The 57,671-nt window shown below is 66.5% G+C and carries 39 protein-coding genes, 1 pseudogene and 1 riboswitch (2 of these 41 cut by a window edge); of the genes and pseudogenes, 22 read left to right on the top strand and 18 right to left on the bottom strand.

Features of this window, described 5'->3' with window-relative positions; all coding sequences use genetic code 11:
* The 6 genes from ACCQ10_RS15820 to ACCQ10_RS15795 form a co-directional block, all read right to left on the bottom strand.
* Positions 1-663, bottom strand: partial view of a methyl-accepting chemotaxis protein gene (locus tag ACCQ10_RS15820; RefSeq protein ID WP_372361229.1) — the beginning only. The gene continues 1,206 nt to the left of window position 1, outside the view; only the first 663 of its 1,869 coding nucleotides appear in the window; its start codon is at positions 661-663; its stop codon lies off the left edge, out of view.
* 841 nt (positions 664-1,504) lie between these two features.
* On the bottom strand, positions 1,505-3,940 hold the full coding sequence (locus ACCQ10_RS15815) for a membrane-bound PQQ-dependent dehydrogenase, glucose/quinate/shikimate family (protein WP_372363142.1): 2,436 nt from the start codon (positions 3,938-3,940) through the stop codon (positions 1,505-1,507).
* A gap of 669 nt (positions 3,941-4,609) precedes the next feature.
* Positions 4,610-5,977, bottom strand: a complete 1,368-nt coding sequence (gene otsA / locus ACCQ10_RS15810) for an alpha,alpha-trehalose-phosphate synthase (UDP-forming) (protein ID WP_039405569.1) — start codon at positions 5,975-5,977, stop codon at positions 4,610-4,612.
* Positions 5,974-7,752 carry a glycoside hydrolase family 15 protein gene (locus ACCQ10_RS15805; RefSeq protein WP_372361228.1) on the bottom strand — a complete coding sequence of 593 codons (1,779 nt, stop codon included), beginning with the start codon at positions 7,750-7,752 and terminating at the stop codon, positions 5,974-5,976. The genes otsA and ACCQ10_RS15805 overlap by 4 nt, the downstream gene beginning before the upstream one ends.
* Before the next feature lie 45 nt (positions 7,753-7,797).
* Positions 7,798-8,556 carry a trehalose-phosphatase gene (gene otsB / locus ACCQ10_RS15800; RefSeq protein ID WP_372361227.1) on the bottom strand — a complete coding sequence of 253 codons (759 nt, stop codon included), beginning with the start codon at positions 8,554-8,556 and terminating at the stop codon, positions 7,798-7,800.
* Between the two features lie 200 nt (positions 8,557-8,756).
* Positions 8,757-11,192 (bottom strand): TonB-dependent receptor plug domain-containing protein, encoded by a 2,436-nt coding sequence (locus ACCQ10_RS15795; RefSeq protein WP_372361226.1) that lies wholly within the window; start codon positions 11,190-11,192, stop codon positions 8,757-8,759.
* Between the two features lie 203 nt (positions 11,193-11,395).
* On the opposite strand from ACCQ10_RS15795, the gene ACCQ10_RS15790 reads away from it, so the two are divergent.
* The 5 genes from ACCQ10_RS15790 to ACCQ10_RS15770 all read left to right on the top strand — a co-directional run bounded on the left by ACCQ10_RS15790 (position 11,396) and on the right by ACCQ10_RS15770 (position 16,958).
* The gene (locus tag ACCQ10_RS15790; RefSeq protein WP_047695101.1) at positions 11,396-11,869 is read left to right on the top strand and encodes a DUF3574 domain-containing protein; all 474 of its coding nucleotides are present in this window, start codon (positions 11,396-11,398) and stop codon (positions 11,867-11,869) included.
* Positions 11,870-11,880: 11 nt separating this feature from the next.
* Positions 11,881-12,765: an XAC2610-related protein gene (locus tag ACCQ10_RS15785; protein WP_372361225.1), complete on the top strand. Its 885-nt coding sequence runs from the start codon at positions 11,881-11,883 to the stop codon at positions 12,763-12,765.
* Between the two features lie 348 nt (positions 12,766-13,113).
* Positions 13,114-14,715, top strand: a complete 1,602-nt coding sequence (locus tag ACCQ10_RS15780; RefSeq protein ID WP_372361224.1) for a hypothetical protein — start codon at positions 13,114-13,116, stop codon at positions 14,713-14,715.
* A complete protein-coding gene (locus ACCQ10_RS15775; protein ID WP_372361223.1) occupies positions 14,712-15,881 on the top strand; it encodes a lysozyme inhibitor LprI family protein in 1,170 nt (389 codons plus the stop codon). The genes ACCQ10_RS15780 and ACCQ10_RS15775 overlap by 4 nt, the downstream gene beginning before the upstream one ends.
* A 261-nt stretch (positions 15,882-16,142) precedes the next feature.
* Entirely contained in the window at positions 16,143-16,958 is an 816-nt protein-coding gene (locus ACCQ10_RS15770; RefSeq protein ID WP_372361222.1) for a DUF3014 domain-containing protein, read from the top strand.
* Between the two features lie 157 nt (positions 16,959-17,115).
* On the opposite strand, the gene ACCQ10_RS15765 is transcribed toward ACCQ10_RS15770, so the two are convergent.
* Together ACCQ10_RS15765 and ACCQ10_RS15760 are read right to left on the bottom strand one after the other, a co-directional pair.
* Complete coding sequence (locus ACCQ10_RS15765; RefSeq protein ID WP_372361221.1) at positions 17,116-17,823, bottom strand: glutathione S-transferase; 708 nt, start codon at positions 17,821-17,823, stop codon at positions 17,116-17,118.
* A 46-nt stretch (positions 17,824-17,869) separates the two neighbouring features.
* The gene (locus tag ACCQ10_RS15760; RefSeq protein WP_039405696.1) at positions 17,870-18,178 is read right to left on the bottom strand and encodes a GIY-YIG nuclease family protein; all 309 of its coding nucleotides are present in this window, start codon (positions 18,176-18,178) and stop codon (positions 17,870-17,872) included.
* 364 nt (positions 18,179-18,542) lie between these two features.
* Between ACCQ10_RS15760 and ACCQ10_RS15755 the strand changes: the two genes are divergently transcribed.
* The 11 genes from ACCQ10_RS15755 to cobT all read left to right on the top strand — a co-directional run bounded on the left by ACCQ10_RS15755 (position 18,543) and on the right by cobT (position 35,445).
* The gene (locus ACCQ10_RS15755; RefSeq protein ID WP_372363141.1) at positions 18,543-20,690 is read left to right on the top strand and encodes a TonB-dependent receptor; all 2,148 of its coding nucleotides are present in this window, start codon (positions 18,543-18,545) and stop codon (positions 20,688-20,690) included.
* Positions 20,691-20,739: 49 nt separating this feature from the next.
* Positions 20,740-22,068 carry an LLM class flavin-dependent oxidoreductase gene (locus tag ACCQ10_RS15750; protein WP_372361220.1) on the top strand — a complete coding sequence of 443 codons (1,329 nt, stop codon included), beginning with the start codon at positions 20,740-20,742 and terminating at the stop codon, positions 22,066-22,068.
* A 16-nt stretch (positions 22,069-22,084) separates the two neighbouring features.
* Positions 22,085-23,125 (top strand): L-glyceraldehyde 3-phosphate reductase, encoded by a 1,041-nt coding sequence (gene mgrA / locus ACCQ10_RS15745; protein WP_372361219.1) that lies wholly within the window; start codon positions 22,085-22,087, stop codon positions 23,123-23,125.
* A complete protein-coding gene (locus ACCQ10_RS15740; protein ID WP_372361218.1) occupies positions 23,122-24,249 on the top strand; it encodes an aliphatic sulfonate ABC transporter substrate-binding protein in 1,128 nt (375 codons plus the stop codon). The genes mgrA and ACCQ10_RS15740 overlap by 4 nt, the downstream gene beginning before the upstream one ends.
* 118 nt (positions 24,250-24,367) lie before the next feature.
* Positions 24,368-25,162 (top strand): aliphatic sulfonate ABC transporter permease SsuC, encoded by a 795-nt coding sequence (gene ssuC / locus ACCQ10_RS15735; RefSeq protein WP_104579908.1) that lies wholly within the window; start codon positions 24,368-24,370, stop codon positions 25,160-25,162.
* Positions 25,159-25,989: an ATP-binding cassette domain-containing protein gene (locus tag ACCQ10_RS15730; protein ID WP_372361217.1), complete on the top strand. Its 831-nt coding sequence runs from the start codon at positions 25,159-25,161 to the stop codon at positions 25,987-25,989. The genes ssuC and ACCQ10_RS15730 overlap by 4 nt, the downstream gene beginning before the upstream one ends.
* A 271-nt stretch (positions 25,990-26,260) precedes the next feature.
* Positions 26,261-28,846 (top strand): ATP-dependent chaperone ClpB, encoded by a 2,586-nt coding sequence (gene clpB / locus ACCQ10_RS15725; protein ID WP_372361216.1) that lies wholly within the window; start codon positions 26,261-26,263, stop codon positions 28,844-28,846.
* Positions 28,847-29,033: 187 nt separating this feature from the next.
* Positions 29,034-29,945 carry a DUF6624 domain-containing protein gene (locus tag ACCQ10_RS15720; RefSeq protein WP_372361215.1) on the top strand — a complete coding sequence of 304 codons (912 nt, stop codon included), beginning with the start codon at positions 29,034-29,036 and terminating at the stop codon, positions 29,943-29,945.
* 158 nt (positions 29,946-30,103) lie between these two features.
* Positions 30,104-31,390 carry an O-acetylhomoserine aminocarboxypropyltransferase/cysteine synthase family protein gene (locus ACCQ10_RS15715; RefSeq protein WP_372361214.1) on the top strand — a complete coding sequence of 429 codons (1,287 nt, stop codon included), beginning with the start codon at positions 30,104-30,106 and terminating at the stop codon, positions 31,388-31,390.
* Between the two features lie 381 nt (positions 31,391-31,771).
* A riboswitch (cobalamin riboswitch) is annotated at positions 31,772-31,996 on the top strand.
* A gap of 117 nt (positions 31,997-32,113) precedes the next feature.
* Positions 32,114-33,991: a TonB-dependent vitamin B12 receptor gene (btuB, locus tag ACCQ10_RS15710; RefSeq protein WP_372361213.1), complete on the top strand. Its 1,878-nt coding sequence runs from the start codon at positions 32,114-32,116 to the stop codon at positions 33,989-33,991.
* Positions 33,992-34,398: 407 nt separating this feature from the next.
* Positions 34,399-35,445 carry a nicotinate-nucleotide--dimethylbenzimidazole phosphoribosyltransferase gene (gene cobT, locus ACCQ10_RS15705; protein ID WP_372361212.1) on the top strand — a complete coding sequence of 349 codons (1,047 nt, stop codon included), beginning with the start codon at positions 34,399-34,401 and terminating at the stop codon, positions 35,443-35,445.
* 194 nt (positions 35,446-35,639) lie between these two features.
* Here the strand turns inward: cobT and ACCQ10_RS15700 are convergent, their stop codons facing one another.
* From ACCQ10_RS15700 to ACCQ10_RS15670, 7 genes are all read right to left on the bottom strand, one after another.
* On the bottom strand, positions 35,640-36,836 hold the full coding sequence (locus ACCQ10_RS15700) for a type III PLP-dependent enzyme (protein WP_372361211.1): 1,197 nt from the start codon (positions 36,834-36,836) through the stop codon (positions 35,640-35,642).
* Positions 36,833-38,602 carry an IucA/IucC family protein gene (locus tag ACCQ10_RS15695; RefSeq protein WP_372361210.1) on the bottom strand — a complete coding sequence of 590 codons (1,770 nt, stop codon included), beginning with the start codon at positions 38,600-38,602 and terminating at the stop codon, positions 36,833-36,835. Before ACCQ10_RS15695 ends, ACCQ10_RS15700 begins: the two co-directional genes overlap by 4 nt.
* Positions 38,580-39,752, bottom strand: a complete 1,173-nt coding sequence (locus tag ACCQ10_RS15690; protein WP_372361209.1) for an MFS transporter — start codon at positions 39,750-39,752, stop codon at positions 38,580-38,582. Before ACCQ10_RS15690 ends, ACCQ10_RS15695 begins: the two co-directional genes overlap by 23 nt.
* Positions 39,749-41,542, bottom strand: coding sequence for an IucA/IucC family protein (locus ACCQ10_RS15685; protein WP_372361208.1), 1,794 nt, complete (start codon positions 41,540-41,542; stop codon positions 39,749-39,751). The genes ACCQ10_RS15690 and ACCQ10_RS15685 overlap by 4 nt, the downstream gene beginning before the upstream one ends.
* Complete coding sequence (locus ACCQ10_RS15680) at positions 41,539-42,765, bottom strand: siderophore biosynthesis protein PvsA (RefSeq protein ID WP_372361207.1); 1,227 nt, start codon at positions 42,763-42,765, stop codon at positions 41,539-41,541. The genes ACCQ10_RS15685 and ACCQ10_RS15680 overlap by 4 nt, the downstream gene beginning before the upstream one ends.
* 354 nt (positions 42,766-43,119) lie before the next feature.
* Entirely contained in the window at positions 43,120-45,255 is a 2,136-nt protein-coding gene (locus ACCQ10_RS15675) for a TonB-dependent receptor family protein (protein WP_372361206.1), read from the bottom strand.
* A complete protein-coding gene (locus tag ACCQ10_RS15670) occupies positions 45,256-46,017 on the bottom strand; it encodes an HpcH/HpaI aldolase family protein (protein WP_372361205.1) in 762 nt (253 codons plus the stop codon).
* A gap of 279 nt (positions 46,018-46,296) precedes the next feature.
* Here ACCQ10_RS15670 and ACCQ10_RS15665 point away from each other — a divergent pair.
* From ACCQ10_RS15665 to ACCQ10_RS15650, 4 genes and pseudogenes are all read left to right on the top strand, one after another.
* Positions 46,297-46,931, top strand: a pseudogene (locus ACCQ10_RS15665) (hypothetical protein).
* Positions 46,932-47,429: 498 nt separating this feature from the next.
* Positions 47,430-48,008, top strand: coding sequence for a hypothetical protein (locus ACCQ10_RS15660; RefSeq protein WP_372361204.1), 579 nt, complete (start codon positions 47,430-47,432; stop codon positions 48,006-48,008).
* The gene (locus ACCQ10_RS15655) at positions 48,005-49,318 is read left to right on the top strand and encodes a Tle-like phospholipase domain-containing protein (RefSeq protein ID WP_372361203.1); all 1,314 of its coding nucleotides are present in this window, start codon (positions 48,005-48,007) and stop codon (positions 49,316-49,318) included. The genes ACCQ10_RS15660 and ACCQ10_RS15655 overlap by 4 nt, the downstream gene beginning before the upstream one ends.
* Positions 49,319-49,347: 29 nt before the next feature.
* The gene (locus tag ACCQ10_RS15650; protein ID WP_064634589.1) at positions 49,348-49,917 is read left to right on the top strand and encodes a hypothetical protein; all 570 of its coding nucleotides are present in this window, start codon (positions 49,348-49,350) and stop codon (positions 49,915-49,917) included.
* 157 nt (positions 49,918-50,074) lie between these two features.
* Here the strand turns inward: ACCQ10_RS15650 and ybaL are convergent, their stop codons facing one another.
* Positions 50,075-51,772: a YbaL family putative K(+) efflux transporter gene (gene ybaL / locus ACCQ10_RS15645; RefSeq protein ID WP_372361202.1), complete on the bottom strand. Its 1,698-nt coding sequence runs from the start codon at positions 51,770-51,772 to the stop codon at positions 50,075-50,077.
* A gap of 378 nt (positions 51,773-52,150) precedes the next feature.
* Here ybaL and ACCQ10_RS15640 point away from each other — a divergent pair, with 378 nt between their 5' ends.
* Both ACCQ10_RS15640 and ACCQ10_RS15635 read left to right on the top strand, forming a co-directional pair.
* Positions 52,151-52,318, top strand: a complete 168-nt coding sequence (locus ACCQ10_RS15640; RefSeq protein ID WP_158002285.1) for a hypothetical protein — start codon at positions 52,151-52,153, stop codon at positions 52,316-52,318.
* Positions 52,319-52,457: 139 nt separating this feature from the next.
* The gene (locus ACCQ10_RS15635) at positions 52,458-53,651 is read left to right on the top strand and encodes a cytochrome P450 (protein WP_372361201.1); all 1,194 of its coding nucleotides are present in this window, start codon (positions 52,458-52,460) and stop codon (positions 53,649-53,651) included.
* 141 nt (positions 53,652-53,792) lie between these two features.
* Here ACCQ10_RS15635 and ACCQ10_RS15630 read toward each other — a convergent pair whose 3' ends face one another.
* Both ACCQ10_RS15630 and ACCQ10_RS15625 read right to left on the bottom strand, forming a co-directional pair.
* The gene (locus tag ACCQ10_RS15630; protein WP_372361200.1) at positions 53,793-56,192 is read right to left on the bottom strand and encodes a TonB-dependent receptor plug domain-containing protein; all 2,400 of its coding nucleotides are present in this window, start codon (positions 56,190-56,192) and stop codon (positions 53,793-53,795) included.
* Between the two features lie 319 nt (positions 56,193-56,511).
* Positions 56,512-57,671, bottom strand: the 3' portion of a protein-coding gene (locus ACCQ10_RS15625; RefSeq protein WP_039405639.1) for a TonB-dependent receptor plug domain-containing protein. 1,228 nt of this gene lie beyond the right edge of the window; only the last 1,160 of its 2,388 coding nucleotides appear in the window; its start codon lies off the right edge, out of view; the stop codon is at positions 56,512-56,514.

Genomic DNA, 57,671 nt, shown 5'->3' with positions numbered 1-57,671 from the left:
CACGCCCTTGGAGGCAGTCAACGCACGCATGCGGTCGATCGCGGCCTGGCTGTCCGGATAGATGTCGCCAATGCTGCCGCCAACGAAGCCTTCGGCGTGGAAGCTGGGGCGGAAGCTCTGCACGTCCGGCTCGATCAGCTTGAGCATCGCGAGCAGTTTGCGGTTGGCGAACAGCACCTGGCCGTCGTCGTCGGCGATGCGGATCATGGTGTCCAGATCGTCGAGGGCCTTGATCACGAACTGGCCGTGGCGCAGGCCCTGTTCCATCACATCGAGGCGGATGGCGAGCTTGTCCTGGGTGTCCTGCAAGGCATGCAGCAGCGGCGCGAGTTCGCCGGAGGCGGTGCGCAGGTTCAGGCGGTGGAAGCGGCCTTCGCCGATCGCGATGACCCCGCGCACGGCCTGTTGCAGCTGCACGTTGCTGCGACGTCGCGCCCACCACCACAGGCCTGCGCTGGCCGCGCCCAGCACCAACAGCGCGGGGAGCAGCTTCGCCAGGGCGCTTGCCAGACCGCCGGGCACCAGCGTGGCGGCGTAGAGCGTCAGCAAGGTCAGCAAGCCGATCTGTGCAGCGGCGGGCAGCCCTGCAGCCCAACGGGTGCGCGCGACGTCGGGACCGGCCGGTGGGCGGGCAACGGGGGCGGCATCATGTGAAGGCGACATAGGCTGAGTCCAGCTAGGTGATCTGAGGGAATGGATCGGTGTCCGGCAGTGCGTGGCTGCAAGGGGGGTATCGGCGGCTGAGCCCGAATCATGATGGCGTGAAGGTACCGTTTGTCGGAATAAGGCCGAGCAAACCGTAAAGTGCTGGAAATCCTTGATTTGGAAGCGGTTTCAGTCGTGGTCGATGCCGCAGCAGCGGACGGGGGATGTGTTTGCGCTAACGTCAAAATGTAAATATCGGGTGAAATTACGATGTCGCTCCGTGCCGTTCGACATCGTCCGGCAGGGCATCGTGATGGTGTGGCCGCGCGCTTTGGATCGGCTGGGCAAGCTTCCTGCAGCGCTTGCAGTGCGCGGTCCGGTGGCCTCAATCGTGGTGCGACGCGGCAGCGCTGCGGCCCCGACGCCCGACGCGGATACGGCAACGCATCGGTCCGCTGGATCGTGGGTGCGAGGTGCACGGATGAGCCGGAGCGCGCCAAGCGCCTGGCCTGCGGCTGGCAACAGGCTGCATTGCGCCTGCAGCCATCGCGCCTGGCGCTGCATCGACCGGGGCGGCGGGCAGGGCGGTTGCTGCTGGCGGAGATGCGACGGCGGTGCCACCCAATGCCTACAAGCGCGGCGACGTGCAGCCGACCTTGCGTCGCCGGGGCCTGCAACTGCTGCGCGGCAACGTGCAAAGGCCCACCCGCCAGAAAAGAGGTCGGGCAGATCGCATGGCCACGCTGCTCTGGCACCCGAGCCCATGAAGCAATGCATCCGCTCGGTACGGCAGACCCACAAAAAAGCCGGCCGTCTCACGACGGCCGGCTTGTGTGTCACTGCATCGTCAGGCAGGCGCTTATTTCGCCGGCGCGGCCGGCGCGTCGTCGGGCAGGGCCCAGGCGATCACGCTGTCGCCGGACTTGGTTTCCATGCGGTCGTGCCCACCCACGGCGGCCACGATGTATTGCTTGCCATCGATGGTGTAGCTCAGCGGGGCCGCCTGAGGGCCGGCCGGCACGCGGGTTTCCCAGACCTGCTTGCCGGTGCGGGTGTCGAAGCCGCGCAGGAAGTCGTCCAGCGTCGCGCCGATGAAGGTCACGCCGCCAGCGGTGGTCAGCGAGCCGCTGTTGTTGGGCGTGCCGATCTCGAACTTGGTCTTGGACGGGATGCCCATCGGGCCCTGGTCGTAACCGGTGCCCAGCGGACGGCGCCACAACACCTGCTGGGTACGCAGGTCCACGCCGGCAATGTAGCCCCACGGCGGTGCCACACACGGCGTGTTGAGCGGCGACATCCACGGCTCCTTGCGGGCGCCGTAGGCCAGACCCTTCTGCGCCATGTAGCCGGGCGTCTTGCTCTTGCCGTCGAACACCGATACCACGCCCAGCTCATTCATCTTTTCGCGGGTGTAGACCTGCAGGGTGTAGGGCAGGCGATTGCTGTTCATCACCATGATGCCGCGTTGCAGATCGACCGAGACGCCGCCCCAGTTGATGCCGCCGTGATTGCCGGTGAAGGCCAGCGAGCCCTGCAGGGTCGGCGGGGTGAACATGCCTTCGTAGCGCAGTTGCTTGAACTGGATACGGCAGGCCAGCTGGTCGAACGGCGTCATGCCCCAGGCATCGGATTCGATGATGGTTTCGACCTCACGGCTCGGCGCGCCCACGGTATTGGGCATGCCCGGCGAGATCGGCTGGGTGGCAGCGGTCCAGTCGCCATGATCGGTGCCCTGCGGCACCGGGATCTGCTTGACCGGCATGATGGGCTCGCCGGTGGCGCGGTCCAGCACGAAGACCTGGCCGGACTTGGTGGCCTGGATCACCGCAGCACGCGTGCCGCCGCCAGCCACCGGCCAGTCGACCAGGTTCGGCTGCGGGCCGATGTCGTAATCCCACAGGTCGTGGTTGACGGTGCGGAAGTGCCAGCGCTCCTTGCCGGTGGCCGCGTCCACGGCCACCAGGGAGGCGGTGTATTCCTCGTCCTGCGGGGTGCGGCCCTTGCCGAAAAAGTCGCCGGACGCATTGCCGGTGGGCAGGTAGACCAGGCCCAGCTCGTCGTCGGCGGCCATCAGCGACCACACGTTCGGGGTCGAGCGGGTATAGGTCTGGCCGGCCGGCGGCTCGGCGGTGATTGCCGGGTTGCCCAGGTCCCAGGCCCAGCGCAGCTGGCCGGTGAGCGCATCGAAGCCACGCACCACGCCCGACGGCGCATCGCCTTCCTGGCCGTCTCGCACCTGGCCGGTCGGCTGGATCACCACGCCGCGCATCACCACCGGCGGCGAGGTCGGGCCGACGAAGCCCGGCTTGGTGTTGCCGGTGCCGGCATTCAGATCCACATAGCCGTTGTTGCCGAAGCTGGCGCACAGCTTGCCGGTCTGCGCGTCCAGCGCACCCAGGCGGCCATCGACCATCGGCCAGAAGATCCGCGTCGGGCACTCGGCGGTGCCTTCCGGCGCCTGGTAGTACGACACGCCACGGCAGGTGGTGGCGGCCACGCCGGCCATCGCCTTGGGATTGGTCTGCGGATCGAAGCGCCAGCGCTCCTTGCCGTTGGCGGCTTCCACCGCGATCACCTTCTGGGTGGGCGTGCAGATGTAGAGCAGGTCGCCGACCTTGAGCGGGGTGTTCTGGAAGGCGTAGCCCAGCTTGGAGTCCTTCGGCTTCAGGTCGCCGGTGTGGAACTCCCAGGCAATCTTGAGATTCTTGACGTTGTCCGGGGTGATCTGGGCGCCTGGCGTGTAGTGGTTGGACAGATTGGAGCCGGCATAGGCGGTCCAATTGCTGGCGTCGTGGTTGGCCGCCACATTGCCGTCCGGGCTGGGTACGCTACCGCGGCTGAAGGCGGTCGGGTTGGCGGCCTGCTTGGAGGCGTCGGCCAGCTCGACATTGCGCGGCAGGAACAGCGGCCACAGGATCAGGCCGGCGCCCAGCACCGGCAGCACGCCAGTGACAATGGCGTAGCCCACACCGGACAACGGCTGCATGCGGCGACGCGCCACGCCCCAGAACGGCAGCAGCACCAGCCCCAGTACCGAAATCCAGGCCAGACGCGGGACCAGGCCCCAGCCGTCCAGGCCCACTTCCCACAGCGCCCAGGCGATCGTTGCAGCCAGCGTGGCGCCAAACAGCCACAGGCCGGCGCGCTTGCCCAGTGCCAGCAGCACACCGGCCGCCAGCAGGGCGATGCCCGCGAGCAGGTAGTACCAGGAACCACCGACGGCCACCAGGCGGCCGCCTTCGTAGGCGAGCACCGCACCGAGCACGGCGATCACCACCGCATAGGCCACCAGCAACCAGGTGCCTAGCCCACGTTTTGAGGATTGATCAGTCATTTTGAGATGTCAGGAAGGACTTGGGGCCGCACCGGGCGACAAGTCGTGGAGGGAGAGAGGTCGCCCGTTGGCACAGGGCTGCCGGCGACCTGGATATGAACGCGCAGCCCCTCCCAGGGTCCTCAGCGCTACTCATGTGAATATTTTAGACCTCCACGCGCTGCCTGTCCGTGACGGAATGGGGACCACCGTTCCAACCTGCACGCCCGCTGCACCGGATTTGCATGGAAGTCGAAGATTCCAACGCGGTGTGGTCACGCATCGGGTTGATGACCAGCGCCTACTCCGGAGGATGGTGGCTGCAAGCATCGCTGGGTGCAGCACCAGCGTCGGAAGGCATCGAATCGTTTGATCCGGCGGTGGTCATGCTTGAGGCCCCGCGTTGTCGCGTTTTGGCGACAAACGTCGGGCGCCTTCTTCAGCCGTCCCCTCATCCGCCCTTCGGGCACCTTCTCCCGGTGGGAGAAGGAAGCGCTATCGCATCGGGCACCTTCTCCAGGAGGGGAAGGGAGCGGTATCGCGTGCGTGTCGTGCAGCGGATGGCAAATGGTGCGGGCTCCGCTGCAACGCTGCGCCAGCACTCCCGTCTCTTATCGGCCCTGCGGGATCTTCAGCAGGGAGAAGAAGAGATCAAACGTCGGCCAGGGCCTGCAGATAACGCTGGCGCCAATCGTTGATGTTGTTCTTGCGCAGATGATCCATCATCGCGCGCCACCGCTCGATGCGCGTTGCCAGCGGCATGCTGGCCGCTGTCGCGATTGCATCGGCCACACCGTCCAGATCGTGCGGATTGACCAGCAGCGCTTCCTTCATCTCGTCGGCTGCACCTGCCAATAGCGACAACACCAGCACGCCCGGGTTTTCCGGATCCTGCGCCGCGACGAATTCCTTGGCGACCAGATTCATGCCATCGCGCAGCGGCGTGACCAGGCCCACCGACGCGGCGCGATAAAAGCCGGTCAGGGTGGCATGGCTGAAGTTCTGGTTGACGTAGCGCAACGGCGTCCAGTCCGGACCTGCATGCCCACCGTTGATGTGTCCGGCAATCTGTTCCAGCTGCCCGCGCAACTGACGATATTCGGCCACATCGCCGCGCGACACCGGTGCGATCTGCAGATAGGTGAGGCTGCCGGATTGGTCCGGATAGCGCTCCAGATAGCGCTCGAATCCCTGGAAGCGTTCCGGCAGGCCCTTGGAGTAATCCAGCCGATCCACGCCGATGGCCAGCTGCCGACCGCGCAGGCTCTCGCGCAGGTCGCGTACCGCCTGCTTGCCGACCGCTGCCTTGGCCTGGGTGGCGATCAGATCGGTGTCGATGCCGATCGGGAACGACGATGCGGTGAAGCGGCGCCCGCCCGGACCTTCCACCAGATCGCCTTCCAGGATGCGGCCGCCGCCGAACAGGCGCACATAGGCCTTGAAGCGTTCTGCATCGCGCTGGGTCTGGAAGCCGACCAGATCGTAGGCATAGAAGGTGCTGAACAGGCGCGCGTGATCGGGCATGGCCTGCACCAGATCGGCCGAGGGCATCGGCACGTGCAGGAAGAAGCCCATCTTGCAGCCCACCCCCAGCTCGCGCAGCATCGCGCCCAGCGGAATCATGTGGTAATCGTGGATCCACAAGGTGTCGCTGTCTTTCAGCAACGGCGCCAGTTTTTCCGCGAACAGGCGGTTGACGCGCATATAGCCTTCGCGCGTGGCGCGGTCGTAATCGACCAGGTCCAGGCGGAAGTGCAGCAGCGGCCACAACGTGCGATTGGCGAAGCCGTTGTAGTACGAATCGATGTCGCGCTTGTTGAGGTCCATGGTGACGAACTTGATGTCACCTTCGGTCTGCTCGTGCATGCCGCCGCTGTCGCCGCGCACGGTCTTGCCGCTCCAGCCGAACCACACGCCGCCGCGCTCCTTGAGCGCTGCCAGCAAACCGACCGCCAGACCGCCTGCGCGATTTTCGCCCGGCACTGCAACACGATTGGATACCACCACCAAACGACTCATGACGCCTCCTGCCAGCTCCGCGACAAGCGCATCGCTGCGATGATCAAACCGACATGCGAATAGGTCTGAGGGAAGTTGCCCCAGGCTTCGCCGTCTTCGAACGATAGATCTTCCGACAGCAAGCCGAGGTGATTGCGGCGCGAGAGGATGCGCTCGAACAATTCACGCGCCTCGTCCTTGCGCCCGATCGCGGCCAGCGCATCGATGTACCAGAACGTGCAGATGGTGAAGCTGGTTTCCGGCTCACCGAAGTCATCCGGTGCGATATAGCGGTACAGCGCATCGCCATGCTTGAGCACGCGGCCAACGGCTTCGACCGTGCGCACGAAGCGGGTGTCGTCGTTGGCCACGATGCCGATATCGGCCAGCAGCAACAACGAGGCATCCAGCCGATGGCCGCCGAGGGTATCGGTGAAATGGCCGTGTTCGTCGCTCCACGCATCGGTCAACACGCGTTCGCGGATGCTGTCGGCGCGCTCGCGCCAGTACGCCACGCGCTCGGGCAGCACCAATCGGTCGGCGATCTTGGACAGGCGGTCGCAGGCGGCCCAGCACATCGCGGCGGTATAGGTGTGCACTTCGGCGCGGCCGCGGAATTCCCACAGACCGGCATCGGGCACGTTGTGCAGCGCGTAGGCGCGCTCGCCCAGCGGCTCCAGCCGGCGGAAGGTGTCGGCATCGCCCTGGTCCTTCAGGCGCAGGTCGAAGAACAACTGCGTGGAGGCCAGCACCACGCTGCCGTAGACATCGTGCTGCTGCTGGATCCAGGCCAGATTGCCGCGTCGCACCGGACCCATGCCGCGGTAACCGTCCATGGTGTCGACTTCATGCTCTTCCAGCTGCGACTCGAAGCCGATGCCGTATAGCGGCTGCATGGTGCCGTCGCTGGTGGCGATGTTGAAGATGTAGCCGATGAATTGCTCCATCGTGCGGGTGGCGCCGAGCCGATTGAGTGCGCGCACCACGAAGGCGGCATCGCGCAGCCAGCAGTAGCGGTAGTCCCAATTACGCGGGGTATTGGGCGCTTCCGGAATCGATGTGGTCATTGCGGCGATGATGGCGCCGCTGTCTTCGTACTGGCACAGCTTGAGCGTGATGGCGCTGCGGATCACCGCTTCCTGCCAGTCCAGCGGGATGGACAGATAGCGCACCCATTCGCGCCAGTATTCTTCGGTGCGCTCCTGCGCTTCCTGCACATAGCCGGTGAGCGAGCGGGTCAGCGACTCGTCCACGCCCAGCACCAGGCTCACCGGATGGCTGAGCACGAACGGCAGCCCGTCGCGGACGAAGCGTACCGGCACGTCGGTGGTCAGGCGCAAAGTGAACTCCGGCAACACCCAGCGGATATGGTTGCTGCCCCAGGTGGTGTCCGGCGTGCGGCCGCCCCAATCGGCCAGCGGGCGCGCGCGCACCACGATGCGCGGGTTGCCGGCCAGCGGGCGGATCTGCCGGATGATGCTGACCGGCCGATAGAAACGGCCGTTATTGCGCCAGCGTGGCGCGAAGTCGATGACTTCCACCTCGCCGCCGTGGCGATCGCGCAAGACGGTGCGCAAGACGGCGGTATTGGGCAGGTAGTGCTGCTCGCTGCTGGCGAAGTCTTCCAGCTCCACGGCAAAGTCGCCGCCTTCGGTCTTGGGCGAGAGCAGCGTGCAAAAGGCCGGATCGCCATCGAAGGCGGGCAGGCAGCTCCACACCACGCGTGCCTGCCGATCGACCAATGCGCCAAAGCTGCAATTGCCGATGACGCCCAGATCCAGGTTTGGCTCGGTCATGAAGTGCAAACGTTCCTGTAGTGACGAGAGGAGGCGCGCCTGCAGTTATGCGGTGCGCGCGTTGTATTGCAGCCAGGCGTGCACGGCGGCGGTACCTGTAACGCGGAAGCGCGCGCTGGTCTGCGCACGATCGCCGACCAGCACGCTCCACCCGCCCAGGCGATTGGCCGCCTCGAAGCCGAATTCGTCGGTGAGGTCGTCGCCGACGAACACCGGGGTGCGGCCGGCGAAGGCGCCTTGCTGCATTAGCTGTTCGACGGCCAGGCCCTTGTTGCTGCCCTCGGGCACGAACTCGACGACATGGTCTCCGGGCTGCAGGCGATAGCCGGGCAGCTGGACGATTTCCTGCTGCGCAAATGCCAGCACGTCGGGGCCGGCAAGCGGTTGCGCGCGCCAATGCAAGGCCACGCTGACGCCCTTGTCTTCGACCAGGACGCCCGTGTGCGTGTGCGTGAGTGCAGCGGCCCGCTGATGCAGGCCATGCAGAAAGGCGGAGGTGTCCTGCGGCATGGCGGCGCGCGCATCGACGTCGCTGCGCAGTTCATGTCCGTGCAGGCCGGCAGCCGGGAGCACCAGCGGCGCGAACAAGGCGTCGAGCTGCGACAGCGGTCTGCCGCTGACCAGCGCCACCGCGCCGTTGAGGCGATCGCTCAGGCGCTCGATGGCCTCGCGGACCTCGGGCAGCAGCCGCACAGCCTCGGGGCTGTCGGCAAAGTCGATGAGAGTACCGTCCACGTCCAGAAACAATGCGCAGGCATCGTCCAGCAATGGCGGCGAGGGAAGGGGGGAGTGCACGTCTGCCATCGCGCTAGTGTGCGCAAGGCAGTGTGATATTCAGGTTATGCAACGGCGGCTGCCATCCTTCTCCCATCGTGAGAAGGTGCCCCGAAGGGGCGGATGAGGGTACGTGCGAAGCCTCGCGCAGTTTGAACGCCGTAAGGGCTTCGCCCCCGTACCCCAACCCCAACCCCTCTCCCGAGGGGAGAGGGGCTTAACGCTCTTGCTCAGAACGAGTACCGCACCCGCCCATACCAATATGCGCCATTGCTGCCAATCGGCGAGAGCACGTCGTACGGCAGGTTGCCGAAGTAGGCGATGTCGTCGATGGAGCGGTCCGAGTAGTTGTCCAGGATGTTCTGCCCGCCGATGGCCAGCGTCCAGTGCGTGCCCAGGTGATATTCGGCTTCCAGGTCCAGCTGCCACTCCGCGCCGTAGGTCTGACGCGGCATGAAGCCGCCACCGAAGTCGAACACGCGGGTGGCGCTGCCGTAGCGGTTGACGCGCGTCTGCAGGTTCCAGCGTTCGTTGCTCCAGTTGGCCGCGAGCGCGGCACGGGTGCGCGGTGCGGCGTCGGTGAGCGTATTGCTTTCTTCCACGCCGAACAGCACGTACTCGGGGTTCAACGCCAGCACCTGCGCCGGGGTGGCGATGATGTTTTCCAGTTCGGTCTTGGCGTAGCTGTAGGTGCCGGTGAGCAGCAGGTCGCCGCCGAAGGCGTACTGGCGCCAGTTGGCGACCAGCTCGGCGCCGCGGGTGCGGGTGTCGGCGGCATTGAGGAAGTAGCTGGCGCTCTGCACGCCGGTGACGCCGAAGTTCTGCTGCACGAAGCTGGTCAGCGCATCGCCGATGATGTTTTCGGACAGCGCAATGCGGTCGTCGATATCGATCTGGAAAAAGTCCAGCGACAGGTCGAAGTGATCGCCCAGCTTGCTGGTGAAGCCCAGGCTGTAATTGACGGACTTTTCCGGCTTCAGGTCGGTGGCGCCGAGCGCGCGGGCGATGGGGTTGTTGACCGACAGCAGGCGGCCCTGGGTGAGCCTGCCGGCGGCGTCGTAGCCGGTGGAGGTTGCTTCGTAGCCGATCTGGCTGAGCGAGGGCGCACGCACGTTGTTGGAAATGGCGCCGCGCAGCGCAAACGCCGGGGCGAACGCATAGCGCGCAGCCAGCTTGCCGGTCCACTGGCTGCCGAAATCCTGGTAATGCTCGTAGCGGCCGGCCAGATCGGTGGAGAACTTGTCGCCGAACTGGCTGGACACGTTGGCGTAGGCACTGGCCACGTTGCGCGACAGGTCGGCTTCGTCCTGCGGGGTGAGCCCGCCGCCGGCCTGCGAGCCGGTGGGGCGGTCGGTGAACGGGCCGGCGGCGTAGCTGGCCGGGTCGCCGGCATGGGTGCGGTACTGCTCGCGGCGGAACTCGGCGCCGGTGCCGAAGGTATGGGTGCCGCCGGCCGCATCGAACACGCGGGTCAGGTCCAGGTTGCCCACCGTCTGCGAAAACGCAAAGTCGCCGGTCTTGAAGCGTGTGGTGCTGGTGGGGCCGAGCGAGGCATTGAGCGAATTGCGCAGGCGGTAGGTGAAGTCGTTGCGGCCGTGGTTGACGCTGGCGTCATAGTCCCAGTTGCCCCACTGCCCACGCGCACCGGCGACGATCTGCAGGTCGCGGTTTTCGCCTTCGGAAATCGGCCGGTAGCCGTTGGGGTAGATCTCGCGCCAGTTGGCGCTGCTGTCCGGGTAACGGAAGTAGTTGGCGCCTTCGGTGTCGCGCTGGTTGTAGGTGCCGAAGGCGTAGAACTCGCCGCTGTCGCTGAAGGGCACCTTGGTGTTGAGCCAGGCGTTCAAGCCCTTGGTGGCGCCGTCGCCGAGCACGTAATTGCGCTGCCCGGCCAGCGCCAGGTTGGCCGGGGTCTGCTCCTCGAACGGCGGGATCTGATCGAAGCCGGCGCGGTTGGTCGCCTCGCGGTTCTTCAGCTCCAGGCCCACCTTGAAGAAGCCGCCGTCATCGCCGAGCAGCGAGCCGACCTTGGCGCTGGCGTAGCTGGTCTGGCCGTCGGTGACGCGGCGATTGATCGGTTCCACATCGGTGTTGTAGGCGCCGAAGCTGGCTTCCAGCTCGCCGCGTTCGGGGTTGTCGTCCAGGATCACGTTGATCACCCCGGCAATGGCATCGGAGCCGTACTGCGCGCCGGCGCCGTCGCGCAGCACCTCGATGCGCTTGATCGCGTTGATCGGGATGGAATTGAAATCCACCGGCGTGGTGCCCTTGCCGATCTTGCTGTCGGTGTTCACCAGCGCCGAGGTGTGGCGGCGCTTGCCGTTGACCAGCACCAGCACCTGGTCGGGCGAGAGCCCGCGCAGCTGGGCGGCGCGGATGTGGTCGGCGCCGCCGGAGTTGGACTGGCGCGGGAAATTGAACGAGGGCAGCAGCGCCTGCAGCGCACTGCCCAGTTCGCCGTTGACCACGCCGGCTTTGCGGATGTCTTCGGCGGTGAGCACGTCCACCGGCACGGTCGATTCCAGCACGGTGCGGTCGCTGGCCCGGGTACCGGTGACGATCACGGTGTCCAGGGTGGTGGCGCCGGGGTCGGCCTGCTGGGCCTGCGCATTGGCGCTCAGTGCTGCGGCCACTGCCAGGCCGATCACCGATAGGGTGGGGCGGGTCATGCTCTCTCTCCTGCAACTGCAACGCGCCACGCGGTTGGCATCCGGCCGGGCTGGGGCGCAAAGGGGTCGGATTGTCCACATTCATCCGGATGGAGAGATATTATCGCGTTGTTCAGGCCGGCGCGAGGTGGCACAGTGCGCGCACGCCGGCATCAGCTGATACCCGGCCCGCATGAGCCTGCCCCCCCGATCCGGAGAAGTCGATGAAGTTGCTGCCGTCCTGCCTGCTTGCCGCCACGCTGGCGTTGTCCGCCTGCGCCACCACGCCCGGCGGTGCGCCCGCAGCGGCCACCGCCAGCCTGCAGGGCGATGCGGCGCGGCCGGCGGCGGCGCGGGGTTGGGTGCGCAGCGAGCTGTATTTCGGCGTGGGCGAAGAAACCGGCCCGGCCGACCGCCCGCAGACCCGCACCATCGACGAAGCCCAGTGGCGCGCCTTCCTGGACAAGGAAGTGACCCCGCGCTTTCCGGACGGGCTGACCGTGTTCGATGCCTACGGCCAGTGGTTGTTCCGCGGCGCCAAGGAGCCGAACCGGCTGGGCACCAAGGTGCTGGTGATCCTGCACGAAGACACCCCGCAGCGGCGTAACGACATCGAAGCGATCCGCCTGGCCTGGAAGCAGGCCACCGGACACCAGTCGGTGCTGTGGTCGCGGCAGGCGGTGGAGGTGTCGTTCTGAGGGCATCGCGCATGGTGACCAACAGGCCGCGATGGCGATGGCCGCACGCCCATCGCGGCGTGCCCGCGTTCCTGTTCGTGGCGCTGGGAGCGTTCACCGGTGCGGCGACTGCGGCCGACGATACCCGCGTGCAGGTGCGCATCGATGCGCAGACCCAAGCCACCGCCACGTTGGTCGGCACGCGCTTGCAGGTGGTGCTGTCGCCGGGCGGCAGTACGCAGTGGCTGGACGCGGATGTGGATGACGGCGAAGGCGGGAGCGCTCTGCGCAGCGACGACTACGACTTCGACGGGCACCGCGATCTTGCGGTGACCGCGATGCTGGGCCAGGTCAATGAAGCGACGCTGGTATTCCTCTTCGACCCGGTACGACGGCGCTTTCAGCCGCTGGCCGCGCCAACGCGCCCGGCGGTGCAATGCGATGGGCTGTGGAATCTGACCCCCGATGCCAAGGAGCGCAGCCTGACCAGCTCCTGCCGTAGCGGGCCGATGTGGTACAGCGACCAATATCGCTATAGCGCTGGCCGGCTCTATGTCTATCGCTCCCAGCAGCCGATCAACGCGCCGGACATCCAGGCGTTGCTTGGGCGCGACGGCGACGACGCGTATCCGCTGTCGGTGTGGTCCACCTTCGACCCGCAGGGCGTCGTGATCGCCACTGCCATCGGCGAAACACTGGAGTCGCCGATGCCGGTGCAACTGCGGGTGCAGGTAGCGCGCCTGCCCTTCTACGCCACGGCAACCGCGTCCACGACGCGGCGTTATCTGGTGCGCGGCGATCGCGCCGACGCGCTGGATGTCAGCGCCGATGCCACGCGCATCAAGCTGCGTTACCGCAGCGCCACGGCAGGCGACATGCTGGGCTGGGTGAGTGTGGACGCCTTGCGCCAGCAGTAGCGCGCAGGCATCCCAGCTGATTGTTGGGGCCGGCGCGGCCACGGCGGTGAATCGGCACTGGCAGCCGTGCGATGCGCTGCAAGCGAGCCTGCATGTAGCTGGCGACTGTTCAATGTGCCGGCTCTGTCGTATCGCTGGCACGGCCTGCGCAGCGGGGTGCTGGCTGATCGCGCTGGCGGATCCTGCAACCCGTCGCAACGCGCTGGCAGTGTGCAAGAGCCTGTGCAGGATCCTGCTGATGGCCGCGCGCCTCCATACCGGGTGCGCCAACACCTCGTTCCATCGGGCCGCTGTCGCGCGTACCAGGCAGCGGCTACCATCGCCTGTCCCCACGTCTCGCAGACCTCCATGTCCGCTCCCTCTTCGCGTCCTGCGGCCTCGCCGCGCTGGTTCGTCGCCGGCGATCTCAATGGCTTCTTCGGCCTGGTGGTCGACAATCTTTCCATCCTCGGCTTCATCGCGATGGCGCTGGTGGGCATCTTCCAGTTCCCCGCGGAAGTGGTGTTCGGGCGCATGTTCCCGGGCACCGCGTTCGGCGTGCTGGTGGGCAATCTGCTCTATACCTTGATGGCGCGGCGGCTGGCCGCACGCACCGGGCGCGATGACGTCACCGCCATGCCGCTGGGGCTGGATGCGCCCACCAGCATCGGCATGGCGCTGCTGGTGCTGGGCCCGGCGTTCGCCGGTTTCAAGGCGCAGGGACTGGACCCGCAGGCGGCGGCAATCGCCACCTGGAAGCTCGGCATGGCCGCGCTGGTGGTGATGGGCCTGCTCAAGCTGGTGCTGTCGTTCGTGGGTGAGGCGGTGACCCGGGCGTTGCCGCGTGCGGCGCTGCTCGGCTCGATCGCCGGCATCGCGCTGGTGCTGATGGGCCTGTTGCCGCTGCTGGAAACGCTGCGCTCGCCGGTGGCCGGTTTCGTCACCCTGGGCCTGCTGCTGTACGTGCTGCTGGCCAAGGGCCGCCTGCCGACCAAGCTGCCCGGCGTGCTGGTGGCATTCGTGATCGGCACCGCACTGTATTACGGGCTCGGCCTGGCCGGATTGGGCGCACCGGGCTTCACGGTGCCGGCGTGGACGCCGCCGCAGATCGTGCTGCCGCTGCCGAATCTGGGCTTCATCGACGGGCTGCCGGCGACGGTGGCGTATCTGCCGTTGCTGCTGCCGTTCGGGCTATTGATGGTGGTGGGCGGCATCAATGTCAGCGAAAGCGCACGCGCCGCTGGCGACGATTACCGCACCCGCGACATCCTGCTGGTGGAAGCCTTCGCCACGTTGGTGGCCGGCGTGTGCGGCGGCGTGGCGCAGACCACGCCCTACATCGGCCAGCCCGCCTACAAGCACATGGGCGCGCGCTCGGGCTACACGCTGCTGACGGGGCTGTTCGTCGGCATTGGCGGCATGCTCGGGGTGATCAGCGGGCTGGTGCAGTGGCTGCCGCTGGCGGTGCTGGCGCCGATCATCGTGTATGTGTCCATCGACATCACCACCCAGGCCTTCCAGGCCACGCCCCGGCAGCATGCCGGCGCGATGGTGCTCGGGTTCCTGCCATCGGTGGCCTATTTGCTGACCATCAAGGCACCGGGCTGGATCGCGCCGGAGCAGCTGGTGGCGTTGACAACCACGCTGGATGGCCATGGCTTGCCGGAGCTGGCAGTGATCTTCGCACTGGGCAATGGCTTCATCATCACCGCGATGCTGTGGATCGCCACGGTGGCGGCGATGATCGATGGCCGGCTGCGGCGCGGTGCGGTGTTCTTGCTGGTCGCCGCGGGGTTGACCCTGTTCGGGCTGATCCATTCGGTGGACCCGCGTGGCGGCATCTATCTGCCTTGGTCGCTGCACGGCCTGGCGCGGGTGATCAGCTGGCAGTTCGTCGGTGCCTACGTGGCGCTGGCAGTGACCTTGCTGCTGCTGTCGCTGCTGCCGGTGCGCAAGCAGGCCGCGCAATGACGCGCCGGGCATGCGCGCTGCGGTGGCTGCTGGGCGGTGCCCTGGTGCTGAGTGCCAGCGGCGCGTGGGCAGCGTCGTTCGACTGCAAGCAGGCGAGCACATTGGTGGAAAAGCGCCTGTGTGCGGTGCCTGCGCTCGGCCTGCTGGACGAGCAGCTGGATGAGAGCTACCAGGCGCTGGTGCAGACTGCGCCGCGTACGGCAGTGGCCAGCGTACGCGAGCAACAGCGCGCCTGGCTGCGGCAGCGTAATTCCTGCGCGCAGGACGCCAGGCCGGATGACTGCCTGCAGCGCAGCCTGACAGCCAGGGCCGATGTGCTCAGCAAGGCACTCACCGCCCAGCAACAAGGGCTGGACCGCATCATCGCCCGCATTCCCGCCAGGCCTGCGGACGCGGCGCGCCAGTTGCAGGGCTACGACGCGCCGCTGGCGTCGGCGTGGCTGGCGTATCTGCATCAGTTCGTGCCGGCCGCCGGTGTCGATGCCGCGCTGGCAGATGCGCGGTTCGCACATGCGCGCACGGCGTTGCGCAAGGTGGATGGGTTTGCGGCCTCGCTGCTCGATGACGTGGCCGGCGCACCGCCCAGCTCACGGCAGGAACGCGTCTTGACCCTGCTGCGGATGTGGATCGAGCGCGACAATGGCGATCAACGACCTTACGTGCACTGCTTCATCTTCGCGGCAGTGGGCGAGCCGGCGTACGACGCATTCGGGCCGTTGTATGGCTCCACGCGCGACGGGTTCGCGCCGATCTGCGCGCCGCCGGGCGGGCTGTTCGCGCTTGCCAGCTGGAAACAGCTCGATGCCGGCTTTGCGGGGATGATCGAGGCCATGAGCAAGGACGCCGGCACCATTCGCTATGCAAGCTACGCCGAGTGGGAAGTCGTCGCGCTGCGGGCGTCGGTTTCGCCATTGCTGTACCTGCAGCCGGCGCTGCGCAAGCGCTACGGCAATGACCCGGACAAGGCGATTGCCGCGTGGAGCGGCAATGACAGTGATTGGCCGGCCGCAGATCGCAAGGCGGTGCGCGCGCTGCTACCGAAGGTGCGCGCAGACACCGCCGCATGGCTGGTGCGCGAAAAGCAGCTGCCGGCAGAACAGGCCGAGCAGGCAGCGGCCGCCATCGTGGCGGCGTGGGTGAATGCGCGGCTGGATTTCGCCGGATGAGCGCGGCCGGGCGCCGGTAACGCTTCGTTTCCGGCGCCACGCGTGCGTTTATGCACCATGGGTGCGTGACCCGCAGCGTGGTGCTGCAGCTCCAGGTCGGAATGACGCGGTTTTGCGCTGGAATACAGGCAACTCCGTGCATGCCGCGGTGCCCTGCGTGGGCCGGCGTGCGCGATGAATGCGCGTGCGGCCACGAGCGATGGAACCCTTGCGCCATCCCATGGTCACACCCTGGATGTTGTCGACGTAAGGAGTTCCACGATGCAAACACCGTCCTCGCGCTGGCCATGGCTGCTGGCCGTGCCAGTGATCGCCGGCGCTGCCTGGTGGTTGTTCAGCGGGCCATCCGAGCATACGGGCGCATTGCGTGCGCCCATCAGCCGAACCGCCACCGCAGTGGCGGCGGCGGTCACTCCGGCAACGCCGGCGCCGGCCGAGCCCCGCCATCCGGTGCAGACGCCATCGCCCGATGCGGCGGACGCAGCGATTCCGGCGTTGGCGCAAAGCGATGAGGCCGCGTGGCAGGCACTGCAGGCGCTGGTGCAGCAAGACGACGCGTTGTCGATCGTGCTGCGTGCGCACCTGATTGAGCGCGTGGTGGTGATGATCGACAATCTGACCCAGCCCAGCATCAGCCGGCGTGCCCTGGTGCTGCAGCCGGCGCCGGGCGAGTTCCAGGTCAGCAGCGCTGCCGATCACAGTGTCATCGATCAGGCCAACGCCGCGCGCTACGCGCCATATGTCACCGCGTTCACCACGGTGGATGCGCAGGCACTGGTCCGCAGCTATGTGCGCTTCTACCCGTTGTTTCAGCAGGCCTACGCCAACCTGGGCGCGCCCGACCGTTACTTCAACGATCGCGTGATCGATGTGATCGACCATCTGCTGCGGACCCCGGAGCCACGTCAGCCCATTGCCGTGGTGCGCGACGAGCGTGGCCGCTATCGCTTCGTGGATCCGGCGCTGGAAGGCTTGTCGGTCGGGCAGAAGGCGATCCTGCGCCTGGGGCCAAGCCAGGCGCAGGCAGTGAAGGCGCAGTTACACGCCATACGCGCGGCACTGTTGCAGGGACGCTGATGGCAGTGGTAAACGCGTTGTACCAGCGGCGCACACACGTGCGCCCGGTGTGTCATCTCTTCGAGCGGTCTGAAGACAGCGGCGGCGAGTGCGATGAGCGCATTCGACGCACGCGTCAACGATTGCAGGCTGCCGTGCGAAGGCTTCAAGCAGATATCTAGTCGGCATCCAGCTCCGGGTAGTGGCGGAAGATGCCGTTGGTGTTGAACGCCACGCGGCGCTCGGAGGCCAGATAGGCCGCAATCCGCGGCCGCTCGGCCACGCGCTGCTGCAGGGCCTTGAGGCCAGGCAGGTCCTTGGCAAGCGTCGCCATGCGCCTGGGGAACATGTAGTCCAGCCCGCTGGCCAGCTGAAACAACGACAGATCCACGTACGAGTGCACCCCCAGCGCATGCGCGCCACCGGCGTGTTGCAGCACCTGCTCGAAATAGCCCAGGAACTTGGGCAGCCGGTTCTCGCGCAGGTCCGCAGCGCGCTTGGCCGCTTCGGCTTTCTGGTCCTCGTAGTACAGCCCGACGCCGATCGGGTGATGGGTGTCGTGCACTTCGGCCACCAGGTCGGCAATGGTCATCTGCAGTTGCAGCGCCTGCAGCCGTTGGGCCTCGGCCTCGGGCACCAACTGCAGCTGTGGCCCCAGGAAATGCAGGATCGCCGCCACCTGTGCCACCACGACATCGCCCGCACGCAGGAAGGGCGGTGCGAACGGCTGTGCACCGTCCTGCCGACCCTGCAGGAATGCTGTCATGGCCTCGTCGCCGTCGACGCGCGCCACATCGGTGTAACGGGCGCCTGCATCCTCCAACGCCAGACGGACGAATTCGCCGCGTCCCTGCAGGCCGGTCCAGTAGTAGAGCTGATAGTGCATGCGCTGCTCCGCGTTCGAATGGCGCCGCAGCCTAGGCAATGAGCGGCTAGTCGGGCGTGACCGCAGCGTCAGCGGGCTGTGACCCGGCCACAGCCGCCGGCTGCGCCAGCAGCCACGCCAGCTTGCGCGCACGCGGCTGACGCTTGAGCGCGCACTCCGCGCGCGAGGCGCTGCTGCGGTCCGGGTAGCGGTGGCTGGCCATGATCTGCAGTGGCGGATTGGCGCGCGTGTAGCGCGCGCCGGTGCCTTGCGCATGCGCCTGGAAACGCCGCTCCAGATCATTGGTGATCCCGGCGTAATAGCTGCCGTTGCGGCACAGCAGCAGATACAGATACCAGGGCTTGGGTGCATCCATGGCCGCATTATCGCCGCTGGCCGGCGCCTGCACAGCGTCAGCGCACCGACGATGGCGGTGCGGCCCGGCGCCGACCACGCAACGCGCGAGTGAATAACCACCTAAACATTGGTTATTTGACGCTCGCGGCGCTGGCAAACAGCATGCCCTACTGCCATGCGCGGTCCGGCCGGCTTGGCGACAGAACGCCAAGCGACGCGCACAAAACTGGCCGCAACGCGCTCGGAATACGCCATATCGCCCACCCACAAGGACCTCCATGCCTGTGCAACACCGGATCCCCGCCGGGATCGCTTCTGCTTCAAGGTGGTTGGCTACCCCGCAACGATTGGCATGGAGCCTGGCGCTGGCGTGTGCGCCGGCCATGGCGGATGAAGTGGGTGAACCCGCGACGCCGGCGGGCGCGGCGCAGACGCTCGGTGCAGTGACGGTCACGGCCACACGGCGCGAAACCACCTTGCAGCAGGTGCCGGTGGCGGTGTCGGTGGTGCAGGGCGAGACGCTGGAGCGCGAGAACCGCAACAGCGTGGCGGACCTGCCGGCACTGGTGCCCAGCCTGACCTTCCGCACCGGTGCCTCCAACAAGGACACCTCGTTGTTCCTGCGCGGGGTGGGCACCATTTCCACCTCGCCGGGCGTGGAGCCCAGCGTGGCCACCGTGATCGATGGCGTGGTGCTGGGCAGGCCCGGGCAGGCCACGCTGGATCTGCTCGATGTCGAACGCATCGAGGTGCTGCGCGGGCCGCAGGGCACCTTGTTCGGCAAGAATGCTTCGGCCGGGGTGCTCAACATCGTCAGCAAGCCGGCGCCGGAGACAGTTGGCGGCTATGTGGATTACTCGCACTTTGGTGGCGGCGACGAAGACCGCGTGCGTGCCAGCATCGGGGGCGCGTTGCTGCCGGAGGTGCTCAAGGCCAGCGTGTCGGCGTTGTGGGCAGAGTACGGCGGCAACGTGCGCAACGTGGCCGATGGGCAGATCGTCAATGGCTACCGACGCGCCGGTGCACGGCTGCGGCTGGATCTCACGCCCACGTCCGACTTCACGGCGACCCTGTTGGCCGATTACCTGCAGTCCCACAGCGATGCGCCCAGCGGGGTGGTGGTGGCCAGCACGCGTGCCGACTTTGCCGCCGCCCTGGCGCCGGTGCGGGCCGGGGCCGACAACCGGCAGATCAACAGCGATTTCCCCACGTCTCTGGACGACATCAACAAGGGCGCCTCGCTGCAGCTGGATCAGCACATCGGCGAGCTGCTGCTGACCTCGATCAGCGCATGGCGGCAATGGGACAACACGCAATTCCAGGATGGCGACCGCACCGCCCAGCGCAGTGCGGCGTTTCCCGCATCGCATGACCGGGGCGATCTGGGCTACACGCAGTACTCGCAGGAACTGCGCGTGCAGACCCCGCGCGACCGCGCCGTGGAGGCGGTGGCCGGGCTGTATTACCTGCACGCGCGCAGCGATGAAACCTATCGCCGCACCGTCACTTCGCCCACTGCCAGCACGGTCGGCGTGGCCGACTACGCCACCCGTGCGCAGACCTATGCCGCGTTCGGCGAAGCCACCTGGCATTGGCGCCCGGATCTGCGCGCCTTGCTGGGTGTGCGCTTCACCCGCGACACGCTGGACTATCACCATCGGCGCGCGTCCACCTCCGCAACGGCGGTCACCGGCATCCAGCCGGCCACTGCAAGCAGCGGCAGCACCGCAGAAAACGGCGTCTCGGGTCGCACCGGCCTGCAATACGACTTCGATGCGCGCACCACCGGCTACCTCACCTATTCGCGCGGCTACAAGGGCCCGGCCTACAACGTGTTCTTCAATATGCAGCCGCGCGATACGCCGGCACTGAAGCCGGAAACCTCCAACGCCTGGGAGCTGGGTTTGAAGGCGCGCGCCCTGGATGACCGGCTGAGTGCGAACGTGGCGTTGTTTCATACCGAATACGCCAATTACCAGGCCAACTTCTTCGACACCGTGGCCGGGCAGGTGGTGACGCGGCTGATCAACGCCGGGCAGGTGCGCACGCAGGGCCTGGAGCTGGACCTGGACTACCGCCCGACCGAGCGGCTCAGCCTGGCCGCCTCGCTGGCCTATACGCAGGCACGCATCCAGCGCTTTGCCTGCCCGGCAGCGGCGGCGTCCAATTGCAATGTCGATGGCCGGCCGCTGCCGTTTTCGCCGGACTGGAAGGGCAATCTGCGCGCAGGTTATCGCCTGCCGCTGCATGGCAGCCTGGCGCTCGAATTCAACGGCGATGTGAGCTGGCAGGACAGCGTGCAGTACGACCTCAGCCAGACTCCGCAGACCATCCAGGGACCGTATGCGATCTGGAACGCCAGCATCGCGCTGGCCGACGATGCGCACGGCTGGCGGGTCGCGGTGCTGGGACGCAATCTCGGCGATCGGTCGTACGCGCCGCTGCTGGCCAACGCCACCGGTAATGTCTATCGATTGGTACCGCGCGACGATCGGCGTTACCTGGGCCTGCAAGTGCGCAAGGATTTTTGACGATGGGTTTGAACGTGACGGTGAGTTGCGACACGCGCGGCGGTCCACGATGAGTGCGCCACGTCAGCTGTCGCTGGGTGCGTTCCTGATGGCCACCGGTCATCACGTGGCGGCGTGGCGGCACCCGCAGGTCAGTGCGCAGACGCTGGATTTTGCGCAGTATCGCGAGATGGTGCGTATTGCCGAAGCCGCCAGGTTCGACGCGGTGTTCGTCGCCGACAGCCTGGCCGCAGCCGGCGGGCCGGTCGCCGCGCAGATGGCGCGTTCCAGCCTGTTCGAGCCGCTGACCCTGCTCAGCGCGCTGGCAACGGTGAGCGAGCGCATCGGCCTGATCGCCACCATGACCACCAGCTACAACGAGCCGTATCACGTGGCGCGCAAGTTCGCCTCGCTGGATCATCTCTCCGGCGGGCGTGCCGGCTGGAACCTGGTCACCTCCGATGCCGCCGACGAGGCGCTCAATTTCAATCGCGACGCGCATTACGTGCATGCCGAGCGCTATGCGCGGGCGCGCGAGTTTCAGCAGGTGGTGGCCGGGCTGTGGGACAGCTGGGACGACGATGCCTTCATCGCCGACAAGACGGCCGGCCTGCATCACGACCCGGCGCGTGCGCATGTGCTGGACCACCGCGGCACGCACTTCCAGGTTCGCGGTCCGCTCAATATTGCGCGTGCACCGCAGGGCCACCCGGTGCTGGTGCAGGCCGGCTCGTCCGAGCCAGGGCGTGCGCTGGCAGCCGAGACCGCCGAGGTGGTGTTCACCGCGCAATCGTCGCTGGCCAAGGCGCAGGCGTTCTATGCCGACATCAAGGGACGGCTGGAACAGTTCGGCCGCACGCGCGATGCGCTGAAGGTGCTGCCGGGCGTGTTCATCGTGGTGGGGCAGAGCCAGGCCGAGGCGCAGGAAAAATTCGAGCAGTTCCAGGACCTGGTGGAGCCGCAGGTCGGTATCGCGCTGCTGTCGCGGATGCTGGGCAACTTCGACCTGTCCGGCTATCCGGCCGATGGTCCGCTGCCGGAATTGCCGCTCACCGAAACCGGCCAGCGCAGCCGCCAGCAGTTGTTCACCGAGCTGGCCGGGCAGGAACAGCTGAGCATCGCCCAGCTTGGCCGGCGCATTGCCGGCGGGCGCGGCCACTACAGCCTGATCGGCACGCCCACGCAGATTGCCGACGAGTTGCAGGCCTGGTTCGAACAGGGCGCGGCAGACGGGTTCAACGTGCTGGTGCCGCATCTGCCCGGCGGCCTGGCCGATGTGGCCGCGCACGTTGTGCCGGAGCTGCAGCGGCGTGGACTGTTCCGGCGTGAATATGCCGGGCGCACGCTGCGCGATCATCTGGGGCTGGCACGCCCTGTCAATCGCTTCAGCGCTCGCTGATCAACCGGAACCACTCATGACCTATCTCGCACATCCCGACCGTTACGACCGTATCGCCTACCGCCGCGTCGGCCGCAGCGGCCTGGTGTTGCCGGCCCTGTCGCTGGGCCTGTGGCACAACTTCGGCGACAGCACGCCGATCGACGCCCAGCGCGCATTGCTGCGCACCGCGTTCGACCTGGGCATCACCCACTTCGATCTGGCCAACAACTACGGCCCGCCGTACGGCAGCGCGGAGATCAACTTCGGCCGCCTGCTGCGTGAAGATTTCAGGCCGTATCGCGACGAATTGATCATTTCCACCAAGGCCGGCTGGGACATGTGGCCGGGCCCGTACGGGCAGGGCGGCAGCTCGCGCAAATATCTGCTGTCCAGCCTGGATCAAAGCCTGCAGCGGCTAGGTGTGGAGTATGTGGACATCTTCTATTCGCATCGCTTCGATGCGGACACACCGCTGGAAGAGACCGCCGGTGCGCTGGCCAGTGCGGTGCAGCAGGGCAAGGCGCTGTACGTGGGCGTGTCGTCGTATTCGGCAGCGCGCACGCGCGAGATTGCCGCGCTGCTGCGCGAGTGGAAGGTGCCGCTGCTGATCCATCAGCCGGCCTACAACCTGTTCAACCGCTGGCCGGAGCAGGAGTTGCTGGACACCACCGCCGACCTCGGTGCCGGAGTGATTGCGTTTACGCCATTGGCGCAGGGCCTGCTTACCGGCAAGTATCTGGAGGGCATTCCCGAGGATGCGCGCGTCAATCGCCCCGGTGGTCAATCCTTGCGGCCCGAACACCTGTCCGACGACAACCTGCAACGCGCACGCGGCTTGAATGCCATTGCGCAGCGGCGCGGGCAGAGCCTGGCGCAGCTGGCGCTGGCCTGGGTGCTGCGCGATCCACGGGTGAGCTCGGCCCTGCTGGGTGCCAGCCGGCCGGAGCAACTGGTGGAAAACGTGGCGGCATTGCAGACGCCTGCGTTCACCGCAGAAGAGTTGGCCGAGATCGACCGCCATGCGGTCGAGGGCGGGATCAATCTTTGGGAAAAACCCTCCACCGATTGGCAATGAGGAAGCTGCCGATGCGTCACTGCGTTTCAGCAACGACAATCGAAACGGCCACGCAGCCGTTGGCCGCACGTGGCGGCGAAACGCAGGCGGCGGGTACGGTAGGTGCAAAGCGCCGGCTGCGTGCGGCACGCCGCCGGCTGACAGCTGCGCGCGCGGGCTGGGTGGCCGTGTGGGTGTCTGCGTTGCTGTTCTCCAGCATCGTATTGGTGCAGCCTGCGCTTGCGGCCGAGCCGGCGCAGTTGCGCATCGGCTATCAAAAGGCGGTGTCGAGTCTGGTGCTGGCCAAGCAGCATCGCTTGCTGGAACAGCGCTTTCCCCGCACCAGGATCACCTGGGTGGAATTTCCGGCTGGGCCGCAATTGCTGGAAGCCTTGAACGTGGGCAGCATCGACCTCGGCGGCGCCGGCGACATTCCGCCGTTGTTCGCGCAGGCCGCCGGGGCCGACCTGCTGTATGTGGGTTGGGTACCACCCACGCCGAAGGCCGAGACCATCCTGGTGCCGGCCAAGAGCACGCTGCGCACCGTGGCCGACCTCAAGGGCAAGCGCGTCGCGTTTCAGAAAGGCTCCAGCGCGCACAACCTGTTGTTGCGCTTGTTGGCCAAATCCGGCCTGAGCCTGCGCGACATCACGCCGTTGTATCTGTCGCCGGCCAACGCGCGTGCGGCCTTCGCCGCCGGGCAGGTGGATGCGTGGGCCATCTGGGACCCGTGGTATTCGGCCTTGACCCTGGATGGCAGCGCACGCCTGCTTGCCAACGGCGAAGGGCTGGGGCTGACCGGCGGGTTCTTCCTGTCGTCGCGCCGCTATGCCACCGCGTGGGGTCCGTTCGTGCAACAGGTGATGGTGCAACTCAACCAGGCCGATGGCCTGCTGGAGCGCGACCGCGCCGGCAGCATCAAAGTGTTGTCGCAAGTGAGCGGGCTGCCGCCTGCGGTGGTCGAACGCACACTGGCGCACCGCCCGCCGGCCAGCGTGCAGCCGCTCAATGCGCAGGTCATCAAGGCCCAGCAAGCCACTGCTGACCTGTTCCATGCACAGCGCCTGCTGCCCAAGCGCGTGCTGGTGGCACCGGCGGTGTGGCGCGCGCCTGCGCCTGCCGCTGCACAGCCGGCGGGCAAGTGATGCGCTCGATGGCATGCACGTGTGCAATGCGGCATCGGGAACCTTCGTGCGCACAGGTGAGCGCCCACGTCTCGATGCAACACGCGGTAATGCGATGCGCCGCCACCACGGTGCTGCAATGAGCGCCCGCGCACGCCGTCTGGGCACTGGCTTGGTGCCCTGGTTGCTGCCGCTGGCATTGCTGCTGGCATGGCAGATTGCCGCGGCCACGGGCTGGCTGCCGCAGCGCATTCTTCCTGCGCCCGATGCGGTACTGCGTGCCGCCATCACGCTCGTGCAAAGTGGTGAGCTGTGGCAGCACCTGGCCATCAGCGGTTGGCGCGCGGCGGTGGGCCTGGCCATCGGCGGCAGCATCGGCCTGGCACTGGGCCTGTTGACGGGCGTGTCGCAGGTGGCGGAACGGCTGCTCGACAGCAGCCTGCAGATGCTGCGCAACGTGCCGCATCTGGCGCTGATTCCGCTGGTGATCCTGTGGTTCGGCATCGACGAGGGCGCCAAGCTGTTCCTGGTGGCGCTAGGCACGTTCTTCCCGATCTACCTCAATACCTATCACGGCATCCGCAGCGTGGACCCGGCCTTGATCGAGATGGCGCGCAATTACGGCCTGCGTGGGCCGCAGCTGTTTGTCGATGTGCTGCTGCCCGGCGCGCTGCCCTCCATCCTGGTCGGCTTGCGCTTCGCGCTGGGGCTGATGTGGCTGACCCTGATCGTGGCCGAGACCATTTCGGCCAGTTCCGGCATCGGCTATCTGGCCACCAATGCGCGCGAGTTCCTGCAGACCGACATCGTGGTGGTGGCGATCGTGCTGTACGCGCTGCTCGGCAAGCTGGCCGACCTGGCCGCACGCGGCCTGGAAGCCTGGTGGCTGGGCTGGCATCCGGCACACCAGCAGCGTGCGCAGGTGCGCCGATGAGCGCGACCGACACCGGCCTGCCACTGAGCCTGCGCGGCATCGGCAAGCGCTATGGCGACAGCGAGGTGCTGCGCGGCATCGATCTGCGGATCGCCCCCGGCGCCTGCGTCGCGGTGGTGGGCCGCAGCGGCTGCGGCAAGAGCACGCTGCTGCGGGTGATTGCCGGGCTGGAAGCGGCCGACAGCGGCACCGTGGAGAGCGGCGCCGCGCCGCTTGCCGCGCAGCGCGATGCGGTGCGGCTGATGTTCCAGGACGCGCGGCTGCTGCCGTGGAAGCGGGTGATCGACAACGTGGCGCTGGGGCTGGGCCGTGCCGGCCGCATGCAGGCCCAGGCCGCGCTGGATGCGGTGGGGCTGGGCACGCGTGGCGGCGACTGGCCGGCGGCGCTGTCGGGCGGCCAGCGGCAGCGCGTGGCGCTGGCGCGCGCGCTGGTGCATCGGCCACGGCTGCTGCTGCTGGACGAACCACTGGGCGCGCTGGATGCATTGACCCGTATCGAAATGCAGCAGCTGATCGTGCAGCTGTGGCGGCACTACGGCTTCACCCTGGTGCTGGTGACCCATGACGTGGCCGAAGCCTGCGCGCTGGCCGACCGCATCGTGGTGGTGGAGCAGGGTCAGGTCGGCCTGGATGTCGCGGTGCCGGTGGCGCACCCGCGTGCGCCCGGGTCGCCGGCCCTGGCGGCGATCCAGGCGCAGGTACTGTCGCGCCTGCTGGGAGCTGCGCAGACCTCCGAGCAGGCGGCTGCGGCGAAGGCCGAGGTGCGGCGCGACGCCACGCGTGAGGCTGCGCGACACGGAGCGGCACCGCTGCAGCGGATCGTCTAGCAGCGGACGTCGGGCGCGAAGGCTCCGACGCCGCGCCCTGCGCCACGCGTCCTCCCCCAGCCAGCGGGCAAGAGGCTGCCTCACGGACCGGTGCGTCATCGCAACCGCACACCGGCTGCGTGCGCCGCCTGGCACTGCCGATTGGAGCCGGGCACCGGCCTCGCCGCTGCCCGGCTCCGGCACCGGCACCGGCAAGCCTTGAAACCCCGCCCGGCAACCGCATCTGCACGGTATCGCCGGCGTCGCCGGCCACCCGTTCAGAGGATTTCCCATGCGGATGGACAAGCTCACCTCGCGGTTCCAGCAGGCACTGGCCGACGCACAGTCGTTGGCCGTGGGCCGCGACCACAACATCATCGAGCCGGTGCACGTGCTGGCCGCGCTGCTCGACCAGAGCGGCGGCAGCACGCGCCCGCTGCTGTCGCAGGCCGGCGTCAACGTGCCGCTGCTGCGCGAGCGACTGGGCGAGGCGCTGGACACGCTGCCCAAGGTCTCCGGGCAGGAAGGCAACCTGTCGATCGGCAACGACCTCAATCGCCTGCTCAACCAGACCGACAAGCTGGCCCAGCAACATGGCGATGCCTTCATCGCCAGCGAGTGGTTCGTGCTGGCCGCCGCCGACGATGCCAGCCCGCTGGGCGTGGCGCTACGCGCGGCCGGGGGCGACAAGAAGAAGATCGAGGCGGCCATCGACAAGCTGCGCGGCGGCGAAACCGTGCAATCGGAAAACGCCGAAGAACAGCGCCAGGCGCTGGAGAAATACACCATCGACCTCACCGCGCGTGCCGAAAGCGGCAAGCTCGATCCGGTGATCGGCCGCGATGAAGAAATCCGCCGCACCATCCAGGTGTTGCAACGGCGCACCAAGAACAACCCGGTGCTGATCGGCGAACCCGGCGTGGGCAAGACCGCCATTGTCGAAGGTCTGGCCCAGCGCATCATCAATGGCGAAGTGCCCGAGGGGCTGCGCGGCAAGCGCGTGCTGTCGCTGGACATGGGCGCGCTGATCGCCGGCGCCAAGTTCCGCGGCGAGTTCGAAGAGCGCCTGAAGGCGGTGCTCAGCGACCTGTCCAAGAACGAAGGCCAGATCATCCTGTTCATCGATGAGCTGCATACCATGGTTGGCGCGGGCAAGGCCGACGGCGCGATGGATGCCGGCAACATGCTCAAGCCGGCGCTGGCACGCGGCGAGCTGCATTGCATCGGCGCCACCACGCTGGACGAATACCGCAAGTACATCGAAAAGGACGCGGCATTGGAACGCCGTTTCCAGAAAGTGTTCGTGGGCGAGCCGACGGTGGAAGACACCATCGCGATCCTGCGTGGGCTAAAGGAACGCTATGCAGTGCATCATGGCGTGGAGATCACCGACCCGGCGATCGTGGCTGCGGCCACGCTGTCCAACCGCTACATCACCGACCGCCAGTTGCCGGACAAGGCCATCGACCTGATGGACGAAGCCGCATCGCGCATCCGCATGGAGATCGACTCCAAGCCGGAGGAACTCGATCGCCTGGAGCGCCGCCTGATCCAGCTCAAGATCCAGCGCGAGATGCTCAAGAAGGAAAAGGACGAGGCCTCGCGGCAGCGCCTGGCCGATCTGGAAAGCGATATCGACAAGCTCGAACGCGAGTTCTCCGACCTCAATGAAGTGTGGAAGTCGGAAAAAGCGGCGTTGCAGGGTACCACCAAGATCAAGGAGCAGATCGAGCACGCCAAGCTGGAATTGGAGGCCGCGCAGCGCCGCCAGGACTACGCCAAGATGAGCGAGATCCAGTACGGCGTGCTGCCGCAGCTGGAAAAGCAGATGCTGCTGGCCAACGAAGTGGAGCACCACGACTTCAAGCTGGTGCAGGACCGCGTCACGGCCGAGGAAATTGCCGAAGTGGTGTCGCGCTGGACCGGCATTCCGGTCAACAAGATGCTTGAAGGCGAGCGCGACAAGTTGTTGCGCATGGAGGAGGAGCTGCATCATCGCGTGGTCGGTCAGAACGAGGCGATCAAGGTCGTCTCCGACGCGGTGCGCCGCTCGCGCGCGGGTCTGTCCGATCCCAATCGCCCGAGCGGCTCGTTCCTGTTCCTGGGGCCGACCGGCGTGGGCAAGACCGAGTTGTGCAAGGCGCTGGCGGACTTCCTGTTCGACAGCACCGAAGCAATGATCCGCATCGACATGAGCGAGTTCATGGAAAAGCACTCGGTCTCGCGTCTGATCGGTGCGCCTCCGGGCTATGTGGGCTATGAAGAGGGCGGCTATCTCACCGAGGCGGTGCGCCGTCGCCCGTATTCGCTGATCCTGCTGGACGAGGTGGAAAAGGCGCATGCCGATGTCTTCAACATCCTGCTGCAGGTGCTCGATGATGGCCGCCTCACCGACGGCCAGGGCCGCACGGTGGACTTCCGCAACACCGTCATCGTGATGACCTCCAACCTGGGCTCGCACCAGATCCAGGAGCTGTCCGGCGACGGCAGCGCCGAGGCTTATACGCAGATGAAGGCCGCAGTGATGGGCGTGGTGCAGGCGCACTTCCGCCCGGAGTTCATCAACCGGCTGGACGACATCGTGGTGTTCCACCCGCTGGACAAGGCGCAGATCAAGTCGATCGCGCGCATCCAGTTGCATGGGCTCGAAAAACGCCTGGCCGAGCGCGGCCTCAAGCTGGATCTGGACGATGCCGCGCTGGAATTGTTGGGCAATGTCGGCTTCGACCCGGTGTATGGCGCACGCCCGCTCAAGCGCGCGATCCAGTCGCAGGTGGAGAACCCGTTGGCGCAGCAGATCCTGTCGGGGCAGTACCTCAGCGGTGACACCGTGCAAGTGCGCGCTGAAGGCGGGCGGCTGGCGTTTACCAAGGGCTGAGGCGCAGCACCGGTTACGCGCGCGCATGCGCAGGGCAGGCATCTGGAGTTCGGTAAGGCTTGATTGGAGGGCGAGTCGTCCCGCAGGATGCGGGGGAGGCTCGCCTGCGGCATGCGGGTCGCTTTGGAGCCTGACGGATTGCCGCGCTCTGCCTCCCTCGAACACCTCATCTGGCAAGGAACTTCAGATGCGTCTTGCGTATGTTTCGATCTATGTCGGCGTCGCCTTGGGATTAACAGGTGCTCTGCACGCAGCGGAAGTGCCGGATATTTTCGCCGCGCTCAAGGCCTACGAGGCCGAGGACTACGCGGGTTGTGCCCAGGTGATGGCCGCACTGCAGCGCTCCTCCGGCGAACTGCCGCAAAATGGCGAACTCCTGCGCGCAGAGTGTCTGGCGGCAGCGAAACAGACCGACGAGGCGATGCGCTATCTCGAGGAGGAAATTCCACGGGGGCGCATTTCCATCGATGATTTGCGCAGCAAGGATCGGCCCGGCCTGAATCGGCTGCGAAAGACGGATGGGTGGCCTGCGCTGCTGGCTAAGGCCGAACGCATCAGTGCGCAGCAGCAGACGGCGTTGAATCTGCAATTGCGGCAGGAGCTGCTTGCGCGCGTAGAGAAGGATCAGCATGCGCAAAATGCAGCAATCACCGCTGGAGGCAAGCCAGCCGACTGGGCATCGATCGTGCCGGTGATGCGCGAAAACACCGAATGGCTCAAGCAGGTCGTCGCGACGCAGGGGTGGCCGGGACGGCGCCTGGTGGGCGAAGACGGCGCCAATGCAGCATGGACCTTGATACAGCACTCCGACGCTGATCCAGGGTTTCAGGCGCAGGTGCTGGCATTGATGGAAGCGGCGCTTGCCAGGCAGGATGTGGCGCCTGACGATGTGGCGCTGCTCACCGATCGTGTCTTGCGTGCGCAAGGGAAGCCGCAGCGCTACGGCACCCAGTTTCAGACCGATGCGGATGGTAGCAAGTCGCTGCAGCCCACTGAGGACGAAGCGGGCCTGGATGCGCGTCGCCGTAGCATGGGGCTCCCTCCCATGCATCAGTACAAAGAGATGTTGCGCGACGTTTACCATCAGCCGGTGCGGTGAGCGACGGTTGAGGAGCGTCGGGTTGCCAGCAGCGACGGCGGGCGCGCGTGCGCCTCTGCACGACCTGATCGTTGGCGATGTCGTCATAGCCGGCTGTCATGAGGTTCGGGTCGGCGGCCGGGTATCGTCGGGCTCCTTGTCCAGCAGCGAGCCGTGCCATGACCGATCCGCAGTGGAAGCCTGAAACCATCGCCGTGCATGGCGGGTATCGCCCCGACCCGACCACGCGCGCGGTGGCGGTGCCGATCTATCAGACGGTGGCGTATGCGTTCGACGATACCCAGCATGGCGCGGACCTGTTCGACCTGAAGGTGCAGGGCAACATCTACAGCCGCATCATGAACCCCACCAACGACGTGCTGGAGCAGCGCGTGGCCGCGCTGGAAGGCGGCATCGGCGCCTTGGCGCTGGCATCGGGGCAGGCCGCGGTGACGTATGCGATCCAGACCATCGCCGAGGCCGGCGACAATATCGTCTCTTCCAGCGCCTTGTATGGCGGCACCTACAACCTGTTCGCGCATACGCTGCCGCAGTTCGGCATCAGTACGCGCTTTGCCGACTATCGCGACCCGCAGGCGTTTGCCGGCTTGATCGACGAACGCACCAAGGCAGTGTTCGTCGAGTCGATCGGCAATCCGCGCGGCAACATCACCGATATCGAAGCGGTGGCGGCCGTGGCGCATGCGCACGGCGTGCCGTTGATCGTGGACAACACCGTCGCCACGCCGTCGCTGCTGCGGCCGATCGACTTCGGTGCCGACATCGTGGTGCATTCGCTGACCAAGTATCTAGGCGGGCACGGCAACAGCATCGGTGGGGCGATCGTGGACAGCGGGCGCTTTCCGTGGGCGGCGCACAAGGCACGCTTTCCGCGCCTCAACGAACCGGATGTGAGTTACCACGGCGTGGTCTATACCGAGGCCTTGGGCGAGGCGGCGTATATCGGCCGTGCGCGGGTGGTGCCGCTGCGCAATACCGGTGCGGCGCTGTCGCCGTTCAACGCGTTCTTGATCCTGCAAGGCATCGAAACATTGCGGCTGCGCATGGAGCGCATCAACGCCAATACCTTGGCCATTGCGAGGTATCTGCAGCACCACGCACGCGTTGCCTGGGTCAACTATGCCGCGCTGCCGGATCACCCCGAGCATGCGTTGGCGCAGAAATATCTGGGCGGCCACGGGTCCGGTGTGCTCACGTTTGGCCTGCCGGGCGGGCGTGCGGCAGGCGCGCGTTTCCTGGATGCGCTGCAGCTGTTTACCCGGCTGGTGAATATCGGCGATGCCAAATCGCTGGCGACGCACCCGGCGTCCACCACGCACCGCCAGCTGGGTCCAGCCGAGCTGGAGCATGCCGGGGTGAGTGAAGACACCGTGCGGCTGTCGATCGGCATCGAGCATATCGATGACTTGCTGGCGGATCTGGAGCAGGCGCTGCAGGGGGCGTGAGGTTGATCGCCCCTCTCCCGTCGGGAGAGGGGTTGGGGTGAGGGTGCGGTAGGTCCGCAATGCAGCAGTCGACGTCGAACGGCGCCATTGACTCGCAATCGCACCCTCATCCGCCCCTTCGGGGCACCTTCTTCCGATGGGAGAAGGGCTGCTTGAGCCCTTCTCCCTGCGGGAGAGGGTTGGGGTGAGGGTACGGTAGGTCCGCAATGCAGCAGTCGACGTCGAACGGCGCCATCGACTCGCTGTCGCACCCTCATCCGCCCCTTCGGGGCACCTTCTCCCGATGGGAAAAAGGACAGCTTGAGCCCCTCTCCCCCATGAAGGAGGACAATGTCCCGATGGGAGAAGGAAGCGTTGGTCGCAGACCTCTGAGGCGCCTGCTACCATGCGCGCCCCTGAGGTGACTGCCGCAGTTGCGGTGGTTTAAACGGGAATCCGGTGCGCGGGTCGCCTTGGGCGGGTCGCAATTCCGGAGCTGCCCCCGCAACGGTGGGCGAGACAAGGGTCTGCACGTCACGCCACTGTGCTTGCATGGGAAGGCGCAGGCCTGGGAAGCGTCCGCTTCCACTCGCGAGCCCGGAGACCGGCCTGAGGGACAAGACCCGGCACGCGGTGGGCGTGGCCTTGATCGTCTGGCGCTGCGGCGTTGGGCGCCTGGCCCGTTGCTGTCTGCCGCCCCCATTGCCCCCGCGCGGGTAGGCGCGGTTCCAGGAGCAGCAGTCGATGTCCGTTTCTTCCGTTTTGCCGACCCGCGCCGTGCTGGCCGTGGGGCTGTCGCTGTGCATGGCCAACCTGGCCCGGGCCGAGGCCGCCGTCGATCTCGACGAAGTCGTGGTCACCGCCTCGCGCACCGCGCAGACCCAGGACCAGACGCTGGCGCCGGTCACGGTGATCGACCGCGCGCAGATCGAGCGTCGCCAGGTCAATTCACTGCAGGACCTGCTGCGTGGCGAGGCCGGCGTGTCGCTGGCCAACAACGGCGGGCCGGGCAAGCCGACCTCGCTGTTCCTGCGCGGCACCGAATCCGACCAGGTGGTGGTGCTGATCGATGGCGTGCGCATCGGCTCAGCCACCTCCGGTGGGGCGGCCTTGCAGGACCTGCCGATCGAACAGATCGAACGCATCGAGATCGTGCGTGGCCCGTTTTCCAGCCTGTATGGTTCCGAAGCGCTGGGCGGGGTGATCCAGATCTTCACCCGTCGCCCGCAAGGCAGCTTCGTGCCGATGCTCAGCGTGGCTGCCGGCAGCAACAACGCGCGCCGCTACGGTGCCGGCCTGGCCGGGCGGAGCGAGGGCGATTTGGGCGAGGCCGGCGGGTGGTATTCGGTCAACGCAGTGCATGACGAAACCGACGGCATCAACGCGTATCTGGACACCAGTTCCAGCGCCTACGACCCGGATCGCGATGGGTATCGTAACGATTCGCTGAGCGTGCAGGGCGGCTGGCGCTTCAACCGGCAGTGGGATGCCGACGTGCACGCGTTGCGTGCGCAGAGCCGTAACGACTACGACGGCTCTGTCTTTGGCGGCAACCTGTCCAAGGGCGTGCAGCAGGCGGTCGGTGGCAGTGTGCGTTACGCACCCACCGATGCGCTCAAGTTCACCGCCAGCGTCGGCGGCAGTTCCGACTTCAGCGATGCGTACTACGACGGTGCGTACGTCTCCACCTACGACACCCGCCGCAAGCAGGGCTCGTTGCAGGCCGACATCACCACGGCACCGGGCCTGTTGACGGTCGGCTTCGACTGGCAGCGCGACGCTATCGCGAGCAGCGATAACTACGACGCCGACAGCCGTATCGACCGCGCGGCATTTGCGCAGTGGCAGCAGAGCTTCGGTGCGCAGTCCGTGCAGGCCAGCCTGCGTCGCAACGACAACAGCCAGTTCGGCGGCAAGACCACCGGCAGCCTGCTGTGGGGTTGGGACGTTGCCGAGCACCTGCGCCTGACCGCCAGCTACGGCACCGCGTTCAAGGCGCCGACCTTCAACGAGCTGTACTACCCGGACTTCGGCAACCCGCTGCTCGGGCCGGAGACGTCCAGCAGTGCGGAGCTTGGGCTGCGGGGGCGCTACGACTGGGGCACCTGGACGCTCAGCGCCTTCCAGACCCGCATCAGCGACCTGATCGCCTATGACGCCTCGCTGGTGGATGCCGCCCACCCCTTTGGCCAGCCGAACAATATCGACAAGGCGCGCATCCGTGGCGCCGAAGCCGGTTACGAGACCGCGCTGGCTGGCTGGACGCTGCGTAGCGCGCTGACCTGGCTGGCGCCGCAGGCCGATGGCGAGGTCGGGCACGGCAACTGGCTACCGCGTCGCGCCCGCCAGAGTGGGCGCATCGATGCCGACCGCACCGTCGGCGCGTTTGGCGTGGGCGCAAGCCTGTTCGGCTCGGGCAAGCGCTTCGATGACCTGGCCAACACCGAGCGCCTGGCCGGTTACGGCCTGCTGGACCTGCGCATGAGTTATGCGATCAACACGGACTGGAAGGTGCAGTTCACCGCCAACAACGTGTTCGACCGCCGCTACGAGACCGCGCGCTGGTATGCGCAGCCCGGGCGGAATTACCTGCTCACCTTCCGCTACCAGCCAGCGCAATAACGCGATCTTTTGTCGCGCGCGAAGGCGGAATGCGCTGCGGCAGGTGCCGACCGGCCACAGGCGCTGGCCGCTTTGCCGGGCTGGGGGATTGACCGTGCTGCGTCCCCTGGCTCATGCCGCGCTGCATGGCGGCTCGCTCGCCCGACGCTATGGTTGCGCAGCCTGCCGGGCCACCCGGATGCGGGGTGCCTGCCTGCGCAAACGTGACATGTTGCACACCGCTGCCGCAGTTGCCTGGGCAGGGGGTGCTGGTCAGCAACGCGGTCGGGCACGGCGATGTACCGCCGGGCGAACTCACGCCTCGTTTTGTCGGTGAAGCCGCCCGGCGGCGCCAGGCGTTGGCGCTACAGTGCGGGCTTGCGATGGTGGTGGCAGGTTTGGCCCATGGTGCTGAAGGGAGAAGCGGTGTGACTAGCGACTGGATCCTTGCTGCATGCGCAACGCCGGATGCGCGCGTGCGCGCTGCGGCGCTGGCGCGGCAGGAACAGCTGACCAAGCCGCATGGCGCGCTGGGACGGCTGGAGCAACTGGCGGTGCAGCTGGCCGCCTGGCAACGCAACGCGCACCCCACCGTGCAGCGGGTGTGGATTGCGGTGTACGCCGGTGATCATGGCGTTGCCGCCGAAGGTGTCTCGGCCTTTCCGCAGGCGGTCACCGGCGAGATGGTGCGCAACTTCGCACGCGGCGGCGCAGCCATTGCGGTGCTGGCGCGCGAGCTCGGCGCACGGCTGGAAGTGGTGAACCTGGGCGTGGTGAACGATCCGGGCGAGCTGCCACGGGTGCGACGTGCGTGGATCGCGCCGTCCACCGCCAATCTCTGCGAGCAGCCGGCGATGACTCACGCGCAGTTGCGCGATGCGCTTGCCGCCGGCGCCGAGAGCATCGCGCAGGCCAGGAGTTGCGATACGCAGTTGTTCGTCGGCGGCGAGATGGGGATCGGCAACACCACCGCCGCCGCCGCGCTGAGCTGCGCCTTGCTGTCGCAATTTCCGCAGGCGATGGCCGGTGCCGGCACGGGTCTGGATGCCGAGGGCATCGCGCACAAGGCCACGGTGATCGCGCGTGCGCTGGCCGTGCACGCCGATGCCGCCACTCCGCTGGAACGGTTGCGCCGGCTCGGCGGCTTCGAGATCGCCGCCCTGGTCGGTGCGTATATCGCCGCTGCGCAGGCCGGCATCCCGGTGCTGGTGGACGGCTTCATTTCCACCGCTGCGGCATTGGTCGCCACCGGTCTCAACCCTGGCGTGCGCGAATGGCTGCTGTTCGGGCATCGCTCGCAGGAACGCGGTCACGTTGCGCTGCTGCGCGCACTCGATGCCGAACCGCTGCTGCAGCTGGATCTGCGCCTGGGCGAGGCCAGCGGCGCGGCGGTGGCGATTCCGCTGCTGCGCAGCGCCTGCGCCTTGCACAACGGCATGGCCACCTTTGCAGAAGCCGGCGTGTCCGACGCATGAGCGTGCAGACCACCGTGCTGCGGCATGCGATACCGCCAGCGCAGTGAGCGCGGCCAGTTCGAAGACCTGCTGACCAAACCGGGGTGGCAGCAACTGCGCGCAGTTACTGCATCGCGTGATTGGAACTCCGGGCAGCATGCAGGTGGACCCTGTGCGACGTGCGTTCGTATGGCGGGCATCGTGTGCGGTCCCCATCAACCCGCCACCGGCAAAAACAGCTGCTGCGGTGGCGGGTGCATCAGGAACTGCTGGTGCGAAATATTCCAGGCGTAGGCGCCGGCCAGCGGAAAGGCCAGGCAGTCGCCGGGGGCCAGTGCGGCGACGGGTTGGTTGTGGGCCAGCACGTCCTTGGGCGTGCAGAGCTGGCCGACCAGGGTGACTGCGGCGTCGCTGACGACCGGCGGGTGCACCCCGCGCAGCACGCGGACGGGGTGGTCGTGCGCCTGTGCGGCCGGCGTGCGGAAGTGATGGGTGCCGCCGCGCGCGATTGCGAACCAGGCGCCATGGCTGCGCTTGAGGTCGAGCACTTCCATCAGGTACCAGCCGCAACTGGCGCTGACATAGCGGCCCGGCTCCAGGCGCAGGCGCACGGCATCGCCGTGCTCGCGCAACAACGCCGGCAGCCCCGCGCAGAAGCCGGCCCAGTCGAATGAAGCCTGCGGCGTCAGGTAGTCCACGCCGAAGCCGCCGCCCGCATTCACCCTGAGCGGCCCGAGACCGTAGGTGTGTCGCCACTGCTGCACGGTGCGCAGGTAGGCGGCAATCAGGTGCAGCTGCGCGCCGGCATCGCGCTGATGCGACATCAGGTGGAAATGAAACCCTTCCAGGCGCAGCGCCGACGTTGCGCGCAGCAGCTGCATGGCGGTGTCCAGGTCCTGCGGGTCGAGACCGAAGGGCGAGGGCTGCCCGCCCATCATCAGGCGCGTGCTCTTGGCGCCGGGCACGGCGATGTTCATGCGCAGGAACACCGGCACGCAGCGGCCGGCAGCCGCGGCGATGGCCGCCAGGCGCTGCAGCTCGCCGAGACTCTCCACGTGCACGCTGCAGTCGGGCAGGGCCACCGCCTGGGCGAGTTCGCTGTCGAGTTTGCCGGGCCCGCCGAACAGCAGCGCTGCCTGTGGTTGCTGTGCATGCAGCCAGGCCAGTTCGCCACCGGATGCGGCCTCGAAGCCGTCCACATGCGGCGCGAGCGTGCGCAGGATCGGTGGCTCTGCATTGGCCTTGGCCGCGTAGAACAGCTCGCACGGTGCCGGTAGCTGCGCGCGCATCCACGCCGCATGCGCGTGCAGTGCGGCCAGATCATAGACATACGCGCAGACCGGGCCATCGCTGCGGGCGCGCAGTTGCGGCAACGCAGCGATGACGCGGCCCGTGTCGATCTGCAGGCTCACGCCGCCACCTGCCGTGCGCGGACGAGCGGCGCGATGGGATTGGGCAGGGCGGTGTAGTCGGATTGACGGTCGGCGCGTTGCAACAGACGGGTGCCGAGATTGTTCTTGCCCGGCAGCGGCGCGCCGTCGATCAACCCCTGCAGCGCGGGCTGTGCGCCGTGGCGCTGCTGCCAACGCACGGCAATCTCGCCCACGCGGTGCCACAGCTGCGCTTCCAGCGTGCCGTCGCCTTCGGTCAGATGGAAAATGGCCTCGGCCAGGTTGTTGACCAGGGCGCAATAGGCCACGCGGTTCCAGCCTTGTTCGGGCGTGTAATACAGCGATTGCCGCGCGCGCTCGCCGACGCCGTGCAGCCGTGTCGGTGGCCAATGGTGGGCAAGCAGCTTGGTGCCTTCCAGGTCGCGAATCCACACCCGCGTCGGCCACCCGTCGGCAAACCCGATCACGGTGTTCTGCAGATGCGGCTCCAGGGCGATGCCGTGCTGGAACAACGCGCTCCACACGCCGTCCAGCAACACGCTGGCATAGGCGCCGAACCAGCGCCGTGTGGCGGTGCGGCGATCCATCGGCGTACGGCTCAGCGCCTGCAGCTGTCGGGCGCAGACGCTATTGCCCTGCGCATCGCAGGTAAACAACGCTGCCGCCACCTGTGGCTGCCAGTGCGCGCGCTGCGCGGCGGGGATGGTCTTGCGGTACAGGATGCCGAAGCTCTCCGACAGGTTGCGTGCGGCGTGCGGGTCGGCGTCGTACAACGCGCGATCGACCCGCGCCACATCCAGCGAAGTTGCCGCCGGCTCCAGCATCACATCGAAGCCGGGTACCTGCACGGCCAGCGCTTGCCAGCTCGGCGCCAGCAGCTCGGTGAGGGCGACCGCACTTTCCAGTTCGTACCAGGCGTTCTTGCGCACGCAATTGGTCAGGCGCACATGCACCGAGCACTTGAGGAAGTACTCCAGCGCCGGGTGATACAGCGTGCGCACCGACGAGGTGGGGCGCAGTGCAGCGCCACGCAGGCCGACCGGTGCGATGAGGCCGCGCGATTGCAGCGTGCGCAGCAAGGGGTCGTCCAGCAGGCGTTGCGCCTCCCACGGGTGGCAGGGATACAGCGCCGGGTCGCCGGACAGTTGCGTCAAGCTGGCACGCACGTCCTGGCCCTGCACGCGCAGCAGGCGCGGGTCGATGCGGAACCAGAACAACTGGAACTGCGCGCGCGCTTCCGGGGCGCAGGCCAGCACCTGCTCCAGCGCGATGCCTTCGCGGCTTTTAGGCGTGGGATGCAGCGCATGCCCCCACAGCATCGATTGCTCCGCATCGATCATGGCCTCGCCGCTGGCCGCGCTGCGCTGGGCCTGCCGCAACAACGCCGCGGTGACCGCCACGCTGTTGGCGCTTTGTGCCAGCAGCTCCGGATTCACCGCCTGCCTGCTGCCCAGCGATTGCAGCAGGCAGCGTGCCAGGGCGTGCGCATCCAGGCTCTGCCACGGCTGGCCGGCGCTCTTGAGAAACGGCGTGGACGCAAAACGGCAGCGGCCCAGCCGGTCGGCATGGGCAATGCGCACGCACAGCGTGCCGGCGGCGCCCAGCGCGATGCGCAGCCAGCGCTGTTCGGCCACCCGCGGGCCGGGGCGATCCAGCCCGCGGTAATCGAAATCGGCGGCATGTTGCGGGATGGCGAACTCGCGCAGGTAGCAGTTCAACCAGCAACTGCAGGCCTGGGCGTCGGCCATGCTGTCGTACCAGGGGTCATGCATCGTGTGCAGCGACATCGGCAGATCTCCTCGAAGGAAAGCGCACCAGGACGGTGAGCGCAGCAGCGGCGGCCGCCAGCGCGGCGGCCAGGAAAGGGCTGGCCGGGCCGGCGGCCTGGGCCAGCGCACCGGCGGCGGCGCCGGCGGCTACGCCGGCCCACTTGCCGCAGGCATCGAACCGGCCGAACAGGCGCCCGGCGCCGTGGCCGCTGGCGACCAGAGCCAGGCTGCGGTTGAGCCCACGCAGGCCGAGCAACATGCCAAGCCCGAACAGCAGCCGCGCCGCCACCAGCGCGATGGCGTCGTGCAGCAGCGCCTGCCACAGGCAGGCAAGCGCAAATAGCAACAGCCCGGGCATCAGCCATGCGTGGCCATCGCCGCGCCGCCACCACGGCAGCACGACCAGGTACACCAGGTGCGGCAGGCTGTAGAGCAGGCCGGCGAGCGCATCGTGGCCGGCGCCACGCGCGAGTGCGTAGGGAATGAAATACGGGAAGGTCACCACCATCGCGAAACAGAACAGGAACTGCGCCAGCAGCAGCGTAGGCCACGACGCTGGAGTGGCCTGCAATGGCGCCGGACCCGACGCGGCGATTGGTGCGGCCACTGGCCGTGGAGCCGGGTGATCCGCCGGCAACCGCCAGGTCAGTGCGAATGCGATCAGCGGCAGCAGCGCGAGCGCGCGGTACAGCGATTGCGCCGGGCCCAAGGCAAGGGCCAGCCCCAGCAGTGCGGGTGCGCTCACCATCGCCAGCCGTGCCGAATACTGGGTCCAGTCCAGTGCGCGCGCCAACGGGCCGGCCTGCGGCTGGCTGGCCAGATAGGCGTTGGCCGCGGCCAGCGAGCCGCCGCAGCCGCCCTGCACGACCAGGCCAACCACCAGCCAGGTCAGCGATGGTGCGAAGCCGGCGATGGCAAAGCCCAGCGCCAGCCCCAGCTGCGCGCGCAGCAACGAACGCTTGCGCCCGTAGCGGTCGGCCAGCCGCCCCCAGGTGCCGGCCGTCAACGCGGTGCACAGCGTCGGCAGCACGTACAGCACGCCGCTCCAGCCCACCGCCGCGCCCGGTGCCAGTTCGGCCAGCACCTGCGGCAGGAACAGCGGCATGCCCAGGGCGGTGAAGGCGGCCAGATAGTGCGCTGCCAGCACCGGGCCGAGAATGCGCTTCATCGCCCACCACCGGCCTGATGGCGCGGCTGTTGCGCAAACGCAGTGCCGAACGGATTGGGCGCGCTGTTGCCATAGAACTTGTTGATGTCGCTCGCCCCGGTGAGCTGCTTGCTGAGCAGGCTGCCGGCACTGAGCAGGTACTTCACCGGCAACCGTGGCATGGCGAGCAGGTCACGCGCGGGCGCGGTATCGATGCCTTCGGCGTGCAGGTGTTCAAGCGTCCGCGCGAGTTGCGCCTGCAGCTGCGCCGCCAGCGGCGCGCGCAGCGCCGGCTGCCACTCGGCCAGGCCTTCCAGCACCGCCTGCAGATCCAGTTGCAGCACGATGGTGCAGAACATCTGCGCCAGCGCCTGCGCATCGTCCACCGCAATCCGCGCATCGCGCAGCGGGCCCAGCGTGTCGATGTCCGGCACTTGGGCGCGCAGTTGTGGCATGGCGATCCGCGCGGCGTCGTTGTCCTTCATCAGCAGGCGGGTGCGTTGGCCGTGGGCATATACCAGCACGCTGTTCTGCTGATTGGCTTCCAATGCAATGCCGTAGCGCAGCCACAACCGCAAATGCACCGCAAGCAGCAACTCGGTGTAGTCGCGCCACCAGGCCTGCACGTCGCCGTGGGCGAACTGCTCGGCCAGGTGGATCGCCATCGGCCGGCCATCGGGCAGCCACGCGCACAGCGCGGCCACCGGCACCAGCGTGGCGTCGTCCAGGGGCGGATACCGCCGCACCAGATAGGCCAGGTGCCGGGTCTGGCCCACGTGCCCGCCATGCGACTCGTCCACGAACACGCACCGGCCCCGCAGGGCGCTGTCGTGCGCATCAATGCCACGCAACGCGCGCTCCAGCCAGTGCCCGTCGTACAGCGTGGACGGTTTGATCAGACGCAGGTTCAGTGCGCCCAGCGTGCGCATCGGGATCGGCAGCTTGAGGTGCAGGTGCGGCTGCTGCACTGGCACCAGCGTGCGCACCGACAGGGTGGGGCGCACCTGCAGCCATGCCCGCGGTGCACGCACCGCACCGGCCGGAAGCTCGAAGCCGGGCTGTTCCAGTCGCTCCCACACCAGCGGATGTACCGGCCAGGCCAGGTGGGTGTGCGCAAGCGCCGGCGGCAGGCCGAGCGTGGCCAGGTCCGGCCACAGCGCGGCCGGCGGCGTGCTGGTGCAGCTGACCAGGGCATGCGGGATCGCCAGCCAGCGCAGCGCGAAGGTCGGCGCAAACTCCGGCGCGTAGTCGCGCAACTCCGATGCTTCCAGCCCGGCCTTGGCGCGCGCGGTGGGATAGAACGGGTGGTCGCGGTAGCTGGCCAGCTGGTCGCAACGGTAGGCACGTTCGGCCGGGTCTGCGTGCTGCAGGGCGGTGGCCAGCGCCGGTGCCTGCGCGTCATAGGCCTGGCATGCCAGGCCGCGGTGTGCAGCGGCGCAGTCGGCCTCGTCGGCATAGGCGCGGTGCAGCTGCAAGGTCTGCGCATCGAGCTCGGCGCCCATGCGCTGCAGCCAGGCCCGCGCGCCCTGTTCGAGTTGCGCAGCGTCGGCCGTCTGCACCACCCAGCGATCGCTGCAGGCGCTGAAGTCCTGCAGCACGCCGCCGTGGTGGATCGGCAGCCACAACGTGCCGCCGGGCAAATGCGTGATGCGCCACCAACCGTCCACCGGGCCGGGGTCGGACCACTGCGCCAGCACGCCCGGGTCGGGCGTGGCCGCCTGGCCGCGGCTGACGATTCCGCGCAGATCCTCGCGCAGGCAGGCGTCGATGATGCGGGTGGCGATGTAGCGCTGGTCGTCGGCGCGGCTCATGCGTGCACCTGCGCGGTGTCGATGCGCCAGTGCAGACCGGCCTCGGCCTGCACCACCGCCTGCTCCAGCGCCTGCGCATCGCTGGCCACCGCACTCAGCACGCCCAGGTAATCCTTGTTGGAGTGGCTCAGCTGGATGCGTTCGCCCGGTGCGCGCATGCGCCGGTACTGCACGTCGCTGTGCGCGTCGCGATGGCGGCGGTCTTCGCTGGCGGTGACCAGCTCGCCTTCCGTGTCGGCCACGTAGTAACGCAGCAGGGCATGCGCACGCTCGCTGCGCAGCTGCGGCAGCGGTTGGCCCAGATGCGGCGCCAGCGCAGCGGCGAACCAGTGCCCACCGAACATGCCGTCGAGCAGGAATTCGCGGCGGTCGCCGATGCTGCGGTAGTTGATTTCCACCAGCACCGGGCCCTGGTCGGTGAGGATGAATTCGCTATGGCACAGGCCGAAGTTGACGCCGAAGGCACGCAGTTGCTGCAGCGCCTGCGCAACGACTGCGGTATCGACCCGGGCATCCCACTGCGCTTCGCACTCGACAAAATGCGGTGGCGGCGACAGGCGCACCCTGAACCCGCCGATGGCCTGCAGCGTCTGCCCGTCGCCCAGCGTTTCCAGCGTGAACAACGGCCCCTGCAACATGCCTTCCAGCAGCACGGTGCGCTGCGGGTGGCGCTGCCAGACCTCATCGAGATAGTCCTGCAGGTGCGTGGCATCGGCGCAATGGCGCACATCCAGGCTGGCCACGCCTTCGCGCGGTTTGGCCACCACCGGCCACGGGATCTCGTCCGGTGGCGCGGCGCCGGGCGCCAGGGTGCAGAACCACGGCGAGGGCAGGCCGCGTGCACGCAGGCGCTGCCGCATCGCGGCCTTGTTCTTGGCCGCGTAGCAGACCTGCCAATCCTTGCCCGGCAACCCCAGGCCGGCCGCAACCAGCGCCGTGCTGGTCTGCAGATGATCGCTGTTGCTGAAGACCGCGCGTGGCCGCAGTGCGGCGTCGTGCAGCACATCCAGCACGCCGAGCGGATTGAACACGTCGCATTCGATCACCCGTTGCGGCGCATGCGTGGGGTGGTCGCGGAAATAGGCCAGGTGATCGAGCCGATGGTCGGTCAGCAGCCACACCGGAATGCCTTGCGCGTGCGCGGCCGGCAAAAAGCCATCGGTGATGGCCGGGTGGCAGACATGGGTGAGGATCACCAGGGGGGCGTCGGGTACAGCATTCATGGCAGCTCTCGTTCGACAGGGCGGTGGGGAAACCGATAGGGAAACGGGCTGCCTGGCGCCGCGAACGGGCGTTGGGTGGCCTGCGATCCAGCGATCGCACTGCCGCATGCTGCGGCGCTGATGCGTGCCTCATGCACGCCATGTGGTGGGCGATGGCGATGGAGTGAGCGCCATGGCCATCGTGGTCGACCACTGCCCCTGCACAGTGGTCGCGTCGTGCCGCTGCGGGTTGCTGCAGCGACGCCCATCAAGCGATGCCGACATCGGCCAGGTGTGCGTGCCGGTGCAGAACCGCAACGCGTCTCACGCCGCGTGCGGCTTGCTGCGGCCTGCACCGCGCACCGGGCGCAGTCGTTAGAACGTGTACTCCAGGCCGGCAGTGACGGTGCGGCCGGGCGCGGCCTGACGGCCCCACGGGCTGGTGTCCACGCCACGGAACCAGTACTGCCGGTCGAACAGGTTGTTGATCGCCAGCGAGGCGCTGAATTTCTGCCCATCGCGTTCGAACAAGGTATGGCTCACCTGCGTGTTCCACACCATGTACGCCGGCAGCTGGCCCACCGAGGCGATGGCGTTTTCCTGCACGGTGTTGGCGGCATCGCTGAAGGCCTTGCTGAAGTAGTACCCCGACAGCGCGACAGTGGTATGACCGAGCGCGTAGGTACCGCCCCAGGTGATCTGATTGCGTGACGTAAACGGCACGCGCAAGCCACGGAATGGCCCCGATTCCTGGCTGGCATCCAGATATGCATAGCCGGCGTTGAGGGTGAGCGCGCGCAGGTTCTCGGGGCTCCATTGCAGTTCCACCTCGCCCCCTTGGTGGCGGGTCTTGCCCAGATTGCGGAACACGCGGGTGGTGTTGTCCAGCTGGATCTGCTGATCGAAGTCGATCAGGTAGGCGCCGACCTGGATACGGGTGCGGTCGTTGGGCTGATAGCGCGTACCGGCTTCGTAATTCCACGCCAGCTCGGCATCGAGATTGTTGCCGAAGATGATCTGGGTGACCTGTGGCGCGCGCATCGAACGTTGCCCGTCCGCATACAGGAACCACCGTTCATTGGCCTGGAAACCCACCGTCAGCCCCGGCAGCACGTCGCGGGTCTGGTTGAGCGTGCTCACGCCGGTGGCGCGGTTGAAATAGCGCGAATCCAGGCGCTCGTAGCGCAGCCCGGGCGTGATGGTCAGGCGCTCGTCCGGCAATGTGATGGCATTGCTGACGTACGCCGCCAGCGCGCGGTCTTCGAACTGCCAGTCGCGCACCGTGGTGAACAGGCCATCGCGCAGCCGCAGGTTGCCGACCAGGAAATCGATGTCCTCACGCACCGCACGCACGCCGGCGGTCCATTGCTGCCGCACGTCGCCGGCACTGCCCATGCTCCAGCTCAGGCGCGGCTCGCTGCCCACCACGCGGAAGTCGCGCGGTGCGGTCTGGCGCAGTTGCGGCGGCAGGTCCGACCGCCAGGTTTCGGTGGCGGCCTGGCGCATGCCGACGATGAAGTTGCGGCTGCTGCGCGCGCTGAAGTTGGTCCAGTCCAGGCGCACGTCCTGCAGCGGGCCCCAGTCGCCCAGCAGTTGCTCATAGCTCAACGACGCGCGCGTGGTGCGGCCGTTGAAGGTGTCCAGCGGGCGCGTGGCCTGGCGCGGGTCGCGGCGATAATCGGCCGGGCTCAGGGCACCGGCCAGATCCATGTCCACCAGGTAGCGCTGCACGCTGGCCTTGAGCAACTTGGTGTCGTCCAGCCACCATTCCGCACGCACGCGCAGATTGCTGATGTCGGTGTCGCTGTGCGCACGCCAATAATCGCCGTAGGTGCGATTGGCATCGACCTGCATGCCGAAATTGTCGCTGAGGTAGCCGCCGCTGCTGAGCGCGCTGTCCTGCAGGAACTGGCCCTGACCGCCGGCGGTGACCTTGTGCGCCAGCGTGGTGCTCCAGTCGCTGGGGATCTCCTTGCTGACCAGATTGATCACGCCGCCCACGTTGTTCGGCCCGTATTGCACCGCCGCGCCGCCGCGCACGATGTCGATGCGGTCGATCTGATTCAGCCCCACCGGAAACAGCGACAGGCTGGTTTGCCCGTACGGCGCCAGTGCCAGCGGGATGCCGTCTTCCAGCACCTGCACGCGGCCGCTGCGGCTTTCGTACAGGCCGCGCAGCATGAGCTGCGGCAATGCGCCGGTGCCGGTTTCGTCGAAGATCTTGATGCCCGGCACGCGCTGCAGGGCATCGTCCAACGACCGGTTGCCGCCATTGCGCAGCTGCTCGCGGTCGATCACCTGGCGGCTGCCCGCATAGCGTTGCACGTCGTCGGGTTTGGAGCGGCCGAGCAGGCTGCCCTGCACCTGGATCGCGTCCAACGCGCGGATCGGCGTCTCGCCATCGAGGCCGGCGGCATCGGGCGTATCGGTGGCGAACGCCGACGGCGACACGCTCAAGGTGAGCGCGACCATGACGGCAGTGGTCAGGGTGTGGAAACGGAACGTCGACATCTACGGCGTGCTCCTGCAGGCGGGTAGGGAGGCGGGCGCGTCGAACGTGGCCAGATGGCCGCGCAACGCGCGCTGGATCAGGGCGCGGTCTTCGCCGGCCAGCAGCCAGCGCAGATCCGGTTGTTGCAGCCAGTGCGCGCGTTGCGCGTCGGTGCGTGGATTGGGGCAGAACGGCACGCCGGCCGCGCGGCAGTGCGCCTGCAGTTGCAGCAGCAACTCCCACACCTGCGCATGGGTGGGCTGCGGACCCAGGCCCAGATCCAGCGCCAGATCCAGCGCACCTTCCATCACCAGCGCCACGCCGGGCACGGCAAGAATGTCGGGCAATGCGGCCACGCCAGCAGCGCTTTCGATCATCGGCACAATACGGATGTCGCGGTTGGCCTGCGCGATATAGGTCGGCAGGTCGGTGTTGCCGAAGCCGGTGACGCGGCCGCCCGTGATGCCGCGCCGGCCCAGCGGCGGAAAGCGCGCGGCGGCGACCGCGCAGGCCATCTGCTGCGCCGATTCGGCGCGCGGCACCACGATGCCGCGCGCGCCGGCATCCAGCACGCGGCCGATCAGTTTTTCGTCCACCTCCGGCACCCGCACCCAGGCTTCGCAGCCGGAGAGCTCACACGCGCGGATGGCATGTTCCAGTTGCTCCGGCGCACGCAGCACATGCTCCAGATCGAGCACCGCGAATCCATAACCGATGCGGCCCAGCAGCTCGCACAGCTGCACGCTGGGCAACGCATTGAGAAGGCCGACTGCATACGCCATGGTAGAGGCCGCCAGGGAAACGGGCGCTCATCCTGCGCTTGATGGGAATGATTATCAAGTGTGTCTTTCGGTCTTTTTGGGTAACCAGGAGAGGTGGCTTGACTCGTTGGACTGAATTTGGAGATAGGCATCGATACCGGTGCAGCTATGTCGCCCGATTCGAGTAGCAGTGCTGGCGTTGCGCCAGGAGAAATATTGTTGCTGTCCAGGAAAGGACGTAGCCTTGTAGAAACAGGGCGTTTATCGGCCAACTACACGATATATCCCACTTCAGTCGCGCTGCTATGCATTTCCCTGGCGACTTTACTGTGCGCCTGCGAGCAGAGGAGGCCGCCATGCAATCCAAGGACGTGCAGGCCCGCGACGCTGACGTCGATCCGATCTATCGAAAGAACCCGTATCCAAAGCAGGCCTATCGGGTAACCATAACCATCGAGGATGCGCCAGGACCATTCGGTTTCGTGGATGGCGCGGCTTTTTATCAGATGACTAATCATACGCTGTGCACCCCGATTGAGCCGATTGCCGGGGTCTAGTCCAAGCAAAAAGAAGATAGTGTTCCTGCAGTCTTCAAAAAAATCGACGCCACGGCCTATGAAACGGCGATTTTTTTAGAGGGCATGATTGAGGCAGATTATTATGGAAAGGGCGTGTACCATTGGGAGTTGATGGGTGTTGGCATCTCTTTAAAGGCAAGTGGCAAGAAAGAGGAGACGAATTGTTTGCCGAGTCTGGAAGAAAATTAGGTTGTCAGTTCAGGCGAAAAGACGACTTATTTTTGGAGGGGTGGCTACCCGCGAGACGAGTTGGAAGACTTTCCAGATGCTGGGGAAGGCGATCCTGCCGAATTCAAGGATGAGTTGCGTGGAGAGTTGGTTAAGGTGACTCTGTCTGCCAGGAAGGATGTGCCATGATCCTAACTGACCGAGACTACGAAGGGCTCGCAGATTCTTACGGGCGGACTGATGTGGTGAGATGAAATAATCATGTGGTTTAAATTTGTGAGTATCCATGCCGGCGTCTTGGGTGCATGGACTACCTTCTCGGGTCTCAACGGGTCACCTGCCAGAAAGTGAACAACGGCGAAGTATTCGGTGCGTCTGATCTCGAAGCTTTCCTAGGGGAGTGTTTACGCCGACGGCGGCATACTGTTTAGGCGGCATAGCCCCTATGCTGAATATGTCATCGAGCTGATGCAACGGGCAACGGAGTTGGCGGAGCGTCAAGCAAGCGCGATGGGCTAGCGGCTGGATTGCGTTTCCGATGAATCCTGTTGAGGTGGTTATAAAAACGGCGTAGGCTCAGCTATCAAGCGTTTATTGGCCGAACCAATCGTGTATCGAACCCCCGCCGCACTGCTATGCATCTCCTTGGCCGCATTGCTGTGCGCTTGCGGAGCAAAGGAGATCCCCATGCAATCCAAGGATGTGCAGGCCCGTGACGCTGACGGCGATCCGATCTACCGGAGGAACCCGCGCCCTACACAGGCCTATCGGATCACCATGACCATCGAAAATGCACCAGGACCGTTTGGGTCAGTGTCAGGTACAGCCTTTTATGACATGGCAAATCGCGATGAATGTGCGCCGTTCGATCCCTCTTTGGGGATGTCCACAAAGCCAAAAGAAGACGGAATTCCAGTAGTTTTTCAAAGGGTAGATAGCAAGACATACGTTGCGATCGTTTATCCGGATGGGATGTTGGATGCGGATTATTATGGGAGGGGGATTTGCCATTGGGATTTTGGCGGTGTAGGCGTTTCGCTCAAGGCGACCGGTAAGGGGGGTGAGACAAACTTCATGCCAGGTCTGGACAAGAAGGATTTTTTTGCTTCTAAACCAGTGTCTGCTTTTTTTTGGTCTGGTGGGTATCCTGAGGAAGATGTGGCTGACTACCCGGATACAGGGCTTCCTAGTGCTGAGGCATTTAAGGAAGAACTGCGCGACAACCTATTCAAGGTCACCATACAATCTGTAAAGGAATCGCCATGAGTTTTAACAGTCAGCAATATGCGGCGCTTGCTCGCGATGTTTACGATGGGCCGCGCGCGACTGGAGAAAGAAGCCCGGTTATCGATATTGGTGGGGTTCCTTACCAACGGCTAATGTATGTGGACCGTGCAAGTGGTTATCAAGGTATTATTTACCAAAGAAAGGATGCTCGCGAAATAGTCGTCGCACACCGCGGTACCGAGCCTGATAGACAGCTCTTGAAAGATGGCGCTTATGCTGATGGCAGCATGGTGGTGAAGCGTCATAATCCCCAGGTCGACGACGCCATCGAGCTGACACAACGGGCGATCGAGCTGGCAGAGCGTCTAGCGAAGCGCGATGGGCATAAGCCCGAAGTCACTGTCACCGGGCATTCCCTTGGCGGCGGACTGACTCAGGTCACGGCGCACCATTTCGGTTTGAAGGGACAGACATTCAACGCCTACGGAGCGACGAGCCTGGATCGGCGAATTCCCGAGGGTGGTAACGAGGTAATCAATCACGTAATGGCCGGCGATGCGGTCAGCGCCGCCAGCCGGCATTACGGGCGCGTGGAGATCTATGCTACGCCGCAAGAGATCGCCACGCTGAAGAGAGCTGATTACGCCAACGACAATGAAGTGCTGGATGCGCGCCTTCCGTTATTAGCGGCAGCCAAGCTGGGCGATTCGCACGTTATGCATAACTTCCTCCCCGTCGATGCGGACGGCAAGCCGGATCGTTCCGTATTGGACGATCCCGCAACACGTCAGCTCGCGCAGCAGTACGCGCCAATGATCGAGAAGTATCGCGGCGACGTCGAAACGCTGCGGGCGGGCTTGACGTTGTATTCGCGTGGAATCCCTGGCCTTGTCCGTGATGGCGTCGACCAGCTGCGCGGTCCAGCGGAGTCGGGCGCCGGGCGTCGGGAAATGGATGCGCCCAGCTGGCAGCAGCAGATGCAACAATTTCAGCAAGACCGCGAGCGCAGCCATGCGCCACAGACCTGGCAGGTCCCGCTCAAGCAGGATACGCAGGAGGTGCGCGCGGCGTCGCCGACACACGGCGGCAAGCCGTCCTCCCTGCAGGACGACCCCGGCGCATTTCTCGACCGCATGTTGGCCGCCGCACAGAACGGCGACCGTGATCAGTTCCGTCAGATGACTCATACCCTGGCCAACGAACCGCCCGGCCGCGGCTTGCGCGCCGAGGCGGTCGAGGCGGTAAACCAGCAGGAACAACAGGCGGCCCAGCAGGCGATGCAGGCACAGCGGCAACAGGCCGAGTCGCAACAGCAGGAAACCATGCGCGTCGGTGCGCGCAGCCTGTAATCGTCATCACCAGCAAGGCAGGACGCACGATGAGCACACACGACCCGATGGAGCTGGCCAGCAAGACCGCTGCCTTGATGGAACAGTTCGAGCGCCGATGTGCCGAATTGGAGCAACTGCAACGCCGTCTTGCGCAGCAGTTGGAGCAGGTAGCGCAGTCGCTGCCAAATGTAGTGACGCGTTCGGCCGAACAAACGCTACAACGCGTGCCCGACACGTTGATTCGAAGCATCCAGCAGGGGTTGGACCAACCTGTCGCCGGGTTCGAAAAGCGGCTACAGCAAGCGGGCGGTTTGATCGGCGAAGGCGCGCAGTCGCTGTCTGATCAACTCAAGCGTATCGAACGCGGGCAGCGCCTGCTGCTCTGGAAAGGCGCGGCAGTTGTCCTGGGGAGTCTGCTGCTGCTGCTGGTAGGCGGCGGATGGTTACTGAGCCAGTATCGCCAGGAGATCCGCGACAATCAGTTGCGTGCCGAGTTGCTGCGCGCCTACAACGCCGCAGACGTAGTGCTATGCGGCGACCGGTTATGCGCCAATGTGGAGACCAAAGGCGCCGCTTACGGCGACCGTCGTCAGTATCGGCCGGTCAAAGCCCGCTGATGTCGGCGTCGACAACGGTCTTGCCTATCGCCTTGCAAGGCGTCGCGCAAACGCTCTGCGCAAAGTAGCTGCAACATACTCCATCGCCGACGCCTTGCTTCATGCGCATCAGTTGGTCTGGCGATGAACTAGACGCTACCGAAACAAGCCGCCGGCGTCACGACGCCGGCACGTTCAACGCCCGGTACGGCGGGGTGGACATCACCATCTCGGCCAGCGAATAGGCCAGTTCGCGCTCGGCCAGCACGGCACCGTCGGCGCCGTGTTCGAGCAGATGCTTGACCTCGGTGTCGCTGTGCGCGCGCGCCAGCAGGGTCAGCAAAGGATTGATGGCGCGCAGCTTGGCCAGCGCTTCGCCGGCTTCCAGTGGCTGTGGGATGGCCAGGATCGCGATCTTGGCGTGCTCGGGGCGGGCCTCGGCCAGCACCCGATCCGCTGCCGCGCTGCCCCGGATGCCCGGAATTCCCGCTGCATGCGCCTTGGCCACGTGGTCGCCGTTGTCGTCGATCACCAGCACCGGCACACCGCGGCTGCGTAGCAGCTGCGCCAGCGCGCTGCCGACGCGGCCGTAGCCGATCACGATGGCATGGCCGTCGGCCGGCAACGGCGGGCCAGGCGGCAGCTCCGGTTGCGCCGTGGCCGGTGCGTCCTGCGCCTGCTTGGCCTGCCAACGGTCCAGCCATGAGAACAGGAATGGGTTGGCCACGATCGACAGCAGCGCGCCGGCCAGGATCAGATCGCGCCCGGTCTCCGGCAGGATCGCCAGCTGCACACCGAGCCCGGCCAGGATGAAAGAGAACTCGCCGATCTGCGCCAGGCTGGTGGAAATGGTCAGCGCGGTGCCGGTCGGGTGGCCGAAGGCGCGCACGATCAGGAATGCCGCCAGCGACTTGCCCACGGTGATGGTCAGGAATGTGGCCAGTACCTGCCAGGGGTGGGCAATGAGGATCATCGGGTCGAACAACATGCCCACCGACACGAAGAACAGCACCGCAAATGCGTCGCGCAACGGCAGCGAGTCGCTGGCGGCCTTGTGGCTGAGTTCGGATTCCTTGAGCAGCATGCCGGCAAAGAACGCGCCCAGCGCAAACGACACGCCGAACAGCGTGGCCGACACGAACGCCACGCCCAGCGCGATGCCGAGCACGGCCAGGGTGAACAGTTCGCGCGAACCGGTGGCCGCGACCTTTTCCAGCGACCACGGAATCACCCGGCGGCCGATCACCAGCATCGCCGCGACGAACGCCACCATCTTGAGCAGGGTCAACCCGAGCGCGGCCAGCAGCGAAGTGGACTGGCCGTCGTGCGCCGCCGACGGCGCGCCGGTACCGAGCACATCCGCCAGTGCCGGCAACAGCACAAGCGCCAGCACCATGACCAGGTCTTCGACGATCAGCCAACCCACCGCGATGCGGCCACGCTGGGTGTCCAGCAAGCGGCGTTCTTCCAGTGCGCGCAGCAGCACCACGGTGCTGGCCACCGAGAGCGCCAGGCCGAACACCAGGCCGTGGATCAGCGGCCAGCCCATGCTCCAGGCCAGCGCCCAGCCGAGCAGCGTGGCCACCACGATCTGCGCCAAGGCACCGGGCACCGCGATCCACTTCACTTCCATCAGATCTTCGAGCGAGAAGTGCAGCCCCACTCCGAACATCAGCAACATCACGCCCAGCTCGGACAGCTGGTTGGCCATGGTCTGATCGGCCACGAAGCCCGGCGTAAACGGCCCGACGCACACGCCTGCCAACAGGTAGCCGACCAGCGGCGAGAGCTTCACCTTCTGCGCGAGCGTGCCAAGGATGAAGGCGACCGCGAGGCCGACGGCGATGATGTCGATGAGGCTGGTGTCGTGATGCATTCCAATCCGTTGTGAGAGTGTCCGGGAGAACGAGGCGGGCAGGCCCAGCCAACGGCACTGCGCCGGGCGTCGCCTGCGGGCATTGCATGGTCATGGCTGAGGTCGGCGCGAGGGGAACAGGACCGCGTTGCTGGTCCGGTTGGCCGGACACCCATAGTACACAGCGCATGATTAACGCGATGCGACATGCGGCGCAGGCTGGCAACGCACCTGTGGGCATCAGGGCAGTGGCAACTTTTTCGCCACGCCGCGGACCCTTGCCAGGTGTACGACTGGTGGCGCAAGCCAGAGTGCGTGGCGCGGCGCGGCATGACCAGGCGAGTTGCGGATGCGCAGCTGACGCGCCCGTGCACACGGTGCGGTTGCGCACTGTTCTGCATGAGCACTGCGCTGGATGTAACAACGCACTTCACGGTGGCGGCCGGTTGCCCGCACGCGCCCAACGCGCGCGTCGTCGCCTGCGGCCGCAAGGTGCTGCAACCGCGTATCGGGACCACGCGCTCGATCACGCAACTGCATCGCTGCAGCACATCGATTCAAGTTTGACGACAAGGCTTCGCGCCAGGGCATGGCGCACGCGCGATGGCGGCCGACAATCCGGGCGTTGCGGCGCACACGCCTCGCATCTTCCCCACGTTCACACCTTGTCGCCGCGCCCGGCGACCAGGCCCCACGAGCCCAGGCCATGCACCTTCGCGATCTCGCTACCCCACAGTTTCGCCAGGACCCTTATCCCACCTATGCGCGCCTGCGCGACGAGGGGCCGCTGGTGGAAGTGGCCGAGCGCCGGCTGATGAGCGGGCGTTACAGCGTGGTCGACAGCCTGCTCAGCGACCGACGCGTGGGCCGCGATTATCTGGAGAGCATTCGCCTGCGCTATGGCGACGATGCGCTGCAGATGCCGTTGTTCCAGGGAATGAGCCGCATGTTCCTGCTGGTCAATCCGCCGGCGCATACGCGCCTGCGCGGCCTGATGACCCAGGCCTTCAGTGCGCGGCAGATCGAGTCCATGCGCCAGGTGGCCAGCGACACCGCCGCTGCATTGATCGCCAGCTTCCACGCCAACGGCCAGTGCGATGTGCTGCAGGAGTTCGCATTCCCGCTACCGGTGCGCATCATCTGCCGCATGCTGGATATCGATGCGGCCGACGCCACCACGGTGGGGCATGCCACCAGCGCACTGGCCAAGGTGTTCGACCCGACGATGACGCCTGACGAGCTGCAGGCCACCAGTGCGGCGTACCTGCAGTTGGAGCGTTATTTCCAGGGCGTGATCGAGCAGCGCCGGAGCGCCGACGGCGATGACCTGATTTCCCGCTTCATCCGCGCAGAAGACAACGGCTGCCGCTTGAGCAACGACGAGATCGTCTCCAACGTGATCCTGCTGTTCTTCGCCGGCCACGAAACCACCTCCAACATGATCTGCAATGCGCTGGTGGCCCTGCATCGGCATCCGGATCAATTGGCATTGCTCAGGCAGAACCCCGCCCTGATGCCCAATGCGGTGCTCGAATGCCTGCGCTACGACAGCTCGGTGCAGATGGCCACACGCACGGTGCTGCAGGAGTTCGAGGTCGATGGCGTGACCCTGCACGAGGGCGCCATGGTGTACCTGATGTTGGGTGCGGCCAATCACGATCCGGCGCAGTTCACCGACCCGCATCTGCTGGACATCCGCCGGCAACAGGGCCGTGCTTTGTCCTTCGGTGGCGGCATTCACCACTGCCTGGGCAACCGGCTGGCCTTGATCGAACTGGAAGCCGCGCTTGCGGCACTGCTAGAATATCTGCCGGCGTTGCGCCTGGAACAGCTCGACACGCTGACCTGGAACGACCGCTCCAACCTGCGGGGCGTGGACGCCTTGCTCGCATCCTGGTGATGCCATGGCAAGGCATGGCCGCTCGTGGCGCATGGGCTGATGCAGGCGTCGACGCGAACAAACAGGCATCACCGCCGACCGGTGATGCCTGCACCCTGCGCCGACCGACGTGTCGGTCAGCGCAGGCGGCTCAATCGCCGATCAGAACCGGTAGGTCACCCGGCCATACCAGTAACGGCCGTTGAAGCCGAACGGCGACAGCGACGAATACTGCAGGCCGCCGGCGCGATCGTCGTAGCCGGTGGTCAGCTGCGCCTTGGTCGGGTACTGGTTGGTGAGGTTGTCCGCGCCCACGGTGAAGGTGAAGGCGTTCCAGGTCTGGCTGGCGGCCAGATTCAGCAGCCAGCGTGCGTCGTAGGTCTGGTCCTGGCTGCCATCGGCCGGGTCGCTGATGCGCTTGATCGCGCCGTAGCGGGTGGCATTGAAGTTCAGCGCAAACCCACCGATCGACCAATCCGCGGCGGCCATGTACTTGGTGCGCGGCGTGGCATCGGTGAGCAGGCCCTGGCTGGCGCGCCCGAAGTTCGGGTTGGACAGCTCCAGGATGGTGGTCTTGTTGTAGTTGGCGCTGGCACTGAGATTGAGCTTGCCGTAGCTGCCCAGGTCGGCCTGGTAGCTGTTGATCCAGTCCACGCCGCGGGTGCGGCTGGTGGCGCCGTTGACGAAGAACTGCACCGCCGCCACCTGGCCGATCGGCTGCGCCAGCTGCAGCTGGTCTGAATACAGGATCTGGTCCCAGATGCGGATCTGGTAGACGTCCAGGCTGGAAGTGAAGTCCGCGGTGGGCTGCCACACGCCACCCAGGCTGTAGTTGGAGGATTTTTCCGGGCTCAGCGGGCGTGCGCCCAGCGCCACGGCAACCGGATCGGAGGTGCGGTAGGTGCCCACCTGCACCAGCTCGCCGTCCTGGATCAGGGTCACCACCGAGGCGTAGTTCTGCTGTGCCAGCGAAGGCGCGCGGAAGCCGTTTGAGACGGTGGCGCGCAACGCAAACGTATCGGTGAAGGCATAGCGCGCCGACAGCTTGCCCGAGCGGGTGGAACCGGCATCGCTGTACTTCTCGTAGCGCCCGGCGATGCCGCCGGAGAGCTTGTCGGTCAGATCCGCTTCCAGGTTGGCGTAGACCGCATTGCTGTGGCGGCCGAATCGGCCGGCCACCGACGGCTCCAGGCCGGAGAACACCTGCGCGCCACCGGGGTAGGGGGCGCCGGTGTCGGGATTGATGGTGTTGGGGTCGAAGAAATACGAGTCCGGCGAGCCGGCCGTGATCTCGTAGCGGTCCTGGCGATGCTCGGCACCGAAGGCGACATTGACCGGATAGGCCAGGCCCCAGTCGAAGGACTTGTTGATGTCCAGATTGACCACGCCCTGCTCGGTCTCGAAACCGCCGGAATTGAAGCGGGTCGGCGAGCTGCCGGTGGTCCAGTACAGGTTGGTGTTGATGCTGTCGAGGATGTTGAAGCTCATGTCGTTCTTGCCGTACGTGGCCGACACGTCCCAGTTCCACTCGCTGGCGGTGGTGCCCTTCAGGCCCAGCACCGCGGAGCGGTCGTTGACCGGGTTGTAGATCTGCGGCAGGAACCCGTTCGGATATACCGCCTGCACGTTGCGGCTGGTGTTGTCGAAGGCGCGGTAGTAGCCGTTGGAAGTGACTTCGCGCCGGCTCGCGCTGACATGGCCGTACAGCTCCACGTTCGGCGAGAACGCGTAGCCGAAGGCGGCCAGCCCCTGGTAGAAGGTCGAATCCGGATCACCGTGGCGCTGGTAGGGCACGCCGCCGGGGTTGGCCGCACCGGCAATGGTGGTGGCGCGGTTGGTGTTCTCGCTGCGGTTGGTGTCCATGGTGTTCTGGTAGTTCCAGGACAGCCGCACCCAGCCCGGTGCGCTATCGCCACCGGTGCCGCCGAACGGCAGGCCGATCGAGCCGTCGATACCGTTCTGCGCGCCATCGCCCTTGTCCATCAGGCCGCCGTTGATCGACACGCTGTTGCTGCCCGCATCGGCCCCGTGCTTGAGCACGATGTTGACCACGCCGGCGATGGCATCGGAGCCGTATTGCGCCGAGGCGCCGTCGCGCAGCACTTCGATGCGTGCAATCGCCGACATCGGCAGCGAGTTCAGATCCGCCGGGGCCGAGCCGCGGCCCACGTACGGGTTGTAGTTGATCAGCGAAGAGGTGTGATAGCGCTTGCCGTCCACCAGCACCAGCACCGCGTCGGGCGAGAGCCCGCGCAGCGTGGCCGGGCGGGCGGCGTCGTTACCGTCGGAAATCGCCGGGCGCGGGAAGTTCAGCGAGGGCAGCAATTTGCCCAGCGCGGTAGCGATGTCGGTGGCACCGGTAGCCTGCAGCGATTGCTCGGTGATGATGTCGATCGGCGATTCGGATTCGGCCACCGTGCGGTCGCTGACGCGCGTGCCGGTGACGATCAGGGTGTCCAGGGTTTTCTGCGGTTCGGTCGATTGCGACTGCGCACTGGCAGCGAACGAACAGACCGTGAGTGCGACTGAAATCGCCAGCGAAAGTGCGTGGGAGGTGTGCATGGGAATCAAGGCTCAAAGGGGATGATGGAAACAGCGGTGACGCGTGTGATGCAGGGGAAATGCAGCGGAGTGCGCAGGCTGGCCTGCCTGCACGCGGCGCGTTGCAGTGGCGCAGACGGAGGCAGCGGCGGCGATCTGCAACGCCGGTGTGACGCGGCAGGCATCCTTGCCGGGCGCATCCGTGCGGGACATGGCGATCCATCTGCGGTGTGACGCAATGGCCGGCACGTGCATGGCGCACGCGCGACGGCGTTGGCAACGCATGGTCCTGCGTGGCCGTGCACGGCAGGCGCCGGTCGCTACCGACCGGCGCAGCCCATTACCACTTGTAGTTCACGTTGGCGTAGACCAGCGCACCGTTGAAGCCGAACGGCGAGGCGCTGCTGTAGGGCAGGTAGGTGCGCGTGCCCAGGCCCGCTTCCTGGCGGTCGGGATATTCGTTGAGCACGTTGTCGCCACCGACGGTGAAGTTCCACGCGCCCAGCTTGTAGGACGCGGCCAGGTCCAGCGTCCACTTGGCTGCATAGGTCTGGTCGCTGCCGGCGTTGGTGCCGAAGGTGCTGAACTCGCCCCAGCGCGTGGCGGTGCCGGTGAACGACCAGTTGCCCGGCGACCATGTGCCGCCCAGGAAGAACTTGTCGCGCGGCGTACCTTCGGTGATGCGGCCCAGTTCTGCGCGGCCGATGCGCACCGCTCCCGGGTCGATGGCTTCGAGTGCCGCCGGGTTGGCGGCGATGCGCTCGACTTCGGTCTTGTTGTAGTTGTAGCCGGTGGTCAGCTCCGCGCTGCCGCCATCCAGCGCCCAGCGGTAGGTGCCCACCGCATCCACGCCCTGGGTCTTGGTGTCCACCGCATTGGTGAAGTAACGCCCGCCACCGATGCCCGGGAAGCCGTTGGCCTGCAGATAGTTGCGCGCCGCAGTGGAGGTGAGATTCTCCGACAGCACGATGCGGTCATCGATATCGATGCGATAGGCATCGACGGTGATGTACAGGTTATCCACCGGCTGCAGCACCACGCCCAGGCCGTAGTTCTTGGATTCCTCGGCCTTGAGCGGCTCGGCGCCCAGTGCGATTGCGGCCGGGTTATCGGTGCGGAAGGTGCCGATCTCGAACGGAATCGCCGTCACGCTGCCATTGGGCTGGGCCACGTTGAGGAACTGCGTGGCGATCGACTGGAAGTTCTGCTGCTGCAGCGACGGGGCACGGAAGCCGGTGGACGCGGTGGCACGCAGCGCCACCTTGTCGGTGAACGCGTAGCGCAGCGACAGCTTGCCGGTGGCGGTGTCGCCGAAGTCGCTGTACTTCTCGTAGCGCCCGGCCAGGCCGGCCGACAGCTTTTCGGTGAGGTCCGCTTCCAGGTCCACGTACGCCGAGTGGCTGTTGCGGTTGTAGTAACCGGCATCGGAGAGCTTGAAGCCCGGGAACACCTGCGCGCCCGGAATCAACGCCCCGTTCGCGGAGGGAATCCCGCCATTGG

Source organism: Xanthomonas sp. NCPPB 1325 (assembly GCF_041477645.2).
Classification (GTDB): domain Bacteria; phylum Pseudomonadota; class Gammaproteobacteria; order Xanthomonadales; family Xanthomonadaceae; genus Xanthomonas; species Xanthomonas cannabis.
Note: the sequence above shows the minus strand (reverse complement) of the source record. Positions and strands in the feature narration are given on the sequence as shown.

Bases quoted from the DNA above. Each gene is read 5' to 3' on its own strand.
- otsA (WP_039405569.1), bottom strand. From the start codon at position 5,977: ATGAGTCGTTTGGTGGTGGTATCCAATCGTGTTGCAGTGCCGGGCGAA.
- ACCQ10_RS15805 (WP_372361228.1), bottom strand. From the start codon at position 7,752: ATGACCGAGCCAAACCTGGATCTGGGCGTCATCGGCAATTGCAGCTTT.
- otsB (WP_372361227.1), bottom strand. From the start codon at position 8,556: ATGGCAGACGTGCACTCCCCCCTTCCCTCGCCGCCATTGCTGGACGAT.
- ACCQ10_RS15795 (WP_372361226.1), bottom strand. From the start codon at position 11,192: ATGACCCGCCCCACCCTATCGGTGATCGGCCTGGCAGTGGCCGCAGCA.
- ACCQ10_RS15790 (WP_047695101.1), top strand. From the start codon at position 11,396: ATGAAGTTGCTGCCGTCCTGCCTGCTTGCCGCCACGCTGGCGTTGTCC.
- ACCQ10_RS15785 (WP_372361225.1), top strand. From the start codon at position 11,881: ATGGTGACCAACAGGCCGCGATGGCGATGGCCGCACGCCCATCGCGGC.
- ACCQ10_RS15780 (WP_372361224.1), top strand. From the start codon at position 13,114: ATGTCCGCTCCCTCTTCGCGTCCTGCGGCCTCGCCGCGCTGGTTCGTC.
- ACCQ10_RS15775 (WP_372361223.1), top strand. From the start codon at position 14,712: ATGACGCGCCGGGCATGCGCGCTGCGGTGGCTGCTGGGCGGTGCCCTG.
- ACCQ10_RS15770 (WP_372361222.1), top strand. From the start codon at position 16,143: ATGCAAACACCGTCCTCGCGCTGGCCATGGCTGCTGGCCGTGCCAGTG.
- ACCQ10_RS15765 (WP_372361221.1), bottom strand. From the start codon at position 17,823: ATGCACTATCAGCTCTACTACTGGACCGGCCTGCAGGGACGCGGCGAA.
- ACCQ10_RS15760 (WP_039405696.1), bottom strand. From the start codon at position 18,178: ATGGATGCACCCAAGCCCTGGTATCTGTATCTGCTGCTGTGCCGCAAC.
- ACCQ10_RS15755 (WP_372363141.1), top strand. From the start codon at position 18,543: ATGGCGGATGAAGTGGGTGAACCCGCGACGCCGGCGGGCGCGGCGCAG.
- ACCQ10_RS15750 (WP_372361220.1), top strand. From the start codon at position 20,740: ATGAGTGCGCCACGTCAGCTGTCGCTGGGTGCGTTCCTGATGGCCACC.
- mgrA (WP_372361219.1), top strand. From the start codon at position 22,085: ATGACCTATCTCGCACATCCCGACCGTTACGACCGTATCGCCTACCGC.
- ACCQ10_RS15740 (WP_372361218.1), top strand. From the start codon at position 23,122: ATGAGGAAGCTGCCGATGCGTCACTGCGTTTCAGCAACGACAATCGAA.
- ssuC (WP_104579908.1), top strand. From the start codon at position 24,368: ATGAGCGCCCGCGCACGCCGTCTGGGCACTGGCTTGGTGCCCTGGTTG.
- ACCQ10_RS15730 (WP_372361217.1), top strand. From the start codon at position 25,159: ATGAGCGCGACCGACACCGGCCTGCCACTGAGCCTGCGCGGCATCGGC.
- clpB (WP_372361216.1), top strand. From the start codon at position 26,261: ATGCGGATGGACAAGCTCACCTCGCGGTTCCAGCAGGCACTGGCCGAC.
- ACCQ10_RS15720 (WP_372361215.1), top strand. From the start codon at position 29,034: ATGCGTCTTGCGTATGTTTCGATCTATGTCGGCGTCGCCTTGGGATTA.
- ACCQ10_RS15715 (WP_372361214.1), top strand. From the start codon at position 30,104: ATGACCGATCCGCAGTGGAAGCCTGAAACCATCGCCGTGCATGGCGGG.
- btuB (WP_372361213.1), top strand. From the start codon at position 32,114: ATGTCCGTTTCTTCCGTTTTGCCGACCCGCGCCGTGCTGGCCGTGGGG.
- ACCQ10_RS15695 (WP_372361210.1), bottom strand. From the start codon at position 38,602: ATGTCGCTGCACACGATGCATGACCCCTGGTACGACAGCATGGCCGAC.
- ACCQ10_RS15690 (WP_372361209.1), bottom strand. From the start codon at position 39,752: ATGAAGCGCATTCTCGGCCCGGTGCTGGCAGCGCACTATCTGGCCGCC.
- ACCQ10_RS15685 (WP_372361208.1), bottom strand. From the start codon at position 41,542: ATGAGCCGCGCCGACGACCAGCGCTACATCGCCACCCGCATCATCGAC.
- ACCQ10_RS15680 (WP_372361207.1), bottom strand. From the start codon at position 42,765: ATGAATGCTGTACCCGACGCCCCCCTGGTGATCCTCACCCATGTCTGC.
- ACCQ10_RS15675 (WP_372361206.1), bottom strand. From the start codon at position 45,255: ATGTCGACGTTCCGTTTCCACACCCTGACCACTGCCGTCATGGTCGCG.
- ACCQ10_RS15670 (WP_372361205.1), bottom strand. From the start codon at position 46,017: ATGGCGTATGCAGTCGGCCTTCTCAATGCGTTGCCCAGCGTGCAGCTG.
- ACCQ10_RS15660 (WP_372361204.1), top strand. From the start codon at position 47,430: ATGCAATCCAAGGATGTGCAGGCCCGTGACGCTGACGGCGATCCGATC.
- ACCQ10_RS15655 (WP_372361203.1), top strand. From the start codon at position 48,005: ATGAGTTTTAACAGTCAGCAATATGCGGCGCTTGCTCGCGATGTTTAC.
- ACCQ10_RS15650 (WP_064634589.1), top strand. From the start codon at position 49,348: ATGAGCACACACGACCCGATGGAGCTGGCCAGCAAGACCGCTGCCTTG.
- ybaL (WP_372361202.1), bottom strand. From the start codon at position 51,772: ATGCATCACGACACCAGCCTCATCGACATCATCGCCGTCGGCCTCGCG.
- ACCQ10_RS15640 (WP_158002285.1), top strand. From the start codon at position 52,151: ATGAGCACTGCGCTGGATGTAACAACGCACTTCACGGTGGCGGCCGGT.
- ACCQ10_RS15635 (WP_372361201.1), top strand. From the start codon at position 52,458: ATGCACCTTCGCGATCTCGCTACCCCACAGTTTCGCCAGGACCCTTAT.
- ACCQ10_RS15630 (WP_372361200.1), bottom strand. From the start codon at position 56,192: ATGCACACCTCCCACGCACTTTCGCTGGCGATTTCAGTCGCACTCACG.